Origin of the sequence: Mycobacterium sp. DL (assembly GCF_039729195.1) — a bacterium.
In the GTDB taxonomy this organism is placed as follows: Bacteria; Actinomycetota; Actinomycetes; order Mycobacteriales; family Mycobacteriaceae; genus Mycobacterium; species Mycobacterium hippocampi_A.
The window spans coordinates 3,027,356-3,085,026 of record NZ_CP155796.1 but is presented as its reverse complement, the minus strand read 5'-3'; the positions used below and the strand labels follow the sequence as shown (position 1 = coordinate 3,085,026).

The following is a 57,671-nucleotide window of genomic DNA, read 5'->3' as shown; positions in this document are numbered from 1 at the left end:
TGGCCAATCGGCGCCCGCCACCACGGTCTGGACCCCGGCGTCGGGACTGAGCACCGCGGGCAGCATCTTGATCGCGACGTCGTTGGGCATCGGATCGAGCCCCGCCGCCTTCATCTGCGGCTGCGCATCCGCCCAGGACTTCCACAGACCCCAGTCGACGACCGTCGCCGGCAGTCCGAGCGCGCGCCGTGCGTAGGCGAACGCATCGGCGAACGCGTTGGCCGCGGTGTAGTGCGCGACCGCCCGCGAACCGAGCAGTCCGGTGATCGAGGAGAACAGCACGAACCGCCGAACCGGTGTCCGCAGGGACAGCTTGTGCAGCACCGTCGCGACATCGACCTTCGAGCGGAACATCGGGTTCAGGTCGTCGTCGGTCATGTCGGTGAGCAGTGCTTCACCGCCGGCCAGGGACGCGAGATACACGCCGTCCAACGGCGGCAGGTCGGCGCCGAACCGGTCGAAGACCGCCGCCATGGCGGCCTCGTCGGCGGCATCGGCGGCAACCTCGACCAGAGTGGTCCCGCTCCCGGTGAGCTCGGCGGCGAGGTCGGCCAGCCCGGTGCCGCGCCGGGAGACCGCCACGATCGTCGAGGCCCCCATGTCGGCGAGTTGGCGGATCAGGGAGGGGCCGACGTTGCCCGTGGCGCCGATGACCAGATGGCTGGTGCCGCTCTCGAGACGGGTCAGTGGTACCGCGGGCAGTGGCTGCGGCTCCAGTCGCGGCACCCTGCGCAGGCCGCTGCGGTAGACGACCTGATCGTCGCGGTCGGTGCCCGTGCCCGTGGCCGCCTCGGTCTGCAGGTACCGGGTGAGCAGTTCGGCCGGAACCGTCTCGTCGACGTCGATGAGGCCGCCCCAGAATTCAGCGTGCTCCAGTGCCAGCGTGCGTCCCTGGCCCCACAGCACGGCGTGCGCCGGGTTCGCCCGATCGCCTTCGGCGACGGGCTGGGCGTTGCGGGTGACGATGAACAGCCGCGGTGCGGATTCGACAGCGGCGAGCGCGACGACCAGTCGCCGCAGCTCACCGAACACGCGGTAGGCCGCGGCGGCGTCGAGGCGTCCCGACGGCGCGCCGGGTGCGTACACCACATGCTCGACGCTGCCCAGAGCGTCGTGCAGCGGGCCGTCGTCGGCCAGAGCGGACAGCGGCAGCGCCTGTGACGTCGATCCGAGCAACTGCGCGAGGTCGGCTCCGTCGTCATCGGTGAGCACCAACCAGGAGGCGTCGGACTCGGCCTGCCCCAGCTCGCGCACCGGCCAGCTCAGCCGGTGGAACCATTCGTGGTGACCACCGTCAGGCTGGGTCGAGGAGACCGCAATTCCGTTGTGCTGCAGATCATTCGACCTCTTTGCGGTCTGGATCCAGTGGTGGGTGTGCTGCCACGGTGTTGCCGGGATCTGCACCCGCGGGCCGGCGCGGTGGGGCAGCTTCGGTGGGCGCACCGTGTGGGTGGCGTTCAGGCTGGTGCGGAACGTCAGCGTGTCGTTGGCGTCACGCTGCAGGGTGCCGAGGCTGAGGTGGCGCGTCTCCGCCAGGGTGTCCTTGATCGCGTAGCCGAGCAGCGGGTGCGGGCTCACCTCGACGAACACCGCGTTGTCGACCGCCGCGGCAGCCACCGCCCTGGCGAAACGCACCGGATTGCGCAGGTTGGCCACCCAGTGGTCGGCATCGAACACGTTGCTGCCGTCGGTGGGCCGCAGGTCGGTGGTGACGATTATCGGTGTCGTCGGCTGCTGGGGTTGGAGATCCGCGAGTTCGGTGCTTAGCTCGTCGAGGATCGGATCGACGATCGGGTGGTGGGACGCGACATCGACGTCGACCCGGCGGGCCAGCCGATCTCGGGCATCCACCACGGCGATCGCGGCGTCCACCTGCTCCGGGGGCCCGGCGATCACCGTCTGGTGGGCTGAGGCGTACACCGCGACCGTCAGGCCGTCATAGCCCGAGATCAGTTCCTCGGCGGCGGCGGCGTCCAGTTCGAGCAGTGCCATCGCGCCCTGACCGGAGAGCCGTTTCATCAGCCGGGACCGGGTCGCGATGACCTTGAGCCCGTCGGCCGGGCTGAGCGCCCCGGACACCACCGCGGCGGCGACCTCACCCATCGAGTGGCCGATCACGGCGTCCGGCTTCACCCCATAGGAACGCCACAGCACGGTCAGCGCAAGCTGCACACCGACAAGAACCGGCTGGATCCTGTCGATTCCGACGACGGTCTCGCCGGAGGTCAGCACCTCGCGCAGCGAGAACCCGACCTGTGCAACGAAGTCCGGTTCCAGCTCGTCGACGGCCGCGGCGAATGCGGGTTCGTCGGCCAGCAGTCGCCGGCCCATTCCGGCCCACTGCGAGCCCTGCCCGGAGTAGAGGAACACGGTGCCCGAGCAGGCGCCGTCGTTCGCGGCGACCACGCCCGGTGCCGGGTATCCCCCGGCCAGTGCGCGTAGGCCGGCCACCGCCTGCGCCCGGTCACCCGCGGCGACGGTGGCGAACTTGGTGTGCTGGGCGCGGCGGTGGTTGAGCGTCTCCGCAAGATCGGCCAGGCGCACCTCCTGGCCGGCGGGCGTCTCCAGCCAGTCGGCGAGGCTGCCCGCCTGCGCCGCGATCCGGGCCGGCGTCTTGCCAGTGACGATCAACGTGCTGACCGGTGGATCAGGTTGGGTGGCAACAACTTCGACTTCCGGTGCCTGCTCGATGACGATGTGGGCGTTGGTGCCGCTGACACCGAACGACGACACCGCCGCCCGGCGCGGACGGCTGACCGTGCCAGATTCGCGGCTCGCCGCGGTGTCTGATTCGCGGCTCGCCGCGGAAGGCCAGTTCATCGGCTCCGAGGCGATCTTGAAGCGCGACGCCCCCTCACCGGCCTGCGGCGTCAGCTTGGTGAAGTGCAGCTGTTTGGGGATGAAGCCGTTGTGAACGCACAGCACGGTCTTGATGAATCCGGTCACGCCGGCCGCGGACTCCAGGTGGCCGAGGTTGGTCTTCACCGAACCCAGCACAAGCGGCGCCGAGTCCTGGCGGTCGCCGTAGACGGCACTCAGTGCATCCAGTTCGATCGGGTCTCCCAGGGCGGTGCCCGTGCCGTGAGCCTCGACGTAGTCGACGTCCGAAGGCGCTAGCCGCGACGTCTCCAGAGCCTTGCGCATCAGCTCCTGCTGCGCGGGCCCGTTGGGCACGGTCTGGCCGCTGCTCGCGCCATCCTGGTTGACCGCAGAACCCCGCACCACCGCCAACACGCGGTCCCCGTCGCGCAGCGCATCGGTCAGGCGCTTGAGGACGACGACACCGCAACCCTCGCTGCGGACGTAGCCGTTGGCGCTGGCGTCGAACGTTTTGCACAGGCCGTCCGGTGCCAGCATTCCCCATCGCGAACAGGCGATGTTGTTCTCCGGCGCCAAGATAAGGTTGACGCCGGCGGCTAGCGCATGGTCGCTCTCCCCGCGTCGCAGGCTCTGGCAGGCCAGGTGGATGGACACTAGTGACGACGAACACGCGGTGTCGCTGACGACCGCGGGTCCGCGGATGCCCAAAAAGTATGACAGCCGGCCTGCCGCGAAATTGGGTGCGTTGCCGAACGGGATGTAGGGGTCTATGTCCTCGGGCCGCAGCGCTCCGCCCACCACCGAGTGGTAATAGTCATTGGCTGTCATTCCGACGAACACGCCAGTGGCCGACCCTCGCAAGGTCCGAGGGTTTATGCCTGCGTTCTCAAGGGCCTCCCAAGCAACCTCGAGAAGTAACCGTTGCTGGGGGTCCATGGCCGCGGCCTCGCGAGGCGCTATCGAGAAGAACTCCGCGTCGAACTCGTCGGGCTGCCAGGAGGTGAGGAAACCGCCTTCGCGGTTGCATATGGTTCCCGGCACGGTGTGGTCGGGCGAGTAGAACTCGTCGGGGTCCCACCGGTCGGACGGCACCCGGATGACTCCGCTCTTACCGTCCTGCAACAACTTCCAGAACTCGTCGGCGTTGTCGACTCCGCCGGGCAGCCGGCACCCGATGCCGACCACGGCGATCGGTTCGGTTTCGGCCTTCTCGGCGGTCTCCAGGCGCGCGGTCAGATCATCGATCTTGCGCAATGCCTCGGTGATGATCGCCCGGCGATCCGGTGATGCTGGCGTTGTCTGGGTCATCTGGCTTTAACTCAATCTTTCCGACAGTCTGGCGAGAAGCTCGTCCTCGGCCAGGTCGTCGTAGGCGTCTTCCGTGACGGTGTGGCCGTCTGCGACCCCGTCGTCGTTACCGGCGGTCTCGATTATCTCAGGAAGGATCGACGCCAGATAACCAGTGAGCGCTTCCACCGTCGGATAGTCGAAAACCACCGACGCCGGCAGCGCCTCGCCGAGGCTCTGGCTCAACGAGCGCTGCAGTGTGACACTCATCAGCGAATCCATGCCGAACTGGAAGAACCCGACCGTCGGATCCAGAGCATTTGCCGAGGCCAGGCCCACTGTGGACACGATCTGCGCAATCACATGGTCAGTCAGCAGTTCGATGCGTTCCTCCGGCTCGGAATTGCGCAGTTTTTCCCGGAACTCCGTGTTCACCGAGAGCGCAACAGGCTCACCGCCGGCACCGTCGCTCAGAATGTCGTCAAGGAGGTGAAGCTGGGCCCGGGTACGGTACGCCGTGGCCAGTTGCGGCCAGTTCGCGGCGACCACCGTGGTCCTGGCCGGCGCCTGGGCACCGACGAAAAGCCGCAACGCGGTGATCGCGACGGCGTCCTCCATCGGTTCCAAGCCGAACCCCTGGGTCGCTTGTCGCTCGAATCCGGTCTGGCCGTCGGCCAGCGACTTCCACAGTCCCCAGTTGATGGCGCAGGCGGGCAGTCCCGCAGTGCGACGCGCGAATGCGAAAGTGTCAAGGAACGTCGTCGTCGCCGCATAGTGGGCCAGCCAGCGGGAACCGAGCACGCCGGAGATCGACGAGAACAGCACGAACTGCTGGACGGAGTGGGCGAGGGACAGCTTGTGCAGCAGAGCTGCCGCGTCCATCTTCGGCCGGAACATCGCGACGACGTCGTCAGCGGTCATGTCGGCGAGCGTCGACGGGCCGCCGCTCATAGCCGCGAGGTAGATGCCCGCCAGCGGCGGCAGGTCGGCGCCGAACCGATCGAACAACGCGGAGAGGGCGTCCTCGTCGGCGGCGTCGGCGGCGGCCGTCACCACCGTCACACCCCTGACTGCGAGCCTGGCAGTGAGTTCGTCGAGCCGTGAACCCGGATTTCGGGACACGGCGACGACAGTCTTCGCACCCATCGCGGCCAGCTGCTCGATCAGTTGAGGACCGATGTTGCCCGTGGCGCCGATCACCAGGTGCGCGCTGTCGGGATCCAAGGTCTCCGACTCGGGAGCTGTGGCAGGCGGCAGCGCATGGACCAGCCGCGCGACACGACGCGTACCTGCTCGGTAGACGAGTTGATCTTCGCCATCGTCGCAGTACGCCTCGGCCAGCACCCATCTGGTTGCCACCACGGCAGGCACCGATTCATCGACGTCGATCAGGGCGCCCCAGATCTCAGGGTGCTCAAGGGCAAGCGTGCGACCGAGACCCCACAGCACGGCGTGTGCCGGGTTGGCGCGGTCGCCCTCGGCGATCGGCTGCGCGTTGCGCGTGAGCAGGTACAGCTTGGGCGGACGCGCGCAGGCGACGGCCGCCAAGGCGATCGTTCGCCCCGTCGTGAAGACGTCGTAGCCAAGGTCGCGGGCGTCGGTGACATGAGGCACGTACAGGATGTGGGTTGCGGTGGCCAGCGCCGCCGCCAGCGCTTCGGGGTCGTCGGCGATCGTAGCGGCGGGCACGGCTGTGACCCCTGAGCGGCCCACCAGGCGGGCCATCTCGGCTCCCACAGCGGTTTCGGCGATCACCAGCCAGCTGGCCTCCGCTCCGTTCGACGGGGCTTCCGGCCGTGCCGCCAAATGCTTGACGGGCCACGTCAACTCGCAGAACCACTCCGCGGGAACCGCACTGTCGGCGGGCAGCGCACCGATTCGCCCGGAAGCGGCGCGGCGCGGCGGCCGGACATCCGCCCAGTGTCGGGTGTGATGCCAGGGCGTGGTCGGCAGCAGGATATGAGGCTCGGCCTGATGCCCTGACAGCGGTGGGCGGGAGGTATGAGTGGCGTTCAGATTGGCGTGGAATGCCACGGCGTCGTGGGTATCTCGCGTGAGGGTGCCAACCGTCAGGTGACCGGGGTCCTCCGCCAGCGTGTCGGCGATGGACTGGCCCAGCGTGGCGTGGGGACTGATCTCGATGAACGTGCCGTGATCCTCAGCTGCGGCGGCGATGGCCTGACTGAACCGCACGGGCTGGCGCACGTTGGCCACCCAGTAATCAGCATCCAGCACGGGAGCGGTTCCCGCGTCGGTGACTGTGGACAGGAACGGAAGTGTAGGGATGCTTGGAGCGATTTCGGCGACAGCCGCGCGGATATCGGCCAGCACCGGGTCCATCAGGGCGGTGTGGGAGGCGACGACCATGTTGACCCGGCGGGCGAACTTGTTCTGCGAGGTGACGGCGGCGATGATGGCGTCGACCTCGTCGGGCAGGCCGGCGACGACGGTCTGGTGCGGCGACAGGTAGCCGGAGATCTCCACGCTCTGGTAGTCCGCGATCAGGGCGCCTGTGGTGTCGGCGTCGAGGCTGGCCAGCGCGACTGCGCCTTGGCCGGCTAGGCGGGACATGATTGTGGAGCGGTGGGCGATGACCTTGAGGCCGTCGGCGAGGCTGAGTGCTCCGCAGACGACGGCGGCGGTGACCTCGCCCATGGAGTGGCCGATCACGGCGTCGGGATGCACGCCGTAGGAGCGCCACAGTTCGGTCAGGGCCAGCTGCAGGCCCATGAGGACCGGTTGGACCTGGGCGTCGCCGCTGATCGGTTCCCCGCCGGCGATGATGTCGTAGAGCGAGAACCCGACCTGCTCGACGAACACCGGCTCGATCTCGGCCAGCGCCTGAGCGAACACCGGTTCGTCGGCCAGCAGGCCGCGGGCCATGCCGGCCCACTGCGAGCCTTGTCCGGAGTAGACAAACACCGTGCCCGGCTTGGGGTTGCGCGACGCCGCGGGCACGACCCCGGGTGCGTGCTGGCCGGCGGCGAGGGCCTGCAGTCCGGCGATGGCCTGCGCCTTGTCGCGGGCGGCGACCGTGGCGAATTTGGTGTGCTGGGAGCGGTGGTGGTTGAGAGTGTGGGCCACCTCCGACAGCGAGGCCGGCGACCCCTCCGGACCGGCCATCCAGTCGGCGAGCATTCCGGCCTGTGAGGCGATGCGCTCCGGTGTCTTGCCCGACACCACCAGCGTCGTGACCGCGTGCTCCGACCTCTCGGCCGCGGCTGGGGCCATCGCAGGCGCCTGCTCGATCACCACGTGGGCGTTGGTGCCACCAAATCCGAACGAGGACACTCCGGCGCGACGCGGCCGCCCCGTAGGCACCCAATCCGTATGTTCAGCAATCACTTTCAACCGCAGCTTGTCGAATGGAATGTGCGGGTTCGGCGCCTCGTAACCTAAGTTGGCTGGAATTCGATTGTGCTGCAACGCAAGTACCGCTTTGGCGAACCCGGCAATCCCGGCTGCGGCCTCAAGGTGCCCTAGGTTGGACTTCACCGCCCCGATCAGCAGGGGCGCATCAGTGGTGCGGCCACGACCCAGGACCGTTCCAAGCGCGCGGGCTTCGATTGGATCACCCAGCAATGTTCCGGTGCCGTGCGCCTCGACGTAGTCGACTTCGCGCGGCTCCACGCCCGCATTCGCGTAGGCAGAGCGGAGCACCGCCATCTGCGCTGAGGGGTTGGGTGCCATCAGACCGTTGGAGCGACCGTCCTGGTTGACCGCCGAACCACGGATCACCGCGAGAACCCGGTCGCCGTCGCGCTGGGCGTCCGACAGGCGCTTCAATACCGCCACGCCCGCGCCTTCACCGCGCACGAACCCATCGGCGCTGGCGTCGAAGGCATGGCATCGGCCGGACTGGGACATCGCCTCCGCCTGATCTAGACTTTTGGTGCCAAGAGGTGAGAGCAGCAGGTTGACCCCGCCGGCCAGCGCCATCTCCGAATCCCCTGTGCGCAGACTCTGGCAGGCCAGGTGAATCGCTACCAACGACGACGAACAGGCCGTGTCGATCGTCACCGACGGTCCCCGTAAATCGAAACTGTACGAGACGCGGTTGGCGACGATGCTCAGCGAACCACCAGTGCCGGACCATGCGTCGACTTGGTTCAGATCAGTGCCCGCGATGTGCGCGTAGTCGCCCGCGGAGGCCCCGGCAAACACGCCCGTCTGCGTCTCGGCGAGCGAATCGGCAGGGATTCCTGCATGTTCCAGCGCTTCGTGAACCACCTCGAGCAGCAGCCGCTGCTGCGGATCGATCCGCGTGGCTTCGCGCGGCATGATCTCGAAGAACTCGGCGTCGAACGCATCGATATCGCGAAGGAAAGAACCCCACCGCGTGATATTCGCCAGTGCCGCAGCCCCGTCGGGCGTACCGTCGTTGCTCCATGCCCAGCGCTCTGCGGGCACCTCCCCCACCGATGAGCGACCCTCGGTGAGAAAGTCCCAGAACGCCTCGGGCCCTTCGATGTTCGCGTCTTCGCCGGGGAACCGCAGGCCCAGACCGATCACCGCAATCGGTTCGTTCATCACGGTTGTCCCGGCCGGCCTCCCGACCTCGAAGACCGCCTCGACCTCACCGCCGGTCAGGAACTTGGACAGCGCATCCACCGTCGGGTATTGCCAGAAGTCGACAGGCGATACCGGCCGGCCAAGGAAGTCCGACAACACGCCGGTGAGGACGACCGCGTCCCGGGACCCGACACCGAGATCGTGCATGGAGGCACCACGATCGATCTGCTCAGGGCTGCAACCTTGGTTCGTGACCAGGTAGTCGACCAACCATCGACGAACAGCAGCCTCGTCGAAAGCTGAACTCATGTAGTGACATCCAGACGGCTGAACCCGTCGCTGCGGTACAGCTCAACGGATGCCGCACGGCGCACCTTGCCACTGGTGGTCAACGGCAACGAGCCCTGCCCCACCAACACGAAGTCTGCGAGCTGGACACTGTGGGTCATCGATATCGCCGACGTCACTTGTTGTTTCAGCGAATCCAGGAACGCATTATCGTCCTGCTTCTTCAGCTCGGCGATGACCACGAGCTTCTCGGAGGCATCGTCGGGAATCGAGATCGCGGCCACCCGACCACCGGTGAACTCGGCGACAGTCGCTTCGATATCGTCGGGGTAGTGGTTACGCCCGTCGACAATCAGCAGATCCTTGATCCGGCCGATGATGTAAAGCTCGTCTTCGAACATCACGCCTAGGTCGCCGGTGCGCAGCCATGGCCCTTTCGGGGTGCCCGCACTGGGTTCCCCCAGCTGGCCGGCGAACAGCCGCTCGGTGAGTGCCGGATTGTGCCAGTAGCCACCGGCCACGAAATCACCGTGCAGCCACACTTCGCCGATCTTGCCGGCCGGATTCTCCAGACACGTCTCGGGATCGACGACCCGCACCGTCGTCGACCGCGGTGTGCCGAGGCCGACATGCTCCGAGCCGGCATTGTCGTCACATCTCTCGGCATGACCCGCGGCCAGTTTCTCGTAGTCGAACCACACCGCCGTCGGCGGACGTCCCCCAGCTGAGGACGTCACATACACCGTCGCCTCCGCCAAACCGTAGGACGGACGGATCGCCGAGGCGGGCAGGTTGAACGCGGCGAACCGCTCGTTGAACCGTCGAACCGTTGCGCCATGCACACGCTCGGCTCCGTTGATCATCGTGATCACGCCTCCGAGATCCAAGCCTGCGAGGTCTTCATCGCTGGTGCGCTTGACCGCGAGTTCGAACGCGAAGTTGGGCGCGGCGGTGAAAGCACTGGTGTGGCTGGCCAGCTGCTGCAGCCAGCGGGCCGGCCGCTGCATGAACGCGACCGGGCTCATCAGCACAGCCGGCCGACCCAGCAGGACCGAACTGAACACCCCGACGACGAGCCCCATATCGTGGTAGAACGGCAGCCACGATACGACCGTGGTGTCCTCAGGAGGACCGTCCGGGCATGCCTCGAAGTAGTCGTGGAGCAATTGCTGCACGTTAATGAGTACGTTCCTGTGGGTGACCACAACGCCCGCGGGTTGGCGGGTGGATCCCGACGTGTATTGCAGGTAGGCCGTCCTTGGAAGGGAAACCGGAGCTGCGGACCTGGGCGGGGAATCGAAGTCGAGGCCGTCGACCTCGATTAACTTCGGGGCTCGCATTTTCGGATCACCGTGGCCGTACTTTTTGACCTCCTCTACGACGGCCGACGTCGTCAGCACCACGACCGGCGTGCAGTCAGCCATTGCGCCGGTGACCCGCTCGTCGTGCTGACGCCGCAGCGGCATGGAGAGGGGTACGGCGACGAAGCCTGCCGCGACTGCGCCGAAGAACGCGACGACGTAGTCGAGGCTCTGGGGCGCCAGGATCACCGCTCGGTCACCGGGGGAACCGACAGTGGCGAGCTTCGCGGCGACAACCAGCACGCGCTGGTGCAGTTCCGACCAGGTCAGGCTCTCGGAAAAGCCATCCGCATCTACCTCGTAGTCGATGAATGTGTAGGCAAGCTCGTCCGGTTGCTGCCGCGCCTGCTCGGCGAGCAGCGCAGGAATGGTGGCTTCAGAAAGCGGCATCAATTGAATCCTTTCGAATCAGCTCCCGACCCATGATCGCGTGCATCGGGCGAATCCGAGAAATCAGGTCGACTCAACGCTGTCGAAGAGCGAATCGAGCAGGCTGTCGCCCGAGTCGTCGTCGGCTTCGTCGCCGCCGTCGTCCGGAACGAGTAGCTGGGCGAGGTAGGTCGCGAACGTGTCGATCGTCGGATGGTTGAACAGCATCGTCGCTGACAACTCGAGGCCCACCAGTCGCTCGACCTCCCGTCGGATGGACATCGCCATCACCGAGTTGAGGCCCATCTCCGCGAACGGGCGATCGGTGTGGACCTCGCTCTCGGGCAGCCGCAGCTCGATCGCCAGGATGCCGCGCAGCCCGTCCTGCAGTTCGGTCCGCAGATCGTCGGGCGCCATCGAGGCCCACGCGCGGGTCGGTGCCGTCAGCCGCGCGTCGGCCGTAACCGCAGCGGCGTCCTCGGCGGACTGCATGGGCGCCATGACGACCTGGTCGAGATCGAAGCGGGTGACAAAATCCCAGGCCGCGAACGCTGCGGTGGGCCCGATCGGCCGTGACCCCACCCGTTCGAGTTCCTGGATCACGATCTGCGCCTCGGCGCCGAACCCGAGTCCGTCCCAGGCCACCCAGTCCAGGCTGACGGTGTTGTCGCCGGCCCGGTGCCGCGCGCGGGCCAGGCCGTCGAGATAGGCGTTGCCTGCGGCGTAGGCGCCCTGCCCCGGGATGCCGAACACCGCACCTGCCGACGCGGCCAGGTACAGGAAGTCGAGGGTTCCCGGCGGGAACACCGCGTGCAATGCCTGCGCGCCGGCGACCTTCGGCCACAGGGTGCGGTGCACACGGTCCTGCTCGATCTCGGTGAGCAACTGGGCCTCGGTCATGCCCGCGGCGTGGATGACACCCCGGATGGGTGGTGCGCCGTCGGCGTCGCGCTTGTCGACCACGGCAGCCACGGCATCCGGTGAGCCGATGTCGAGCGCGACCGTCTCCACGGAGACCCCCCGCATCTCGAGCGCGCGGATCGCCGCGATCTTGCGGCGGGTGTCGGCGTCGGCACCCGCCTCCGAGGAGTCGTCCCACTGTCGGCGCGGGGGCAGCGGTGTGCGGCCGGCGAGGATGACCCGCCGCGCGCCCCGGTCGGCGAGCCAGTCCGCCATCAACAGCCCCAGCACACCCATGCCGCCGGTGATCAGGTACGCGGCGTCCGGGCGGCAGCGAAGCGTCTCCCGCACCGGTTCGTCGGCGATCTCGGCGAGCGTGGAGGTGAGGAACTGCCCGTCGCGCAGTACCGCGATCGATTTTACCGGGGTCGGCAGCACCGCGGCGAATGCGGCGGCACTGCCGGCCAATTCTTCGTCGGGAAGGTCGACCAGACCGCCCCACAACTGCGGTTGCTCGGCTCCGATGACGCCGGCCAGACCCCACAGGCTGCTCTGGCGCAGGGCGGCGTCCGAGGCCGCCTCCTGCACCCCGCGGGTGACGATCCACAGCGCCGCGGGATTGCGTGGATCCCGCTCGGCGAGCCGGCCGACCAGTTCGGAGACCTCGGTGGTGAGACGCAGCGAGGCGTCGAGATCGCCGTCGGTGCCGGGTTCGGCGACGTACACCACGTGGCGGGCATCGGCGATGTCGGCGTTGCGGTCGCCGACGGCCTGAAGGCTGTCTCGCAGCGCGTCGGCCACGTCACCGTCGCCGATGACGGCGACCGGGCCGGTAGCGGCGTGATCGGAGGCCGCGTCCGCTGTCCAGGGCTGCCAGTCGAGCGTGTGGGCGACGCGGCGCGGATCGGCGTCGACGGCCGTGACCGCGCCCACCTCCACCGCGGTGTAGCGCATCGCACGGATCTCGGCGCACGGTGCGCCGTCGACGCCGGTGATCACGATGTCGACGAGCAGGTCGTCGCCGGTCCGCTCGCGGATCCGGGCGTCGACGACTCCCTGCGCACCAGAGAATTCGGGGCCGGTGAACGTGACGTCCTCGGCCGAGGCGGGCACCATCAGGCCCGGGGTGGACGCGTCGACGAGTCGGCCGAGGTTCACGGCGGCATCGAGCAGCGACACCCGTGAGCCTTCCGGGAGGTCCACGACGGCCCGGAGCGCACCGGGTGAGGACTCGTGAGAGCTGACCGACCACGGGTACGCCAGCCCGTCGATGCCCCAGGCGTTGTGGAGTTCGGCCAGCGCTGACGGCGCGTAGCCGGGCACATCCTGCTCGAGGGAGGTGACGCCGGCAGCCTCCGCGCCGAGTGCCCGTCGGGAGATCTGGGCCGTGAGGTGCCGGACCCAGCTGCCGTCCGAGGGCGCGGAGTCCGCCGATTGAGGCGCTGACGACACGCTGACGACGTCGCCGTCGGTGAACACCTGCACCACACGCTGCCGGTCGAGCACGATCGGGAAGTCGAAGCGCACATCCGCCAGAGCGGGCTGGGCCGTCGCGCCGGATTCGCTCGCGGCCAGCGCCAGCGTCTGCAGCAGCACGGAGAGCGGAACGATCTCCACCCCGCCGAATCGGTGGGAGTGCGGATACGGCTTGGCCTGCGGTACCAGGCGGGCCTGCCACAGGTGTCCCGGGCGGGGGCCGGCGACCGGAGTGTGCGCTCCCAGCACGGTGCCGGGGCGGGGCGCTGAGGCCCCTGAGGACGGCGCCCGCTTCTTGATCGCCCAGTGGTGAGTGTGGTGCCAGGGGGTGGTCGGCAGGGCGGTGTGCGGCTCGCCGAGGTGCGGCGTCTCCGGGGCGTGGCTGGTGAACGTCGCGTTCAGCGTGGCATGGAAGGTCAGCGTGTCGTCGGTGTCGCGGACCAGCGTGCCGAAGCTGTGGTGGTGCCCCGTATCCAGCGTGTCGCCGATGGCGTAAGTGAGGATCGGGTTGGCACTCACCTCGATGAACGTGCCGATCTCCTCGGCCGCGGCCGTGATGGCCTGGCTGAACCGCACCGGCCGGCGCACGTTGGCCACCCAGTAGTCGGCGTCCAGCGTGGGCTCCTGGTCCTCGTTCTCGCCGGCTTCGGTGACTGTGGACAGGAACGGGATGTTCGGCGTCCGCGGGGTCAGATCGGCCAGGGCGTCCTGCAGATCCGGAAGCACCGGGTCCATCAGCGCGGTGTGGGAGGCGACCTCCATGTTGACCCGGCGGGCGAACTTCTCCTGGGCGGTGACGGCGGCGATGACGGCGTCGATCTGCTCGGGCAGGCCGGCGACGACGGTCTGGCGCGGCGACAGATAGCCGGCCACTTCGACGCTCGGATAGTCGGAGACGAACGCGTGTGCGGCGTCGGCGTCCAACTCGATGAGCGCGACGGCGCCCTGTCCGGCCAGGCGGGACATGAGGGTGGAGCGGTGGGCGATGACCTTGAGCCCGTCGGCGAGGCTGAGTGCTCCGCAGACGACGGCGGCGGTGACCTCGCCCATGGAGTGGCCGATCACGGCGTCGGGATGCACGCCATAGGAGCGCCACAGCTCGGTCAGGGCCAGCTGCAGGCCCATCAGGACCGGTTGGACCTGGGCGTCGCCGCTGATCGGTTCCCCGCCGGCGATGATGTCGTAGAGCGAGAACCCGACCTGCTCGACGAACACCGGCTCGATCTCGGCCAGCGCCTGGACGAACGCGGACTCGTCGGCCAGCAGTTGGCGGGCCATCCCGGCCCACTGCGACCCCTGCCCGGAGTAGACGAACACAACGCCCCGCTTGCAGGAGCCGACGTGCGGAGCGACGACGCCGGGCGCCGACTGGCCGGCGGCGAGGGCCTGCAGTCCGGCGATGGCCTGCGCCTTGTCGCGGGCGGCGACCGTGGCGAACTTGGTGTGCTGGGAGCGGTGGTGGTTGAGAGTGTGGGCCACCTCCGACAGCGAGGCCGGCGACCCCTCCGGACCGGCCATCCAGTCGGCGAGCATTCCGGCCTGTGAGGCGATGCGCTCCGGGGTCTTGCCGGACACCACCAGCGTGGTCACCGCGGGCTGGTTGGCCTCGACGGGTACAGGCGCGCTGAAGGGCGCCTGCTCGATCACCACGTGGGCGTTGGTGCCGCCGAACCCGAACGACGACACTCCGGCTCGCCTCGGGCGCCCGACGTCGGCCCAGTCGGTGGGTTGATCGATGACCTTCAGGCGCAGGTTGTCGAACGGGATGTGCGGATTCGGCTTCTCGTAGCCGAGGTTGGCAGGGATCGTGTTGTGCTGCATCGCCAGCACGGCTTTGGCGAAGCCGGCGATACCGGCGGCGGCTTCGAGGTGCCCGAGATTGGACTTGACCGCGCCGATGAGCAGCGGCGCATCAGCGGCGCGTCCCCTACCCAGGACGGTCCCCAAGGCACGTGCCTCGATCGGATCGCCGAGCAGCGTTCCGGTGCCGTGGGTTTCGACGTAGTCGACCTCGCGGGGTTCGATGCCCGCGTTCGCGTAGGCGGAGCGCAGCACCGCCATCTGCGCGGCCGGGTTCGGCGCCATCAGACCGTTGGAGCGGCCGTCCTGGTTGACCGCCGACCCACGTACCACCGCCAGGATCCGGTCGCCGTCGCGTTGGGCGTCCGACAGTCGCTTGAGCACGGTCACGCCGCAGCCCTCACCGCGGACGAAGCCGTCGGCGCTGGCGTCGAAGCTGTGACACTGTCCCGTCTTCGACATCGCTTCGAGTTGGTCGAAGCTGCGCGTCACGGCAGGTGAGAGCAGCAGGTTCACCCCGGCGGCCAGCGCGAGATCGGAATCGCCGGCCCGCAGGCTCTGGCAGGCCAGGTGGATGGTCACCAACGACGATGAGCAGGCCGTGTCGATGGTCACCGACGGGCCGCGCAGATCGAAGTAGTACGACACCCGGTTGGCGATGATGGACAGCGCGCCACCGGTGCCGGACCAGGAGTCGACGTCGCCGAGGTCGACCGTCGACAGGTATCCGTACTCCCCGAGGCACGCGCCCGCGAACACCCCGGTCTGGGAATGCCGCAGCGTGTTGGCCTGGATGCCGGCGTTCTCCAGTGCTTCCTGGGTCACCTCGAGCAACAGGCGCTGCTGCGGGTCCATCTTGTCGGCCTCGCTGGGCGAGATCTCGAAGTACTCGGCGTCGAAGGCGTCGATGTCGCGCAGGAACGAACCCCAGCGGGTGGTACCGGCAAGTGCAGCTGCCGCCTCCGGGGAGTCGACCTGGAAGGACTCCCAGCGATCTGCGGGGACCTCGCGCACCGCAGAGCGGCCTTCGGACAGGAAGTCCCAGTACGCGTCCGGCCCCTCGATGTTGCCGTCGAGGTCCGGGCCGCCCGGGAACCTCAAGCCCAAACCGATCACCGCGATCGCTTCGTCGTCGGTGCTGAAGTCGCGGTTGACGACGGCCTCGGCCATCGGCTCGACTTCGCCGCCGGTGAGGAATTTGGCCAGCGCATTGATCGTCGGGTACTGCCAGAACTCCACCGGCGACACCGTGCGGCCCAGCAGTTCGGACAGCTCGCCGGTCAGTACGACCGCATCGCTGGAGCCGACCGCCAGATCATTGAGCGGTGCGTCGAAATCGATTTCGTCGGGGCTGCAACCGATGTTGGTGACCAGGTAGTCGACCAACCAGTGCCGTAGAGAATCCTCGTCGAAAGCAGAGGTCATGTAGTGACGTCCAAACGGCTGAACTCGTCCTGACGGTAGCGATCTACGCAGGCCGAGCGCCGTATCTTGCCGCTGGTGGTGATCGGGATCGATCCGGGCGCGACCAGCACCAGGTCAGACACCCGCACACTGTGGGACTTCTTGATCGCCGAGGTGACCTCGCGCTTGACCGCACGCAGCGTGTCCAGCGCCTCGGCCTCGGAGCTGCCGCGCTTCTTCATCTCGACCACCGCGACCAGCTGCTCGCTGGCCTCGTCGAGGATGGAGATGGCGGCGACCCGGCCGCCGGTGATCTCCTGGATGGTGGCCTCGATGTCATCGGGGTAGTGATTGCGGCCGTCGACGATCAGCAGGTCCTTGATGCGGCCGATGATGAACATCTCGCCCTCGGACATCACACCGAGATCACCGGTGCGCAGCCAGGTGTTCTGAGGGGTGCCCGGGGACGGGTCGACGATCTCGCCGCCGAAGGTGCGTTCGGTCTGCTGCGGATTGCGCCAGTAGCCCATCGCGACCTGATCGCCGTGCACCCAGATCTCACCGATCTTGCCGTCGGGGTTCTCCAGGCGCGTTTCGGGATCGACGATGCGCACGGTCGAGGACCGCGGGGCCCCATAGCTGACCAACTCGGAACCACCTTCGGCGCCGCAGCGCTTCGCGTGGCCCGATGAGAGCTTCTCGTAGTCGAAACGCACCGTCGCCGGCGAGTGGCCGGTGGGCGCAGAGATCACGTAGAGCGTCGCTTCAGCCAGTCCGTAGGAGGGCCGCACGGTGGTGTCGGGCATGTTGAACTTCGCGAAACGCTCGTTGAATCGCCTGATGGTGGCCGAGTGGATGCGCTCGCTGCCGCTGATGATGCCCAGCAGGCCACTGAGGTCCATGCCTTCGAGGTCGGCGTCGGAGGTGCGGCGCACCGACAGCTCGAACGCGAAGTTCGGCGCTGCCGACCAGGCATGGGGGTTGATCGCGAGCTGCTGGATCCAGCGCGACGGCTTCTGCAAAAACGCCACCGGGCTCATCAGGATCGCGGGGCGGCCCCAGAACCCGTCCTCGCCGTCCGGCGGGCACAGCAGGGTCGCGAAGACACCCTGGATCAGACCCATGTCGTGGTAGAAGGGCAGCCAGGAGACCATCGTGGTGTCCTGGGGCGGCACTCCGCCGCGGTGCTCCATGTAGTCGGTGAAGATCTGGTCGAGGTTCCGGATCACGTTCCTGTGGGTCATGATCACGCCGGCCGGGGCGCGCGTCGACCCGGAGGTGTACTGCAGGTAGGCGGTCTTCGGCAGCGGGCCGACATTCACCTCGATGGTGCGGGGCGAATCGAAGTCGAGTGCGTCGACCTCGATGACCGCTGGTGCGGCACTACCCGGCTGCGCGCCGACGTACGTCATGATGTCGCCGACGACGGCGGAGGTGGTCAGCACGGCGACGGGCTGGCAGTCGCGAAGCGCGCCGTTGACCCGCTCGTCGAGCTGGCCCATAGCGGGCACAGGAAGCGGCACGGCGATGAAGCCAGCGGTCATCGCGCCGTAGAAGGCGATGATGTATTCGAGGCCCTGCGGCGCCAGGATGGCGGCCCGGTCCCCCTTCGAGCCGTGGCGCAGCAGCTCCTCTGCGACGACCTGGACTCGGTGGTACATCTGGGACCAGGTCAGCGTTTCGGCGAATCCCGCGGGATCGACGTCGTAGTCGATGAAGGTATAGGCCTGGGCATCGGGCTGCTGCTTCGCACGATCAGCGAGCAAGCCAGGAATGGTCGACTCGAGCAACGGCATGACGACGTCCTTTCATCACATGTTTCTGCGCCTCGGCTTCGTTGCCGTGGTGGCAAACCGACTCGCAGCCTGTAGCCGCGCGACCCCCGCTCGCCGGAAGGCTAGCACCGACCCGTCAATAATGTTGGCCATTCCGACGAAGGATTACACCACGAATTGCTTGCCAGAGGGAAGCCGGCAGTTCAGCGTGGATTTCGCCGGCACTGTGCAAACGCGGGTGTGCAATTTATTCTTTACAGCGTCTTCACAGTTTTGCCAGTGACGGGAACGTCCCACCTAGTCCGCGCCTTCCCGGTTGCTCGACCCTGTGAGGGTCGGGTGCGCGAATAGTCGGGCACGATTGCCGAAATCAGTGCTCCTATCGCCTTGACGCATGCGTAAAGGGTTTGCGGAGAATGCACCTCCATGTCGAGTTTTTTCCTGACTCTCCGGTAAGAACCGGCTCTGACCGCGTCAAATCGGGCGCGACGGCACCGTCGACGCGGCGTGTGCGGGTGTGCTCCGGGCGTGTCGCAGCGACCTCGCGCGAATGTGGCGAAGACCACACCCCGATTCAGGGCCGGCTGCCGCAGCGCTCCCAGATCCGCTGCTCGACGTCGGGCACCAGGTCACCGAGGTGATCGTTGAGGTAGAAGTGATGGCCCTTGAACTCGCGGGCGGAGAAGCCCGCCGTGGTCCGCTCCGACCACGGCATCACCTTCTCGGTGGTGGCGATCTCGTCGTCGTCGCCGTAGAACGCATGGATCGGCGACGACAACCTCACCTCGGGAGGGCAGTTGTAGTTGGCGATCGCCTTGAGCCCCCGCAGGGTGGGCAGGATGGCCGCGGCGAACTCCGGGTTCTGCATGAATTCCGGGCTGGCGCCCGTCATCGTGCTCACCGCGGCAAGAAGGCCTTCGTCGTCATCCGGCACGTCCTCGTAGCCCACCCGGCCGGGGGCCGCGCACGCGGACACGAACAGCGCGGCGATCGGATTGCCCGCCTCCTCGAAGCGGCGGGCGACCTCGAACGCCAGCAATCCGCCCATACTGTGCCCGAAGAACACCACCGGGCCGCCGTGGTCTTTGTCCGGCGAGACCATCTTGCAGACCTCGTCGGCGAGGGCGGGCAGGCTCGTGAACGACGCGAAATCCTGCTTGCCGCGCTGCCCCGGGTACTGCACCGCGGTGCGTTTGATGTCCGTGGTGAAGGTCTTCGCGAACGGCACGTAGTACTGCGGCGCCCCGCCGGCGTGCGGGAAGATGAACAGCTTCGGGGTGGCGCCGGCAGCTTCCCCAGACCCTCCTGTCATGGGGTCACCGTACCGGCCATCAGGCGAACGCCTCGACCGGCGGGCACGAGCAGACCAGGTTGCGGTCGCCGTAGGCGCCGTCGATCCGGCGCACCGGCGGCCAGACCTTCGGCCGGAACGCCGCACCGAGAGGGTAGGCCGCCTGCTCCCGGGTGTAGGGGTGGTTCCACTCGGCGACCAGAAGGCACTCTGCGGTGTGCGGTGCCCCCCGGAGCGGGTTGTCGTCGGCCGGCCAGGCCCCCGAACCGACCTGGTCGATCTCGGCCTTGATCGCGATCATCGCGTCGCAGAATGCATCGACCTCGGCCAACGACTCACTTTCCGTGGGCTCGACCATCAAGGTGCCCGCCACCGGGAAGCTCATCGTCGGCGCGTGAAACCCATAGTCCGCCAGTCGTTTTGCCACATCGTCCACAGTCACTCCGGTGGCCTTGGTGATTCCCCTCAGGTCGAGGATGCATTCGTGGGCCACCATGCCGTTCTCGCCCGTGTACAGCACCGGGTAGTACTCGTCGAGTCGGCGGGCGATGTAGTTGGCCGAAGCGATCGCCACCAGTGACGCCGCGCGCAGGCCGTCGGCTCCCATCATGCGGATGTAGGCCCATGTGATCGGAAGGATGGACGCCGAACCGTAGGGCGCCGCCGACACGGTGAGCCTGTCGGACAGTTCCTCGGCGAGCGGATGCCCGGGCAGGTACGGGGCCAGGTGTTCGCGGACCGCAACCGGCCCGACGCCGGGTCCACCACCGCCGTGCGGGATGCAGAACGTCTTGTGCAGGTTCAGATGGCTGACGTCCCCGCCGAAACGGCCCGGGCGGGCGAGGCCGACCAGCGCGTTGAGGTTGGCGCCGTCGACGTAGACCTGGCCACCCGCGTCGTGCACCGCCGCACAGATGTCCGCCACGTCGTGCTCGTAGACCCCGTGGGTCGACGGATAGGTGATCATCAGCGCCGACAGTCGATCGGCGTGTTCGGTGACCTTGGCCCGGAGATCGTCGAGGTCGACGTCGCCGTTGGGCCGGCAGCCGACCACGACGACCTTCATGCCGACCAGCGCTGCCGATGCCGCGTTGGTGCCGTGCGCACTGGACGGGATCAGGCACACGTCGCGTCCCATGTCACCGCGCCCCGCGTGGTAGGCCTGGATCGCCAGCAGCCCCGCGTACTCCCCCTGAGACCCGGCGTTGGGCTGCAGCGATATCTCGTCGTAGCCGGTGATGCCGGTGAGCCAGGCCTGCAGATCGGCGATCAACCGCCGCAGTCCGGGAGTGTCCGACGCGGGGGCGAAGGGATGTTGTCTGGCGAACTCCGGCCACGTGATGGGTTCCATCTCCGCTGCGGCGTTGAGCTTCATCGTGCAGGAGCCGAGCGGGATCATGCTGCGGTCCAGCGCGATGTCCTTGTCGGCAAGAGAACGCAGGTACCGCATCATCTCGGTCTCGGTGCGGTACCTGGTGAACGCGGGATGGGTCAGAAACGCCGAGGTCCTGGTCGCGATGTCGGGCCCGGAAAAATCGGCAGCATCGGCGCCGGCCGCGGAGAACGCCTCCAGAACGGCCGCGACGTGGGCGTCGGTGGTGGCCTCGTCGCACGTCACCGAGACGTGGTCGTCGTCGACCAGCCAGATGTTGATGCCCCGCTCCTTGGCCGCCGCCTGGATCCCGCGGGCGCGTCCGGGCACCCGGGCCAGCACGGTGTCGAAGAACGCGTCGTGCACCACCTCGATGTCGCCGGCGAGCAGGCCGGCCGCGAGCGAGCGGGCGTTCCCGTGGACCCGCCTGGCGATGGCGGTCAACCCTTCGGCGCCGTGGTAGCTCGCATACATCGCGGCCATCACGGCCAACAGCACCTGCGCCGTGCAGATGTTGCTGGTGGCTTTGTCACGCCGGATGTGCTGTTCGCGGGTCTGCAGTGCCAGCCGGTAGGCGGACGATCCGTCGGCGTCCTTCGACACACCGACCAGGCGTCCCGGCAGCTGCCGGGCGTGCTTGGAGTGGACAGCCAGGTATCCCGCGTGCGGACCGCCGAATCCCATTGGCACACCGAACCGCTGGGTGGTTCCGAAGGCGATGTCGGCATCGATCTCGCCGGGTGGGGCGACCATCGCACACGCCAACAGGTCAGCGCCGACAGCCACGAGCGCGCCGCGTTCGTGGGCCTGGGAGACCAACGCGCTCCAGTCGTGAACGCCTCCGCCGGCGCCGGGCAACTGGACGATCACGCCGAAGAACTCGCCGTCGGGTAGGCCGTCACGCAGATCGGCGGTCACGATGTCGATCCCCAGGGGTTCCGCGCGGGTCGCCAGCACCGCGGCGGTCTGCGCATACACGTCGCTGTCCACCGCCAGACGATTGCTCGATCCACGCACCGCGCGTTGCATCAGCGTCATCGCCTCCGCCGCGGCGGTGCCCTCGTCGAGCATCGAGGCGTTGGCGACCTCCAGGCCGGTCAGGTCGGTGACCATCGTCTGGAAGTTCAGCAGCGCCTCGAGGCGGCCCTGGCTGATCTCGGGCTGGTACGGCGTGTAGGCGGTGTACCAGGCGGGGTTCTCGAGGATGTTGCGCCGCAACACAGGCGGGGTGAGGGTGTCGAAGTATCCCTGCCCGATCATCGACACGGCGACGGTGTTCGAGTCGGCCAGAGCGCGCAACTCGGCCAGCGCCTCGGTCTCGGTGGCTGCCGGTGGCAGGTTCTGCAGCCCGGGCGCGATTCCGTCGGCGCCGACCGGGTCGAAGATCGCGGCGGGTACGGCCCTTGCGGCCAGCTCGTCGAGCGATTGGACGCCGATCGTGCTCAGCAGCGTCGCGACGGCCTGCGCATCCGGACCGATGTGGCGGTCGACGAAGCGGAGCTCGGAGGTTGAATCAGGGCTGGAATCGGACCTGGAATCTGACACTGACAGACATCTCCCGACGATTGCCGCGGGCGCGAGGAGCGCATGCGAACCGGCTCCTCCCCCTCTGTCGTCGACCCGAACCGGGCGCCTGAGAGATTCGGCCGCACCGACTGAGCGACCAGCCGCCGGAGCCTTTCCCCATGGGCGGGTGCGCGAGCGCACCGCTTTCCAGAGGCATCGGGGTCTCGCGCGGTCCTGGGTGCCTGAGAGGTTGACGGAGAGGTGTTGCTCCTTCGGCGTCCGTGGCTGGCGACCACGGAACTCTCCCGCGTGAGGGCGATGCGCGACCGAGTCTACCGGTGACCGGGGTCCATCCGCCGATCAGCGTCGGTGATCAGCCGGTTTTACGGTCGCGGTGCTTGCGGCGCGAAGCCAGTTCGTCCTCGGGCGCCGGGATCGACTCGCCACCGTCGGCGCGCTCCCCGGGGAAATCGGCGATCGCGCCGGTGAGTTCCCGCATCGCACCCGACACCGCGATCCCGAACACGCCCTGCCCGCCCTGCAGCAGGTCGACGACTTCCTCGGCCGACGTGCACTCGTACACCGTGGTGCCGTCGGAGAACAGGGTGATGTTCGCCAGATCCTGAACGCCGCGCTGACGCAGGTGATCCACCGCGACGCGGATGTTGTGCAACGAGATGCCGGTGTCCAGCAGACGCTTGACGATCTTGAGGACCAGGATGTCCTTGAACGAATACAGCCGCTGACTGCCCGACCCCGCGGCACCCCGGATCGAGGGCACCACGAGCGAGGTGCGCGCCCAGTAGTCCAGCTGGCGGTAGGTGATCCCGGCGATCTGGCAGGCGCTGGGCCCGCGGTAACCGACGAGTTCGTCGGGCACCGAATTGTCGGGGAACAGTCCGCCCTGAACGGGCTCGGTGGCCACTTTGGGAGAACCGTCCTCCTGCGGAGCGCCGTTGGTCAGGTCCAGTTCCTCCTGGCGTGGCGTGTCTCCCACTTGTCGAATCCCTTCGCCTTCAATCGCCATCGAACCGCGTCATGACCTGCGTGGCGCACGTTCGCCCCAGCCCGAACTTGTGTCGAGCATACGCTTGAGGGCCTGCCGTGACTGCCCGTCGCGACCAAGTATGGCTGCCCGATTCCGTGTCGGGAGAAACGCGCCCCGCGTGTCGAACCTGACGAGACGCACTCGTGACCAAGCCGGTCACCGACGGTGCGCTCAGGTGGCTTTGAAATCGTCGGGCGACACGCTGTCGAGGAACTCCTTGAACTTCTCGACCTCGTCCTCCCGCAGGGCGCCGGTCGATTCGTCGTCGTTCTCGTCAGGGATGAGCAGTCCCGCCTCGGCGAGGACCGCTTCCTCCACATAGATGGGCACACCCACCCGCAGCGCGATGGCGACCGAGTCCGACGGGCGGGCGGAGACCTTGATGTCGCGATCGAAGATCAGGTCCGCGTAGAAGGTGCCCTCCTGCAGATCGACGATGCGCACCTCTTTGAGCGAATGGCCCAGTGCGGCAATGAGATCTCGGATCAGGTCGTGGGTCAGCGGACGTGTCGGTTCGACACCCTGCTGCTCCAGTGCGATCGCGGCGGCTTCCGACTGACCGATCCAGATCGGCAGGTAGCGATCGCCGTTGGACTCTCTCAGTAGCAGGACGGGCTGGTTCTGGGGCTGCTCAACTCGAATGCCGATCACACGAACCTCACCCATCTGTGCCTGCCCTCCGCACCGGTGTGCTGCTCAGTTCCATCCAGGGCCTGGGAAATGCCCGAATGCCACGAATATTCGTCGAAAACCCGTCACGGCGAGTCTAGTCCTCAGCGATCCAGTACGTCGCGTACGGCCGACTTGATCAACGATGTGTGCAGCGTGATCGCCAGCGCGGCCACCTCGCGGGCCAGATCGTCGGCGCGGTCGCGCGCTCCGGCTTTGCCGGCCTTGACCACCGGACCGGCGATCTGGGCGATGAGATCGGATTGCCGGTCGGCCGCCGAGCGGAACGCGCGCAGGTGACGCGGTTCCACGCCGTAGTCGGCCAGCGCCCGGGCACATTGCGCGATGACGACGGAGTGCTCGTCGAAGAGGACTGTGCTGCCGCCCTTGAAGATCGGGGTGATGACGCCTGCCTTGAGCAACGACGTCAGCAGTTCGTCGTCGACACCCGAACGGTCGACCAGGTCCTCCCGGGTCAGACGCACCTGCGTCCGGGCGGCCGACCGCCTAGCGGGGTCGCTCTGACTCTGGCTGACCGTCACCAGGCGCGGCGCGCTGTACGGCGACCCGGTCTCGGGGATCTCGCCGTCGGGTTGCGCGTCGAGTTGGGCCTTGATGACTTTCAGCGGCAGGTACTGGTCCCGCTGCGCGGTGAGGATGAACCGCAGGCGCGCGCAGTCGTATGCGGTGAACCGCCGGTACCCGGATGCGGTGCGTTCCGGGGTGACCAGTCCTTCTGCCTCGAGGAAACGGATCTTCGAGATCGTCACGTCGGGGAAATCGCCGCGGAGAAGATCGAGCACGACCCCGATCGACATCCCACTGAGCCTGGGTGCGTCGGGTTGGGTCATCTGGCGTCAGCGCCGCTCGTGGTGTCGGGTGGTGGGCGTCGCTCAGCCTGCCGCGCCGTCATCCTTCGGACCCGTCAGGAACACGAGGCGGAACTTGCCGATCTGGACCTCGTCGCCGTTGGCGAGAACCGCGGAATCGACCGGCTCCCGATTGACATACGTGCCGTTGAGGCTGCCCACGTCGACGACCTGGAACTCGCCGCTCTCGAGCCGGAACTCGGCGTGGCGCCGGCTCACTGTCACGTCGTCGAGGAAGATGTCGCTGTCCGGATGGCGACCGGCCGACGTGGTGGGCTGGTCGAGCAGGAATCGTGACCCCGCGTTCGGCCCCCGCTTGACGACCAGGAGTGCCGACCCGACCGGCAGTCCCTCGACACCGGACACCGCGCTCTCACCGCCTGCAGCGGGCGGAGCGTCCAACTCGTTGAGGAAGTCGGCGCGGAACACCGATGTGGTCTCCACGGTGACCTCGTCCGAGTCAGCCCCAGAGTTGAAGTCCTTGTCCGTCACCCGCTGCTCCTCACTGGCTGCTGTGGCGATATCCCGGCCGGATCCCCAGCCGTCGCGCCGCTGGTATCGACCGTACCGCGCAGTGGACACAGTTGTGTCCACCACTGCCGGATCCGCGCGTTGCGATCCGGCCTGCACGACCCTAACAACACCTCAGTCCGTCACGTGGTCGCGGTAGCCCTCCGCGTCGAGCAGTTCGCCCAGCCCTTCCTCCAGCGAACCTGCGTCGAGCTGCAATTCGACCAACCATCCCGCACCGTAGGGGTCGGAGTTGACCAGCTGCGGGTCTCCCTCCAGATCCCCGTTCACCGCAACGACTTTCGCCGAGACGGGCGCGTAGAGGTCAGACACGGATTTTGTCGACTCCACCTCGCCGAAGGAGTCCCCGGCCTTCAGGTCCGCTCCGACATCGGGGAGTTGGACGAACACCACGTCTCCCAGCGCGGATTGCGCGAAGTCGGTGATACCGACCCGGACGGTGTCATCGCCGGTCCGCTGCACCCATTCGTGGTCCGCTGTGTAAGACAGCTCGGCGGGAATATCGCTCACGGCGCTCCTCTATCTCTGGTCATTTGACGGGCTGAGCGTATTGGCGGGGTTTCGGTTGCCGCAAGGCGGTGATGTCGACCCGGTCGGACTGTTGTATCACCATGCTGCCGCCGACGCGTTCGATGCTGTCCATCGCCCCGCCCGGAATATTCATCGCCGCGGCCAGCGTGGGCGGATCCCCAATCGCGAGAACCGAATACGGAGGGCTCAACGTCGTGGAGTCGGCCACTAGGCCGCCGGGGCTCCCCACCACCCAGGTGTCGACCCCGACGCGCACCGAAACCGGCTCGTCGGTGCGTCCTCCGCGGATCTCCATCGCCTCGGCACCGGCCGCCCTCAGCTCGTTGATCACATCGAGCACCGTCTCCGCGGCGACCCCCTGCGCGGGGTCCTGGATGGTCAGCGTCACACCGGGGCCGGTCGCCGGCACGCTGCCGATCAGTATCGACAGCGCCGCCAGCCGAGCCCTGGCATTCTCGATCGCCGCCTGGTCGTCGCTGCCCGAGGCCTGGAGCTGGCTCAGGGTCCGCTGGAGTTCGGCGACCTCGGTGTTGAGTGCGGCCTCCCGCTGTTGCAGTGAGTCCAACAGCACCAGCAGGTCGGCGGGCCGCGCCGTCTCCAGCGAATCTCCCGAGCCGGTCTGGCGCACCTGGGTGGCGATCGCCACGCCCAACAGCAGGCAGAGCAGCACTGCCAGCACCCCGAAGACGACCTGCGACCGACTGCGGGGCACCGCGTCTGTGCGCTCGGGAGTGGCCCGTTCCGGCGGCATTTCGTGGCGCCCGTGATGTGACTGCGCGGCGTGCTGCGGCGGGTGGTCTGTCATCGTCACGCCCCGAAGAGCCTGCGCCGCAGAGCCGCAGCGTTGCCGAATATCCGGATGCCGAGGACGACGATGATCGCCGTCGAGAGCTGGGTACCGACGCCCAACTGGTCTCCGACGTACACGATCAGCGCGGCGACCAGAACGTTGAAGACGAACGAGATGACAAAGACCTTGGAGTCGAAGATGTGCTCCAGGTACGCGCGAAGACCGCCGAACACCGCGTCGAGCGCGGCGACGACCGCGATCGGCAGGTAGGGCTGGACGACCTCGGGGACGCTGGGGTGGAAGACGACACCGAGCACGATGCCGACCACAAGCGCGACGATTCCGATCAATTGGGCCCACCCGGGTCGGCGAAGTTGACTTCTCGGACCGACCCCGCCGGAAGTGCCAGCCCGTCACCGCCTGCGACGGCCACCCCGACACCGTAGGACGTCTCCAGAAGCCGCAGGCGCCGCAGGCCTGCGCTTCTGGTGAAGGCATCCTGCATCGCGCGGGGCGGTCCCACAGCGAGGATGACATAGGGGCTGGTGATCGGCTGATTGTCCACCAGGACGCCGCCGCCGGCCTGCCGGATGGTCACGTTCGGGCCGATTCGCACCCCGCCCACCGAGATGGCTTCGGCGCCACTGACCCACAACGAGTTGACGACCAGTTGCAGATCACGGTCGAGGATCACCTGCCTGCTGCCCTCCACACGCGGCGTCGAGACGTCGGTGAGGTCGGGTGTGATGCCCGGGTCGGTGACGGTGATGGTCAGACCCGGACCGATCACCGGCACCGCCGCCGCCGCTGAGTTCGCCTCGTCGAGGTCGTCGAGCAGTTGCCGTCCGGTGATGTCACCGTCGAGCCGGCTGCGCCGTTCGGTGTTCACCTCGGCGGCGACCCGGTCCCTGCGATCGGCGATCTGATCGGTGGCCGCCTCGGCCGAGCGCACATTGGCCGCCAGCACCTGCTGGGATTCGCGCTCCCCCGGCGCGGTGGCCTGGGCTTGCGACCAGGCGAGAGTGAACACACCGGCCACGACCACCGCGGCCGTCAGCTGCCACATCCGCTCGGTGGGCTTGTTCCGCGGTCGGCTCGCCTTCGCCGCCGCCGCGGCGGCGTAGCCGGGATCGAGGTGGTCGGACAGCAGTGACCGCAGAAGTGACGGCACCGGGATCAGCGTCGGACGGCCCGCTTCGTGGGCGTTGCGTCCGGTCGTGTTGTCGTACCCCCCCAAGGTGCTCACGGGTGCCGCATTCGCTCCATCGTGCGCATCACCATTCCCACCTGGACCAGATAGAGGATCGCGGACCACAGGTACATGGCCAGACCCCAGATCAGAAAGCCCCAGCCGATCGCCAGCACGATCCGTGCCCACATGGCGTCGTACTGCCCCAGCAGAACCAGCGGGAGGCCGGACATCAGCGCGAACGTCGCCGCCTTACCGATGTAGGTGACGGGAAGCGCCGTCAGCCCGCGAGTGCGCAGCAGCGGCAGTGTCGCCGCGAGCACCAGGTCGCGTCCGAGGAGCAGCCCGACGATCCACCACGGAAGCACACCCGCGGCAGCCATCGCGACCGGTACGACGACCATGTAGATCCGGTCGACTGCGGGGTCGAGCAGCGCGCCCAACCGCGAGGACTGGTTGTCGAACAGCCTGGCGATCTTGCCGTCCGCCCAGTCGGAGGCCCCACTGAACACCAGCACCGCGACGGCCCACCCCGTCGCTTCGGCGATCAGCAGCAGATAGAGGAAAACCGGTACCAGCACAAGACGGACGACCGACAGTGCATTTGGCACCGTCAGCACCCGGTCCTGCGGTGCCAGATCCCCGGTCGCAGCGCCGCCGCCCGGTCGATCCCCAGAGGCCTCGGCCATGGGTAGAACCTAGCGGAACACGCCGGGCAGGCTCAGCGCCGACATGGAGTCCTCCGACAGCGGGTTGTCGTGCACCATGTACGTCCACGTCGAGGTCGGCCGCGCGAGCTTGGACAGATCGACACCCTGCTCGTCCTCGATCGACGGCGCGGTGTCGAACGTCTGCTGGGCCGCTTCGATGGCGTCGGCGGCCAGCGAGGCGAAGGCGTCGACGGCCATCCGGTGGAATTCGTCGAGCGGATTCTGCCGGCCGAGGGCGCGCAGGTGGATGCTCTCCCGGATGTCGGCCAGGTAGGCCAGGTGCTCGGTCCAGCCGCGGTCGAGGTGGTAGAGCATGATCAGCCGGCAGATCTTCGTCAGCTTCTCCTCGCCGTCCGGGCCGAGTTGCTCGACGAGTTCCTCGTAGCGCGTCGGCGACAGCTCGGCCAGTTCCTCGCGCGCGGTATCGGTGCGCAGCAGTTTGTCCCGGCGCTCCACGAGTATCGAACGCTGCTGGGCGATCAGCTGGTTGTAGCGCCACGTGGTGGCGTGCACGTCGAGTAGTCGACCCTCGGCGATCCGCTGGGCGTGTTCGAGCAGGGTCGCCGCCTTCGGGCTGACCACGAGACCGTCCTCATCACAGTCCAGCGGCAACTTGTTGCCCTCGAGATGTGACACCACGACGTCGTCCTCCCAACTGGAGAAGAACACCGACGAGCCGGGGTCGCCCTGTCGCCCGGCGCGACCCCGCAGCTGGTTGTCCAGCCGCTCGGTGTGATGTCGCCCGGTGCCGATGACGTGGAGTCCACCGAGATCGGCCACCGCATCGTGGTCTGATTCGTCCGAACCGCCCAGTCGGATGTCGGTGCCGCGGCCGGCCATCTGGGTGGAGACGGTGACCGCGCCCAGCGCGCCCGCCTCGGCGATGACGGCCGCCTCTTCGGCGTCGTTCTTGGCGTTGAGGACCACAGCGGGTACCCCGGCTTTGACCAGCCGCGCGTGCAGGTCCTCGGACTCGGCGACGTCGCGGGTCCCGACCAGCACCGGCTGACCGGTCTGGTGAACGGTCGCGATGTGCTCGATGATGCCCTCGTTCTTGGCCGCTACGGAGACGTACACCCGGTCGGTCTCGTCTTCGCGGATGTTGGGGGCGTTGGGCGGGATCGGGGACACACCCAGCTTGTAGAACTGGCGCAGCTGCTCGCCGGCGGCCAGCGCGGTGCCGGTCATTCCGCACACCGTGGGGTACCGGTTGATCAACGCCTGCACCGTGATGGTGTCGAGCACCTCCCCGGTCTCGGTGGTCTCGATCCCCTCCTTGGCTTCGACGGCAGCCTGGAGGCCGTCCGGCCAGCGCTGCAGGGTCGCGATCCGGCCGCGGGAGGCGTTGATCAGGTGCACGGCGTCGTCGCGGACGATGTAGTGGATGTCGCGCTGCAGCAGCACGTGGGCGTGCAGGGCGACGTTGATCTCGGTGAGCGTGGTGGCGACGTGCTCCTCGGAGTACAGGTCGATCCCGCCGAGCGCCGCCTCCACCTTCAGGGCGCCCGATTCGGTGAGATGCACGTTGCGGCTGTCGCTGTCCGCAGCGAAGTCCTTGCCCTCGGTGAGCTCGCCGACCAGCCGGATGAGCTCGATCCGGGGCGTCTCCCGGTGGCTGGTGCCGGCCAGCACCAGCGGCACCAGCGCCTCGTCGACGAGGACCGAGTCGGCCTCGTCGATCAGCGCCACGTCGGGGTTCGGGGACACCAGGTCCTCGACGTCGGTGACCAGCTGGTCGCGCAACACGTCGAAGCCGATCTCGTTGACCGAGGCGTAGGTGACGTTGCACTGGTAGGCCTCGCGGCGCTGTGCGGCGGTGGACTCGGCGGTGATCCAGCCGACGGTCAGTCCCATGGCCTCGATCAGCGGAGCCATCCACTCGGCGTCGCGGCGGGCGAGGTAGTCGTTGATGGTGATGACGTGCACCCGGCGGCCCGCCAGCGCATAACCGGCGGCGGCGATCGCGCCGGACAGGGTCTTGCCCTCGCCTGTGGCCATCTCGACGACGTCGCCGGCGAGCATCCGCAGGGCGGCCTGCAACTGCACGTCGAAGGGACGCAGGGTGGTGGTCCGTTCGGCCGCCTCCCGGGCGATCGCCAGGAACTGTGGCAGATCGGCGGAGTCCGCCAGGTCGTCGAGCTCGAGCAGCTGGGCCGCCTTGCGTAGCTGCTCATCGTCGAGTTCGGCCGCCTTGGCATCGAATTCGGCGGACTTGTCGACGAGCTCGGTCGACTGTGTCTGATCCTTCTCCGCGCTCGCTCCGAGCAGCTTCCAGAAGCGATTGGACAGCCGCCCTGTCCTGGGTTTCGACGAGGTCTTAGAAGAGGTCCGAGCCACATGTTTACGGTACGCGGCCCGCGTCGGACCCCTTCCCGTAGGCCGAACGGAGCTCCATACTCACCCGGTGAGTGCGACCCGCGCCGTCTACGAGACCCCTGTCCTCATCGCCGGTGCCGGCCCGGTCGGGCTCACCGCCGCTCTCGAACTGACCCGCCGCGGTATCGGCTGCCGGATCATCGATCCACTGCTCGAGCCCCCGCGTTATGCCAAAGCCGTTGGCGTGCAACCACGCACGCTGGAGATTTTCGAGGGCATGGGGGTGTTGCGCCGTATCCTCGACGCGGGCACCCGGATGAACGGCCAGATCGTCTACGTCAACGGTCAGCAGGTCGCGCGCATGGAGTTGCCGGTGCCGGCCGACGTTCCGTTCGGGTTCTTCTGCATTCCGCAGTACGAGACCGAACATGTCCTGCGCGAGGAGTTGGCCCTGCGCGGGGTGACGGTCGAACGCGGGAGCAGGCTGACGGGCTTCGACCACGACGCTCACGGAGTGAGCGCGACCGTGTCCTGCGACCGCGGTGATCAGACGGTGCGCGCGGGGTATCTGATCGGTGCCGACGGCGCCCACAGCGTCGTGCGCAGGACACTGGGGCTGACGTTCGAGGGTGCGGCGTTCGAGGAGCAGTACATGCTCGGCGACGTCGAGGTCGACTGGTCGATGCCCGCCGGTTACGGCATCCGGTCGATGCACCAGACCGACGGCACCACCGACGACCTGCTGGTGTGTATCCCGCTTCCCGGCCGCGGCCGCTACCGGATGTCGATGCTGGTCCCCGACGAGTTGCGCGGGGACCAGGTGGCGGGCGACGGGGTGGCGCACGGATTCTCCGGTGACCGCACTCCTGAGCTGCACCACATCCAGGCCGTCATCGACCGCCTCTCCCCCGAACGGGTGGTTGCCCGCAACCTGCGGTGGTCGTCGGTCTTCCGGATCAGCCACCGCATCGTGGACCGGTACAGCCTGCCCGCGGGGTCGAGCCGGGTGTTCGTCGCCGGCGACGCCGCCCACATCCACCCACCGACGGGGGCGCAGGGGATGAACACCGGAATCCAGGACGCCCACAATCTGGCATGGAAGCTCTCGCTGGCGGTTTCGGGGGTCGCGGCACCGGGGCTGTTGGACAGCTACGACGCCGAACGTCGTCCGATCGGCGAGGAGGTCGTCGGCCGCACGGTGCGCAGTGCGCGCGAAGGGATAGGCGCCGATTCCGCCGATCCCGATTTTGTCGTCCGGCGCGAGGCGCAACTGTTGATCGACTACGCCGGCAGCCCGATCGTGAGCCCCGCAGCAGCGACGACATCTGGACCGGCCGCCGGTGAGCGGGCGCCCGACGTGCGCGGGCTGACCCGCGCGGTGGTCACCGGTTCGTTCCGGCTCTTCTCCCTGCTGACTGCCCGCGAGCACACCCTGCTGCTTTATGCCGGCGCCACGGCGGGCAGGGACGAGGTCGCGGGGTTCGAGAGCATCGCGGCGGCCGCTGTCGAGGCGGCGCACGGCTTGCTGGACGTCTACCTGGTCGCGGCCGGACCGGCCGAGGTGGCCACGACGGTCCTTCCGCTGATCACCGACGAGGACGGCGACTTCGCGCACACCTACCGAACCTCGAACTCATCGGCGTACCTGGTTCGTCCGGACGGATATCTCGCCTACGTCCAGCACGAGGGCGCACCGGACGTCGACGGCGTGCGCGCCGCCCTGCGCCTGACATTCCGATAGGCCGCTGAGCCGGGCATCCTCCCCACCTGCGGCGGCGGGCTGCGGTAGCTTCCCCGCAGACGGGCTCGCGCGCGGGGGGAGGTGCTCGATGTGAACGACGACGCGTTCGAGCCGTCCCTGGACTGGAGCAGCGAGCTGTCCAGTTCGGCCCTATGGGTTGCGCAGACCTTCTTCCTCACCGCGGTCTGCCTGGTGTTGATCCTCGTCGCGATCGGCCGCTTCACCGGGTGGGGGCGCCAGTTCTGGCGTGTCACAGGCGATTACTTCACCGGCAGGCAGAGCGCTGTGGTGTGGCTGCTCTTCGCGCTTCTGCTGCTGTCGGTGGTCGTCTCGGTGCGCATCAACGTGTTGCTGACCTACTACGTCAACGATCTGTTCACCGCGCTGCAGGTTGCGTTCCAGGGCGGCACGTCGGACGCGGATGCGCGCAGGGCGAGCGGCATCGCGGGGTTCTGGGCGACGATGACGGTGTTCGCCGTGCTGGCGGGCTGTTTCATCGTGCGACTGCTGCTCGACATGTACGTGATGCAGCGCTTCATCATGCGGTGGCGAATCTGGCTGAGCCACCGCTACATCGACGATTGGCTCGGCGATCTCGCGTACTTCCGGGCCCAGTTCGCCGGCAGGCCGATCGACAATCCGGATCAGCGGATCCAGCAGGACATCGACGTGTTCACCACCGGTGTCGGCGGCGAGACCAACAACCCGATCTACAACTCGGGCAACACCTTGTTGTTCGGAGCGGTGGAGGCCGTGTTGTCGGTGCTGTCGTTCGGCACGATTCTGTGGCGACTGTCGGAGTCCGTCACGATCGGCGGTCTGACCCTCCCCCGCGCGCTGTTCTGGATCGTGCTCGGCTACGTGCTGGTGGCCACCATCGTCGCGGTGGTCATCGGCCGACCGTTGATCCGGCTCAGCTACCTCAACGAGGTCCGCAACGCAGGTCTGCGCTACGCGCTGGTGCGGGTGCGCGACGCGGGTGCGGCCATCGGGCTGTACCGGGGTGAGCCCGCCGAGCGGCGGTTGCTCAAGGGCCGACTGGATTCGGTGATGGACAACTACCGCGGCTGGCTCAACCGGATGATGTTGTTCTTCGGCTGGAATGTGTCGATGAGCCAGGCCATCAACCCGCTGCCGTGGCTGGTGCAGGCGCAGGGGCTGTTCGCGCAGCGGCTGTCCTTCGGCGATGTGTGGCAGTCCTCGAACGCCTTCGGCGCGATCCACGATTCGCTGTCGTTCTTCCGCAACGCCTACGACCAGTTCGCGAGCTACCGCGCGGTGATCATCCGGCTCGACGGACTGGCCGACCAGAACGCGCGGGCCGCGACGTTCACCTCGGTGGCCACCGAGGAGTCCGGTGACCGCTCCCTCGACGTGGTGGCGGTCGAGGTGCGCAGGCCGGACGGAACCCCGCTGGTCCGGGCGCTGGACGTACACCTGGATCCCGGTGAGACACTGCTGATCACCGGTCCCTCGGGGGTCGGCAAAACGGTACTGCTGCAGAGTCTGGCCGGACTGTGGCCGTTCGCGTCAGGCCGGGTCAACCTGCCGCAGGGGCGGGACGCCGCGATGTTCGTGCCGCAGCTGCCCTACCTGCCGATCGGTGACCTGCGCACGGTGGTCACCTATCCGTTGCCGCCCGGCACAGTCGAGGATCGGGCAGTGCAGCAGGCGCTGAGCGATGTGGCGCTGTCGCACTTGGTGATCCGGCTCAGTGACGTCCAGGAGTGGGCCAAGGTGCTCTCGGTCGGCGAGCAGCAGCGCATCGCATTCGCGCGCATCCTGCTGAGCCGGCCCGCTGTGGTGTTCCTCGACGAGACGACGTCGTCGATGGACGAGGGTCTCGAGCAGATGCTCTACCGGGCCCTGCGCGCCGCGCTGCCGGAGACCGTCGTCGTCAGTGTCAGTCACCGAGCGACCGTGCAGCAGTTCCACGGCCGCCGCCTGGAACTCACCGGAGACGGGTCCTGGCGGCTGGGTCGACTCGCCCCGTCGGGATAGCCCGCCACAACACGCCGGCGGCAGTGTGTCGGGGTAGTTTGCCCGAATGGAAACGTTCACCCCGACGCTGGATTGGGGCAGCGAGCTCTGGACATCGCTCTGGTGGATCGCCCAGGGCTGGGCGTACGCAGCGGTCTCGACGCTCATCGTGCTGGTGCTGATCGCCCGCTACACGACCTGGGGTCGGCAGTTCTGGCGGGTCACCCGCGGATACTTCACCGGCCCCGAGAGTGTCGTCGTCTGGGTGTGGCTGGCAGGCATCCTGCTGCTGGTCATCGCAAGCGTGCGACTGTCGGTGTTGTTCAGCTTCCAGGGCAACGACATGATGACCAGCTTCCAGGTCATCGCGTCCGGTGTCGGCGCGGGCGACGACGCGGTGAAGGAGTCGGGAGGCAGTGGCTTCTGGATGTCGATGGGCGTCTTCGCGGTTCTGGCCGTCATCAACGTCGCCACCATCATGCTCGACCTGTTCGTCACCCAGCGGTTCATGCTCCGGTGGCGAACGTGGCTCACCGACGAGCTGACCGGCGACTGGCTCGACGGCAAGGCCTACTACCGGACACGGTTCATCGACGACACCATCGACAACCCCGACCAGCGCATCCAGGCCGACATCGACATCTTCACCGCCGGTGTCGGAGCCCTGCCCAACACCCCGAACAACACGTCGGGAACCACGCTGCTGTTCGGCGCCGTCGCCTCGATCGCCTCGATGATCTCCTTCACCACGATCCTGTGGAACCTGTCGGGGCCGGTGACTCTGCCGCTGATCGGTTTCGAGCTACCGAAGGCGATGTTCGTCATCGGCATCGTCTACATCCTGTTCGCCACCGTTGTCGCGTTCATCATCGGCCGGCCGATCATCACGCTGTCGTTCAACAACGAGAAGTTCAACGCCGCCTTCCGGTACGCGTTGGTGCGACTGCGTGACGCGGCCGAAGCGGTGGCGTTCTACCGGGGTGAGGTCGCCGAGCGCACCGGGTTGCGGCGCCGCTTCGCGCCGATCGTGGCGAACTACAAAAAATACGTGAACAGGCTGGCGGCGTTCCTGGGCTGGAACCTCTCGATCAGCCAGGCGCAGGAGCTGATCCCCTACATCGTGCAGTTCTCCCGGTTCTACAACGGTGAGATCACCCTGGGACAGCTCTCGCAGACAGCGAGCGCCTTCCGCGAGATCCTCACCGGGCTGTCGTTCTTCCGCAATGCCTACGACAACTTCGCCGGCTACCGCGCCGCGATCATCCGCCTGCACGGCCTGGTGATCGCCAACGAACAGGGCCGGGCGCTGCCCTCGCTCGACGCGACTGATTCCACCGACGGCCGTGTCGAGTTGGACGACGTCGAGGTGCGAACCCCCGACGGCCGTCAGCTGATCGACCCTCTCGACCTGTCGCTGGAGCGCGGGGACGCGCTGGTGATCACCGGCGCCTCGGGCAGCGGAAAGACCACGCTGCTGCGCAGCCTCGGACGGTTGTGGCCGTACGCCTCCGGTGCGATCAGGTACCCGATCGAGGAGAACGCGACGATGTTCCTCTCGCAGATGCCGTACGTGCCGCTCGGTGATCTGCGCACCGTGGTGTCGTATCCGAACGAGACCGGCAGCATCACCGACGAGAATCTGCGTGCGGTGCTCGACGAGGTGGCGCTGCCACACCTGGCCGGCCGCCTGGACGAGGAGCAGGACTGGGCCAAGGTCCTCTCCCCCGGCGAGCAACAGCGAATCGCTTTCGCCCGCATCCTGCTGACCAAGCCCCAGGCGGTCTTCCTCGACGAGTCGACCTCGGCACTCGACGAGGGCCTGGAGTTGATGCTCTACCGGCTTGTTCGCTCGGAGCTACCAGACACGATCGTGGTCAGCGTCAGTCACCGCAGTACGGTCGAGCAGCACCACAACCGGCAGTTGCAGCTGCTGGGCGAGGGTCGGTGGTATCTCGGCGACGTCGGCGACGAGCCCGCCCGGGTCTAGCTTCGCCCGTCAGTCGCGGGCGGGCTGTGCGCCTGCACGCTCGGCGGCGTGCTCTCCGGCCCGCCTGCCGAAGAACGATCCCTCACCGAGCTGCGTGCCGCTGGCGTAACCCTTGCCGTCCTGGGCGATGTTGGAGGCACAGGCGCCCGCCGCGTACAGCCCGCGGATCACGCTGTCGTCCTCGCGGAGCACCTCGCCGTCGATCGAGACCTTCAGACCACCCATCGTGAACCCGGAGTACATCGCTCGGCCCAGCGTCAGGTCGAAGGCCGCCCATGGGCCGGTGTCCTGTGCGGCAAGGTATTCCGGCTGCTTGTGGAAGTCCGGGTCCTCGCCCACGGCGGCGTTGCTGTTGTAGCGGTCCAGGGTCGCGGCGAGGTTGCCCGAAGGGATCCCCAGGGCTGCCTCCATCTCCGCGACCGTCTCCCAACCGTCGATGAACTTGATCAGCGGCATCTCGGGCATCTGCATGTGCGCCTCGTCGACGATGAGATATGCCGATTGGTCCGGTTGTTCGAGCACGAACGCAGAGGTGCGCGAATGGTAGGAGTCCTCGGCGACGAACCGCTTGCCATCGGAGTTGACGATGACGCCGGTCAGCAGGATCTCCGGCGGGTACGCGGCCGCGGTGATGAACAACTGGTCCAGATTCGTCGCCACGCCGCCCGCCGAGGCGCCCAGCTTGATGCCCAGTCCGTCGTCGTTGGGGTTGCCGAGGATGTACGGGGCCACCGTGCCGTGGTGTTTGGTCTTGCGTTCCTGACCGAGGGCGGGCGTGTATTCGGCCACCATGTCGGCGTTCATCGCGAAGCCGCCCGCGGCGATGACCACGGACTTGGCCTTGACCTCGCCGGTCTCGGTGAAGTGCTTCCAGCGCACCCCGGCCACCGCACCGTCGTCGTCGATGACGAGCGCTGTCGCACCGGTCTCGTAGCGGATCTGCACACCAAGGTCGGCAGCGCGCTTGACCAGGAGGTCGATCACCATCGACGCGCCGCCCAGTTCGCCGGGGACCGGCACGGAATGCCCACGGGGCGCCGGGGTGGCCTGCTCGCAGAACGGCCACACCTTTTCGTTGCCTGTGTAGGACAACCCTTCGGTGCCCGGCGGGACCACGACCTTGCCCGGGTAATAGCTGCGCTCGAACTCGAAGCCCAGTGCCTCGAGCCAATTGAAGTGCTCCACGCTGCCGTCGCAGTAGGCGCGGATCTTGTCGTGTTCGGGGTCGCGGGACTGCGACACCAGGTACTTGTACATCTCCTCCGGCGAATCGTCGTGGCCTGTCGCCTGCTGGACGGCGGTGCCGCCGCCGAGATAGAAGTGGCCGCCGGCCATCGAGGTGGTGCCACCGGCTGCTGCGGCCTTCTCCAGCACCAGGACGCGCGCCCCGGCCGCTGCGGCACTGACGGCCGCGCAACCGCCTGCGATACCGAAGCCGAGAACCACGACGTCCGCCTCTTCGGACCACGAGGTGACCTCACGGGCGGGCACGGTTTCCGGGATGTGCTGCATGGTCAATTCTGCTCCTGTGTCACGCGGTCTCCCGCTTTACATGGTCAAAGAACGCGTGGATTTTCGGTGGTATGCAGGCGATCTCGAGGTAGGGCACACCGGAGTCCTCGGCGGAGACGTACGCGAACCGCATCCCGCCGGGCATGGTTCCCGCCATGACGACCGGCGCGCCCGCGCGCTCGGCGTCGGCAACTGCAGCCTCGAAGGATTCGGTATCGGCGGCCTCGACGCAGATGTGGTGCAGGCCCGGCCCGCGGGTGTCGAGAAACTCGGTGTAGACGCTCCGACCGGTCACCGGAGCGATCAGTTCGAGTTGGGTGTCTCCGGCATAACTGAACGAGATGTCGGCGATGAAGTCCGCGGGTTGCCCGCGGTACGAGCAGGTGTCTGGGGCGAAGTGGACGCCGGGCATCCGTACCCACTTCTTGGCGCCGAGCAGCGAGGTCAGCGCCGCTTCGGTGGCCGGCAGGTCGCGCGTGACCCACGCAATCTGGACAGGTGTCTGGTCAGGCATCGCTACGAGAATATCGCCAGCGGAGCGCACTGGCTAGAACGTGTTCTAATTCGTCGCCAGCATGTCGGTCAGCAGGGCGATCTGGGCGTCGAACGCCGCCTCGGGGTCGGTGAAGGTGTCCGGACCGTACTGCCCGAACACTTCGAGGCTGATGGCGCCGACCAACGCCGCCCACAGGGTGAGGCTCCTGGCGACCACCGCGTCTCCCGCAGTGATCGAGAACTCGGCGCGCAATCCCTCAAAATCCATCGAGAGGCCTTGCGGCACAGTGTGTTCGACGTCGGGTATCTCACCGGCGGCAACACCCTCGTCGACCACGGTGAGCAGCGCGCCGACCACCCGCGTCCCGGGGCCGACCGTCCGTTCCCTGGGCGCGTGATATCCGGGCACCGGGCTGCCGTAGAGCAACGCCCAATTGGCGGGCTGCGCTATCGCCCAGCGCCGTGCGGCCCTGGACATCTCGGTGATCCTCGCGCGTGCCTGGTGGGGGGCGCCGTCGCGCGCGCGCTCGACGGTGTCGGCCAGGTCGGTATAGGCGTCCACCAAGAGCAACGTCAGCAATTCATCGCGACTGGCCACGTAGCGATACACCGCCGACGAGACCATGCCCAGGTCCCGGGCGATCGCGCGCAGCGACAACCCGGCCGCACCCTCGGTGATCAGATGCTGACGTCCGAGTTCGACGATGCGCCCTTCGATGCGCTGGCGCGAGTCCTGTCGCTTACCCACTGCCACAGTCTTGCACAAAACGAGATCAGTGCTCTTGATTTTGCCGTCCGGTGGTGGCAGTCTGGCGTGACGAGAGCAGCGCTCTCGTTTCTGAACTCGAAGGGAGAACACCATGTCCGATCGCTACGACACGCCGGGATTTGCGGCCCGGCTTTTCAACAACGTGATCCGCCGTCTGGCCGAGGCGGGTGTCAGCATCCAGGGCAGCACCGCGCTGCGGGTCCGCGGACGCAGCACCGGCGAGGTCCGCGGTGTGGTGGTGAATCTGCTGACCGTGGACGGCCGAGACTATGTGGTGTCGCCGCGCGGCAATACCCAGTGGGCACGCAACGTCCGCGCAGCGGGTGAAGTCGAGGTGGGTCCGCTCAGGCGTGGACGCCGGCGGCGGGTGGTCGAGATCGCCGACGACGCCAAGCCCGCACTGCTGACGCCGTATGTCCAGCGGTGGTACTGGCAGCTCAAGGGCCATGTCGGCGGGCTGACGCCCGCTTCCACGACCGACGAGCAACGAGCCGTCGCGCCGTCGATCCCGGTGTTCGAGCTGGTCCGCTAGTTCAGCGCGGGCGCGGCCGGCAGGGTGGCCGATGCGGCGGAGATGGTGTCCTGCTGGGCCTGCTGGCTGGCGACCTGCCACGACACCGCGGCCGGCAGATCACCCCAGGTGCTGTTGAAGATCCCGATGAGCGCGGTGCGCCCATCCGCCGTCGGGGTGTACACCGGGCCGCCCGAGTCGCCCTTCTGGCTGACCACACCATCGGACATCGTGAACCAGCCGTTGTTGACTGCGGCGACCTTGCCGCAACTCTCCCCGGTCACCACACCGAAGTGACAGACCGGCATGCCGACTGTGGGGAGCACCGCCGGATCGGTGATCAGCACCCGCCCGCCGGGCAGCACGTTGTTGACCGCGACCTCGGGCGTCAGGTGGATGACCTGCCAGTCGGCGATCTGATGGTTGGTGTCGACGGTGGTGCCGTCCGGGGTGTTGTCGCGGAACGACCCCTGGGTGCCGATCAGATTGCCCTGCCTGTCCGACACTGTCCCGGAGGCCCGGCAGTGGCCCGCGGTGTAAGCGGTCCGCGTCTGGGGATCGACATAACCCAGGGTGCACAGCACGCTGTCCTGATGGATCTCCATGCCGGGATGGACCAGCACTCCAGGCTGCGCGGATGCGGTTGCCGCAGGCAGCAGTAAAGCGACGACGGGAGCGACCACCGCGAGCAGAAGCTGCAGTCCTCGACGTGGCGATCGTGTTGACGACCGATCAGACATAGCGCCCCCTCCGCTCTCTTCCCGACGGGTGATACCCGCACGCACTGCTTGCGTAACGGGGACATCGCGATCTGGAAAAGGGTCGTTACACAAGGTGCGACGTCTGGATCAGGGGATGGTGAGCACCTGTCCGGGGTGAATCAGGTCCGGATTCGGGATCCCACTGGCCTCGGCGATGGCCCTGTATCGGTTGCCGTCCCCGTAGAACTTCTCGGCGATCGCCCACAGCGTGTCACCGGACACGACCGTGTACGTCCTCGGTGCCGGCGGCGGAGGAGGCGGGGGCGGCGGAGGCGGCGGAGCCGGGGCCGCCTCGGGTGCGGGTGCGGGCTCTGCTGCCGATTTCTCGTTTTTCGCTGAGGCCTCGGCCGCGGCCTCGGGTTCGGCAGCCGATTCTGTCACCGGCGGCGGCGGAGCCTGATCGGTCTCGGTGTTCGAAGCCCACTTCGCGCCGTCTTTTCCGTAGAGAACGAGGTTGCGGTCGTCCTGGAGAGTCAGCCGAGCATCCTTGGTGCCCTTGGTGTCGCTGTGCCACACCGGTTTGTCCGCCGTGTACAGGACGAAGTTGCCGTCCTTCTGGACTTCGGCGCGAACGACGTTCTGGCCGTCGGTGCCGGTCGCCCACACGGCCTGGCCGCGACTGGCGAGCACCAGGTTGCCATCGTCCTGCAACGTGAGTGTGTATGCACCGTTGGGTGACGTTAACCCTTGTCCCCGTTCGAGTTTCTCACCGTGCTGGAGCGTGTCTGCCATGTCGGGTTCCTCTCGTTGCAGGCACGTCTGACACTAGCGGCCGCTGCGCAACGCGGGAGCGATACGGCGATCAGGAATCGAAGCCGAGCCCGGCGGCGTCCAGCGCACGCAACAACAGGTTTCGACGGCCCGCAGAGTGGTCGGCGCGGTCCAGGGACCACTTGGTGGCCTGGATCCCGACAGTGGCCAGCGGCTCCGGGGGGAACGGCAGCGGCTTCTTGCGCACCATCTCCAACCGGGTCCGGGGCGTCTGCGCCCCGTCCAGCAGATCCAGGCACACATCGGCGGCGAACCGGGCAGCGCCGACGCCGAGTCCGGTGAACCCGTTCACGTAGGCGACGCGGCCTTCGCGGGCCAATCCCCAGTGCGCACAGAACCTGGTGTTGGTGTCGATCGCACCCGCCCAGCGATGGGTGAACCGGACATCGTCGAGTTGCGGAAAGGTGATGAAAAAATGCCCGGCTAGCCGGCGGAAGATGTCCTGGCGGTTTTCGTAGCCCGAGTCCACACGCCGCCCGAAGTGGTAGACGGCGTCGTAGCCGCCCCAGACGATCCGGTTGTCCATCGTCATGCGGTAGTAGTGAAACTGGTTGGCGGAGTCGCCCACTCCCTGTCGGCGCTGCCAGCCGATGCGGTCCACCTGGGCGTCGGTCAGGGGCTCGGTGGCCAGGACGTAGTCGTAGACGGGCACTGTGAACAGGCGGTTGCGCTTGAGCAGGCTGGGAAAGACGTTGGTGGCCAACACCACTTGACGACAGGTGATGGTCGGACCGTCGGTGTGCACCCGCAGCGCCGCACCGCCCGAGTTTATCTGCGTCGCAGTGGTGTGCTCGAAGATCTCGACGCCGACGTCGCGACAGGCCCGCGCCAGTTCCAGGGCAAGCTTGGCGGGGTTGACGATCGCGCACGTATCGGCGCTGTACAGACCCGCCAGGTACGTCGGCGACCGCACTTCGTCGCGGACCTGCTGCTGGTCGAGGAACCGGCCCTGGTCTTCGGCGGCGGCCTGTTCGAGCCACTCGACCTGATGTGGTTCGGTCGCGACCGCCAGCATTCCGGTGCGCTGCCACTCGGTGTCCAGGCCGAGTTCGGCGATCTCGGTCTGCATGCCGTCGAGGTTCTCGATGCCCAAGTCCTCGAGGGTCTCGATCTCGTTGGGCCAGCGGGACTTTCCGTTCTCGATCCCGTGGGTCAGGCTCGCCTCGACGAAGCCGCCGTTACGCCCCGAGGCCGCCCAGCCGATGCGGTCGGCCTCGACGAGCACGATGCGCCGGTCGGGATGGCGCCGCGCAGCGTGCAGGGCGCTCCACAGCCCCGCGTAACCTCCGCCGATCACCAGCAGGTCGCAGGTGACCGGACCCGGCGCCCGGGGGAACTCCGGTCTCGGTACATCCAGCCACATCGACCCGAAGCTGCTTCCGGCGAGTGAACGGTCGACCAGTGCGGGGTCGACATGAGCGTCGAAGACCGTCTCCACACCACGAACACTACGGCCTGTCCGCACGCGACGTTGTTGTTCAGCCACGCTATCGGGGGACGTAGGCGGGTGACTGCTCCCCGGCCCGCTCGGCTGCGCCGGCAGGCAGCCACCCGGGCGGGCCGAAGATGTAGCCGAGCTTGTCCCGGATACCGCGTGCGGCGCGGACATCGCGGCCGATCGCGGCGTATTCGCGCGTCTGCAGCTTCCAGATGTTGAACGTCTCGACCGGCTTGGTGAGCCCGTAATGCGGCCGGAACAACTCAGGCTGAAAGGTGCCGAACAGCCGGTCCCAGATGATCAGGATTCCACCGTAGTTCTTGTCCAGATACTCCGGATCCATTCCGTGATGCACGCGGTGATGCGACGGGGTGTTGAAGACGAACTCGATGGGCCGCCAGAGCTTGCCGATGCGCTCGGTGTGTATCCAGAACTGGTAGATCAGGTTGATCGAGAAGCTCACAAAAATCATCCACGGCGGAACGCCCAAGAGCGGCAACGGGATCCACATCAGGATCTCCCCGCTGTTGTTCCACTTCTGTCGCAGCGCCGTCGCGAAGTTGAAGTACTGGCTGGAGTGGTGCGCCTGGTGGGTGGCCCAGACCAGTCGCACCCGGTGCGCGGTGCGGTGGTAGGCGTAGAACAGCAGGTCCACACCGACGATCGCGATCACCCACGTGTACCACTGCGTGGCAGGCAGCTGCCACGGCGCTAGGTAGGCGTAGATCGCCGCATAGCCCAATAGCGCCAGGAACTTCCAGGCTCCCATCGTGAAGACGGAGACCAACCCCATCGAGATGCTGGCCCAGGAGTCTCGGGTGAGGTATGCCCCTGAAACCGGTCGGCCGGCGTCGGAGGGATCCCCGAGGTCCTCCAGTTTGCGCGCCGCGGTCCATTCGATGATCAGCAGCAGCAGGAAGAACGGGACCGCGAAGAGCACGGGGTCGCGCATCTGCTGCGGCAGTACGTCCAGGAACTCCACAGCGGCACCTCCGGTGAAAGTCTAGATCTCTACAGGAAGCTCAGGACGTCGTCGCCCCAGGCGCGACGCACGTCGGCGTCGAGATCGTCGACCACCGAATCCTGTTTGTCGATCACCAGGGTGGAGCGGTGCTCGGCTTCGTAGGGCCGCCATGTCGGTGCACCGTCCGGGCCGGAGGGTGCACCGTTTGTGGCGAAGTTGACCCATCGGGTCCGAAGACGCTCCGACACCGCTCTGCCCGTCTTGAGTCCGCCCAGGGCAAACGTCGGATCCTTGCGCCCGGCGACGAGATTGCCCCACACGTAGGGCAACTCGGTGGCGTGCGCGGCGTGCAGCCGGACCATCCGCAGCATCGGTGTGGCGAAGTCGAACCGGTACAGGTACACCGGCGCGACGGCACGGTGGCCGTCGGCGTACCAGATCGAGGGCATCCGGAAGCCCAGATCGCTGGTCAGTCCCATGCCCTTGGCCTTGCCGCGGCCCCGGTAGGTGCCGCCAAGTCGACTGTCGTCCGGCAGTTGCAACCCGGGTTGCTCGGCAGCGATCTCGGCGAACATCGCCTTGATGGACTCCGGCGTGATCGGCATCAACGGCGACTTCATGTACCGGAACAGCGCCGCCTCGTTCTTGTTGGTACCGATGATCAGCGGTACCGGATGAGTTCGTCCCGCTCTCGCGAGGTTGACCGGGTAGTCGGGAACCAGGTCACCGTCGACGATGGGCGCGAACGCGAGGCGGCCGGGGGTGCGCACCGGCACCTCGTCGAACACGGTCCTGGACGCTTCCACGATCGCGTCGATCGGAAGCTCAGCCAGCCGGCCGAGGTTCCGGTGTCCGATATCGAGCTCCTCGAGGATGCGGCCGGCCACCCGCCCGGCGCGGTCGGCGTCGTAGGACGACGTGACCGGTGAGCTCTGGGCGATTGCCGCGCTGAACAAGCCGGCGGCGGCCGGACTGCCCAGCAGGGTCGTGACGATGCCTCCCCCGGCAGATTCACCGAACAGGGTGACCCGGTCTGGGTCGCCGCCGAAAGCAGCGATGTTGTCCCGAACCCAACCCAGCGCTGCCAGCACGTCGCGCAGGCCGACGTTGGTGGCGAACCGCTCGGAGTCCGCGCCAAGCGACGACAGTTCCAGGAAGCCGAGGGCGCCGAGGCGGTAGTTGACCGTCACGACCACGACGTCGCCGCCCGTGGCCAGCGCCCGCCCGTGATAGAGCGGCTGGCTGGCCGAGCCGAGGATGTAGGCGCCGCCGTGCACCCACACCATCACCGGCTTGTTGTCACCGGGCTGGGTGCCCGGCGGCGCCCAGACGTTGAGCGTCAGGAAGTCCTCGCCCTGCGGGGCGCCGAGATCGATCGGGATCCTGGGGTCGGTCGGTTGGGGGCACACCGGGCCCACCCGGCCGGCGTCGGCGGGCTCCGACCACGCCGACGGCGGCTCGGGCGCCCGCCACCGGAGCTCCCCGACCGGCGGTGCGGCGTAGCGAACCGCCTTCCATGCCTTGACGGTTCCGTCGTCCACGCCGCGCACCGGGCCGTAGGTGGTGTCCACCACGGGCCGTCCGCCTGCCCTGTCGCGAGTCGTCGCGTCCGCGGTCATGCCGAACTCCTTCGATCGGTACTTGGTACGCCACTGTACCAGGATGGCGACATGTGGAGTTCAGGCTAGGCGGAGGGCGCGTGGCACATGGTCAGAACTGCAGTCTCCGTCAGACGGTCCCGCGCCGCCTCGTCGCACTGAGCGCGCCGGCGAGCATCATCAGCGTTACGCCGGCGACCGGGACGATGAGCAGTCCGACCCGCAGGCTGGTCGCATCCGCGACGACACCGACGATCAACGGTGCGCCGAGGAACCCCGCCCGCATCAGCCAGGTCAGCACCGTCAACCCGGTGCCCGCCCGAAGGCCGGGCAGTTCGTCGGCGGCGCGCATCGCGGCGGGCACCACGGTGGCCACCCCCAACCCGGCGGCCGCGAAACCCGCGACGGTGCCCGGCACCGTCGGGAAGGCCAGTGCGGTGCCCATGCCGACGGCGGCGATCATGCCGCCTGCCCGGGCCACGGCCCGCTCGCCGAACCGGTCGACGAGGCGATCGCCGATCAGCCGCCCGACGAACATGAACCCGACCAGCGCGACATATCCCAGGGCGGCGACTGAACCCGGCGCGCCGAGACTGTCACGCAGATAGAGCGTGGCCCAGGAGCTTCCCGCGTCCTCGACGCAAGCGCCGGCGATCGCGATGCCGACCAGGGCGAGCAACGACAGGTACACCGGCGCTCTGACCTCCCGCCAGCGTGTGCTGTGCGGCGACGGGTGGTCCTCGTGGTCGGGCCCGTGCAGCAGGTGGGGATAGGCCACCGCGACCACCGAGCACAACACCACCGCCGCAACGCCCAGATGAACCGGGCGCGGGACGTGCACGGCGATTGCCGCCGCGCCCATCAAGCCGCCCGCGACGGCGCCGACCGCCCACACCGCATGCAGTGAGTTGATGATCGATCGTCCGTAATCACGTTGCAGCCGAAGGCCATTCATGTTCTGTGCGACGTCGGTGATGGCGTCGCCCGCGCCCGCGACGAACAGCGCCGCGGCGAACACCAGCGGTGACGGGGCCGATGCGGCGAGCACGATGAACGCCGCGAGGACCACCGTGGAGGCGACGGCCACACGTGCGGACTGGAAACGGCGGATCAGTGATGCCGCGGTGAGCCCGGCCAGCAGGGCCCCCGCCGAGAACGCCCCGACGGCGACTCCGTAGCCGGCGTTGGACATGACCAGGTCCGATTTGATCTCCGGGTAGCGGGGTAGCAGGTTGGCGAAGAGGGCGCCGTTGGTCAGGAACAGCGCCGCGACGGCGATGCGGGCCCGCCGGTTGGGCGCTGCGGCGCTGTGCGGTTCCGGCGCCATGGTTCGGGACACTACCGAAGCCGTCGGGTGGCACGCTGGGACCGTGAGCCACGCCCTCTCCCCCACGGCCGACGAGCTGATCTCGCTCTTCCCGCCGGGCACCCGGCTCGACGGCGACGGCTCCGTCGTCGTCGGCGGGTGCCGCCTCGAGGAGGTGGCCGCCCGGTTCGGAACGCCGGTGATCGTGGTCGCCGAACACGCGCTGCGCCAACGGGCCCGGGATTACCTGAACGCATTCCGCAGCCGGTGGCCGCGTGCGGATGTGGCGTTCGCCTCGAAATCGTTCCCGTGTACCGCCGTTCAACGTGTGATGGTGCAGGAAGGTCTGCATCTCGACGTCGCCGGCGGAGGCGAGATCCTGACCGCGTTGAAAGCGGGCGCCGACCCCGCCCGACTCGTGCTGCACGGCAACGCCAAGACCGACGAAGAGGTCGCGATGGCCGTCGATCGTGGTGTCGGGCTTGTGGTGGTCGACAACTTCGACGACATCGACCGACTGGAGCACCTGGTGCCGGCAGGCCGTCGGCAGCAATGTCTGGTCAGGGTCATTCCCGGTGTGCAGGCGGCGACGCACGCCTCCCAGGCGACCGGCCACGCCCGCTCGAAGTTCGGTCTGCTGCCCGAGGATGCCCGCAGCGCCATCACTCGCATCGAGCGCAGCGCGAAACTGCACATGCAGGGCGTCCACACACACGTGGGTTCGCAGCTGCTCGACGTCGATCAACTGGCCGAGGCGGTGGCGCCGATCGCCCGACTCGGCACCTTCGAGACCTACGACCTCGGTGGCGGACTCGGGGTGCGCTACACCTATGCCGAGAACGCACCGACTCTCGACGACTACGCCGAGGCCATGGTGGCTCAGGCCCGCACGCTGCTTCCCGAGGGCAGCAGGTTGATCGTCGAGCCGGGCCGAAGCATGGTCGCGCACAACGCCTGCACGGTCTACCGGGTGACCACGATCAAGCGCGGTGAGATCGTTCACGTCGCCGTCGACGGTGGCATGGGCGACAACCTCGAGGTCTCGTTGACCGGGCAGCGTTTCGAGGCGACGCTGGTGTCGAGGGTGGGCGGCGGTGACACGGTCACCGTGGTCGGACGGCACTGCGAGTCCGGTGACGAGCTCATCGACGGCGTGTCCCTGAGTGACCCCGCGGTCGGTGACCTGCTCGCGGTGCCGGTCACCGGTGCGTACTGCTACACGATGTCCAATCAGTACAACGGTGCGCGACGCGTCCCGGTCGTGTTCGTCGCCGATGGCGACGCGAGGCTGGTGGTGCGCCGCGACACCTGGGACGACTTGGTCCTCCGCGACGTCGACTGAGGGGGCAAGATTGTCGGCATGCCCGTCGCCTCCGAGGACACCGACCTGCCCGCATCGCTGATCGAGCTCGCGCATCGCTACGGGGTGGCCACCGGGTATGCGGACTGGACGGGCCGCCCCGTGACCGTGCCGGCGTCGACGCTGATCTCGGTGCTCGACGCACTCGGTGTGCCGGCCGCAGTCGAGGACGACCGGTCCGCGGCGATCGCCGCCCACGACCGTGCCCACTGGTCCCGGGCGCTGCCGCCGGCGATCGTCGGGCGAACCGGCGCCACCACGTCGTTCTGGGTGCATGTCACGCACAACGATCCGGTCAGACTGTGGATGCGCCTGGAAGACGGCAGCGTGCGGACGGGTCTGCGACAGCTCGAAAACAACAGGCCTCCTTACGATCTCGACGGCAGACTGGTGGGCGAGGCCAGTTTCGAGCTACCCGCCGACCTGCCCATCGGCTACCACCGACTGCATCTGCAGGTCGGTTCCTCCGATACCGGCACGACGGTCATCGTGGCACCTGCGTCGCTGGAGCCCCCGGCCCGCCTCGGCTCCCGCCGCGCATGGGGACTGTCCACCCAGCTCTACAGCGTTCGCTCCCGAAACTCCTGGGGAGTAGGCGATTTGACCGATCTCACCGATCTGGCCGTCTGGTCGGCCGCCGCTCACGGGGCGGGGTTCGTGTTGGTCAACCCACTGCACGCGGCGGCACCCGTCGCGCCGATGGAGCCCTCGCCGTACCTGCCCACTTCGCGTCGATTCGTCAACCCGATGTACCTGCGGGTGGAGGCGGTCCCCGAGTTCGCCTACGTGCGGCATCGGGGCCGCATCCGCAAAGCGCAGGCCCAGGTGCAGGGCCGCGCCGACCGCTCCGACCAGATCGACCGCGACCGCGTGTGGAAGGCCAAACGTGAGGCGCTGCAGAGCATCTACCTCGTCAAGCCGTCAGCCGGGCGGGCGATCGCCTACCAGGCGTTCCTGGATCGTCAGGGCCGCAGTCTCGACGACTTTGCCACCTGGTGCGCGCTCGCCGAGCGCCACGGCGGCAACTGGCACTCGTGGCCGGAGGATCTGCGGCATCCACGCTCCGCTGCGGTTGCCCGGTTCGTCGACGAGCACCCCTCGGCGGTGGACTTCCACCGCTGGCTGCAGTGGTTGGTCGATGACCAGTTGACTGCCGCGCAGGCCGACGCGGTGCAGGCGGGGATGGAGCTGGGCATCATGCACGACCTCGCGGTCGGGGTGGATCCCGACGGCGCCGATGCCTGGGCGCTGCAGGAGGTGCTGGCCCTCGGTGTCACGGCCGGGGCGCCGCCGGATGAGTTCAATCAGCTCGGACAGGACTGGTCGCAGCCACCATGGCGGCCGGACCGGCTAGCCGAGGCGGCCTACGAGCCGTTCCGCGCGCTCGTCGGCGCGGTGCTGCGGCACGCGGGCGGCGTGCGCATCGACCACATCATCGGGTTGTTCCGGCTGTGGTGGATCCCCGAGGATGCGCCGCCGACCGCGGGCACCTATGTCCGCTACGACCACGAGGCGATGATCGGGATCGTCGCGTTGGAGGCACACCGCGCGGGCGCAGTCGTCGTCGGCGAGGATCTCGGGACGGTGGAGCCGTGGGTCCGCGACTATCTGCGTGATCGCGGTCTGATGGGCACCTCGATCCTGTGGTTCGAGATGGACCGGGAGGGAACGGGTGGCCCGCTGCCCGCCGAACGGTGGCGAGAGTCCTGCCTGTCGGCCGCCACGACCCACGACCTGCCCCCGACCCGCGGTTACCTCGCCGGAGAGCACGTCCGGCTGCGGGATGCTCTCGGGCTCCTGACCCGCCCCGCCGACGAGGAGTTGGCCGGTGACCGGGCACAGCAGCGGGCCTGGATGTCCGAACTGCGCAGAGTAGGTCTGCTCGGCGGTGACGACGACGGGGAACTCGACGTCGACGAGGTCGTGCTGGCCCTGCACCGGTATCTGGGGCGGACCCCGTCTCGGCTGTTGTCGTTGTCGCTGGCCGACGCCGTCGGCGAGGTTCGTACCCAGAACCAGCCGGGAACCGTCGACGAGTACCCGAACTGGCGGGTTCCGCTCGGCGATCCGCAGGGGCGGCAGATGCTGCTCGAGCAGGTGTTCACCGATCCGCGCGCCGCCGCCCTGTGCGAGGTGATGCGGGCGGGGGTCAAACCCCCGGTGTGACACCGCGCATGTAACACCGCGGGCTTCTGCACCGGTTTCACATTCAGCACCGCTGCGATATGTTCGCACCGCACACCGAGCCGAGGAGATAGTTGTCGTGAGAAACCGCGTTGCAGTATTCAGCGGCGGGCTCGTCGTGGCCGGAAGTGCGGCGCTGATCGGCGCCGGCGTGGCGATGTCGCAGCCGGCCCAGCCATCGCCGTACAACGTCACCGGTGAGCAATACGGCAGAGCACTGGCGATTCTGAAGAGCCAGGGCGTCAAGGCCTACTTCGGCGGTTCGACCGGCAGTGTCCTGCCGCAGTTCAACTGTTTGGTCGACTCTCAGAAGATGACCAGCGGCGGCCGGATGCTGCTGAACCTGGATTGCACCCAGGCGGCCGCGGACGCGATCAAGGCGATGGGACCCACCGGTGGTCCCACCGTCGGCGCCAACGGCGTCACGACGGTGACCCCGACGCCGCTGGTGCCGATCGCCGGTGCTCCCGGGGCAGGAGGCCCCGTGGCCGGCGCTCCCCCGCAGATCCAGGGCGGTCCCGCGATCCCCGGACAACCGATCGGCTGACCCGCCGGCTGGCACAGCTATCCGGGACCCGCGTTCCCACCTACCGACCCTGCCCGTCGTAAACTCCCGAAAGAGCGACGACGAACAGGAGCCCGCGCGATGCTGCGACCCCGCCGATTCGATGACGAGATAGACCCCGGGCCGGTGCAGATCCAGGCCCGCAAGGTGCACTTCGACCTGGCCGACAGCCCCCTGCACTGGATTCCCGGCCACCCGGTGGCCTCGCACGTGGTCAGCGTGCTCAACATCGTGCTCCCGGCCGGCGAACGCTGGTTCGTCGAGACCTTCAATGAAGCGTTGCCTCTCGTGAAAGACCCCAAGCTGGCCGAGGACATCCGCGGGTTCATCGGCCAGGAGGCCACCCACGCCGATGTGCACGATCAGGCGCTGCGCGGCTACATGGTCGACCGCGGCGTCGACCCTGCGCCGCTCCTCGATCAGGTCGAGCACCTGTTCACCGGCGTCCTCGCTCCGCCGGACACCACCGACCCGGCCCGCCGGATGACTCACCTCTGTGACCGGCTGTGGCTGATCGCCGCGATCGAGCACTACACCGCGGTGATGGGCGACTTCGCACTGAACTGCACCTGGGACGATCACGACGCGGACCCGACTCTGGTGGACCTGTTCCGTTGGCATGGCAGCGAAGAGGTCGAACACCGCAGCGTCGCCCACGATGTCGCCACGTATTTCGACAGCAGCTATCTCAGCCGCGTTCGCGCGATGGCCACGGCGGCGGTGATGCTGTGCATCTTCTTTCAGCGTGCCGCGTGGTATCTGGTCAAGACCGACCCGAGTGTCGATGCCAACTGGTGGACGTTCAACCGGATGCGGATGCGCGACTCGAAACTCGGACTGCTGCCCCGCTATCGAAAGCTCTTCGGCTCCAACACGTTGGCGTACTTTCGCCCCGGCTATTCGCCGGACGAGCTGGGCTCCACCGCTCAGGCCGTCGCGTACCTCGCGGCCTCCCCCGCGGCCCGCGCCGCCCATCTGTGATGAGGCTGCTCGAGGCGTATCGCAACACCCCGCCCAGCGCGTTCGGTCGGGCTCGTCACGACCTGACCTTGAGCCTGGCAGAGGCGGCGCTTTCGGGAATCTGGGCTGCCACTGCGGCGGTACGCCGGATCCAGCCGCCGGGCAGCGGCGCCGCGACCTTCCCGCTGCGGGTGGAGCGACGACGTGTGGTGGCCCATGACCAGGACGTGATCGAGCTGACGCTCGCCCCCGCGGACAGCGCGCCGCTGCCCAGGTGGTACCCGGGCGCCCACCTCGACCTCCATCTACCGAGCGGTCTGGTGAGGCAGTACTCGCTATGCGGGGATCCGGCATCGCCGGAGCGGTACCGCGTCGCGGTGCGGCGGATTCCCGGCGGCGGCGGCGGATCGGTGGAGGTGCACGACGCCCTGCCGCAGGGCGCGACGGTGCACACCCACGGCCCACGAAATGCGTTCCCGCTCACGGTTCCCGGCTACGGTTCGCCGTCGCGACGATTCCACTTCATCGCCGGCGGTATCGGCATCACGCCGATCCTGCCGATGCTGGGCCTGGCTCGTCGACTCGGGGTCGAGTGGTCGATGGTCTACGCCGGCCGTAGCCGTGACAGCCTGCCGTTCGTCGACGAAGTGGCGGCATTCGGCACGAACATCACCATCAGGACCGACGACCTCGACGGTGTGCCCACGGCGGCAGACCTGCTCGGCGATTGCCCCGACGGCACCGCGGTGTACGCGTGTGGGCCTGCGCCGATGCTGACCGCGATCAGGGCAGCACTGGTCGGTCGCGACGATGTCGAACTGCACTTCGAACGGTTTGCCGCAGCGCCCGTCGTCGACGGTCGGCCGTTCCGGGCCACCGTGACATCCACCGGCGAGACGGTCGACGTCGGCGCTGAGGAGACACTGCTCGGCGCGCTGCGCCGGGCTGGGGTGCATGCCCCGTACTCCTGCCAGCAGGGGTTCTGCGGCACCTGCCGAACCCGGGTGCTCGCCGGCGAAGTCGAGCACCGCGACACCTTGCTGACCGAACCCGAACGCACCGCAGGAATGATGCTGACCTGCGTGTCACGGGCTCCGGTTGGATCCGGTCTGACTCTGGATCTGTAGCGCGCAGCCATGAAATACGCCGTCTTCGCACCGGTGGGCGCAGGGCTCACCGCCGACCCGCACTGGATGACGCTGTTCGCGCAGCACCTGGAAGCCTGCGGGTTCGAGTCGATCGTCGTCGCCGAGCACACCGTGATGGTCTCGCGCTATGACAGCGTCTACCCCTACGACGAGTCCGGTCGGGTCGACCTCCCGCCGGATTGTCCGGTTCCCGATCCCGTTGACCTGCTGGCGTTTCTGGCCGGCCGCACGGATCGGCTGGGTCTGGCAACCGGGGTACTGGTGTTGCCCAACCACCATCCGGTGGTGATGGCGAAACGGGCCGCCACCGTCGACGCGCTTTCCGGCGGACGCCTGCGGTTGTGCGTCGGCGTCGGATGGCTCAGGGAGGAGGTCGAGGCGTGCGGTTCCGATTTCGGCAGCCGTGGCCGCCGGACCGACGAACAACTGCAGGTGATGCGGATGCTGTGGGACGGCCCGGCGCAGGGAGTGACCCATCGCGGTGAGTTCTTCTCCTTCGACGACGTGGTGTGCCGTCCGAAACCGCTCGCCCACTTGCCCATTCACATCGGTGGTCACAGTCGCGCGGCGGCGCTGCGGGCGGGCCGCTACGGCGACGGTTTCCAGCCGCTGGGCGTGGGTGCGGACCGCCTCCGCGAGCTGATCGCGGTCATGCGGGACGAGGCGGCCAGGCTCGGACGCGACAGCGCGGCACTGGAGGTTTCGTTGGGTCATCTGGTGACCAAGATCGACCCCGAACGGGCGGCCGGGCTCGCCGCCGCCGGTGCGGACCGGATCGTGCTGGCGCTGCCTTCGCTGCCCGCCACCACCGACATCGACGAAGTCCGCGACATGCTCTCGGCGTGCGCCGACCGACTCGGGCTGACGCCGTGAGTCTCGAGGTCGCCGACCGGCTCGCGGTCAGCGACCTGGTCCACCTGTACGCGTCGGCCGTCGATGATCGCCGGTTCAGTGATGTGTGCGAATTATTCACCGAGACAGCGGAATTACGCCTGCCTGATCCCCCGCGCTCGTTGGAGCCGGTACTCAGGCATCACGGCCGCGACGGCGTGCGGACCGCGATGTCGGGGCTCGCGCAGGTGACTCGGACCGAGCACGCGATCGTCGGCGAGGTGTATGCCGGTGGTGATCCCGGCTACGCGCTGGGCCGTATCACCTGTATCGCGCACCACTGGACGGTGACCGCTGAGTCGGTCACCGACGTGGTGTGGCACCTACGTTATGACGACGAGTACCTGCGGACGGGAAAGGGCTGGCGGTTCCATGGTCGCGCGTTGACGATCAATGCGATCGAGACGCCGGCGGTTCGCCGCGTCCGAGCGCATCCTCGAGCCGGTCGAGCAGTGGGCGCTGGCCCTTCACCAGCTTCGCCCGAGCGGTCGGCACCGCGAGCCACGCCGCCCGGTCGATCTCCGGGAACTCCCTGAGATTGCCTGAGCCTCTGGGCCATTCCAGTGTGAAGGTGTTGCTGGACGTGCCTTCCAGGTCGAGGTCGGCACCAACGGCGAACGCTGTGATGATCTTGCCGCTCGGCTGGCGCAGCGGCGGGAAGTCGATCCGCAGCCCGGCCGGCGGCGGCTTTCCGATCTCCTCGGTGAATTCCCGCTGGGCGACCGTCCACGGGTCCTCCCCGTCGAGGTACTCGCCTTTGGGAATCGACCAGGCGCCCTCGTCCTTGCGCGCCCAGAACGGGCCGCCCGGATGGCCGACGAGCACCTCGAGGAGACCGTTGGTCTGGCGGTAGAGCAGGAGTCCGGCGCTGAGCTTGGGCACTGGTGGACGATAACCGGGTGCCGCGGTCGGCGTGCGAGGATGGAGGGCATCATGACCCGTCCGCGGCCCACGCGCCGGTTCGACCCATTCCGGCCCCTCGACCTGCTCACCTCGCTGTGGTCGGCGGCGGCCATGGCACCGGTCAACGGCGGGGCCGCGACTGCCTACCGGACGCTGTTCATGACGATCCGCCGACTGGTTCTCGGGCGGCAGGTCACCGTGCGTCTCGACGACGGCGACCTGACGATGACGGTCGCGGAGTTCGACTCCCGCCTCGACGTCCGGGGTCTGTCGGTCGGTCAGCTCAACGACGTCACGATGGTGGCCCACGGTATTCGATGGCGGACGAGTTCGTTCGATCGTGCCTCGGTGGTGTTGCACAACGTGCACGTCAAACCCGCCATCACCCCCGTGCTGGTGGCGGCGCCGGTGGAGATGACGCTGGACGTGCCGACGACCTCACTCGACGAGCTGTTCCGCTCGGTGGCTCCGAGGCTCCACGGCGAGATCGGAGCCGACGGTGTGGCGCGCCTGCGGATGGCCCGCCGTCCGCGGATGGGCCACGTCGAGGTGGCGGCCCGCTTGGACGGCTCGACGCTGTGGCTGACCCCGCGCGGCGTGACGATCGGCCGCACGTGCTGGCGGCTCCCGACCAGGACCCCGTCCTACCCGGTGCGGCTGCCCGAGTTCGCCCACGGGCTGCAACTGACCGGCATCACCTTCGCCCCCGGCGTCGTGCGGGTGACGGGGACGTTGCCGCAGTGGCGTGCCGAGCTGCCGCGCAGGCGACTGGAGGACATCATCACCCAGCTCACCGTGTCCGGTGTCGTACTCAACCTGAGCAGGCTGGGCAGGCTGATCTAAAGTCTCGTCTGTGCTCGGGTACACCCGGTATGTCGCGTTGGGCGACAGCCAGACCGAAGGACTCTGGGACGGCGACGACGCCGCCGGACTGGCCGGTTTCGCCGACCGGCTGGCTGTGCTGCTCGACGGTCATCAGCCGGGATTGCAGTATGCGAATCTTGCGGTGCGCGGCAAGCAGATTCACGATGTGCTCGTCGATCAGCTGCCCAGGGCGACGGCGATGCGCGCGGATCTGATCACCGTCTGCATCGGGATGAACGACGTGACCCGCCCGGGCCCCGGATTCGACGGGGCGCTGGCACAACTGGACGAGCTCTATGCGCGGCTCGCCGACTCGGAGGCCACGGTGGTGACGACGACGTTCCCGGACCTGGCGAGGATCCTGCCTATCGGGCGGGTCCTCGCCAGACGGGTCCTACAGATCAACAGCCGGATCCGCGACGGTGCCGACCGGCACGGATTCCGCCTCGTCGACCTCCATCAGGCACCGTCGATGACTCAGCCGGACACCTGGAGCGTGGACCGGGTACACGGTTCGACGAAGGGGCACATGCTGTTTGCGGCGGCTGCCGCCGAGGCGCTCGGTCTGCCGGGCAGCAGCCACGATTGGGCGCAGATCGATCCGGGGTCCGCGGCCCCCTCCTTTCGGACGCGGACCTGTTCGCAGGTGCTGTGGACACAGAACATGCTGATGCCGTGGCTCTGGCGACATGTCCGCGGCCGGTCCGCCGGAAACGACCGCGGGCCGCGGCGGCCGGTGCTGCAACCGCTGACGGGCTAGATGTCCCAGGCCGAGCCGATCTGCTCGGCGACGTCGATGATCTTGGCCTTCACGGATTCCGGGCTGTCGATCTCGCCGGCCACGTGTGCGGCGATGAACCGCCTGATCTCGGCGTCCACGCCGCCCACGATGCGAACCACCTCGCCGCGCAGCGACTTCGAGGTCACGTGGATGGCGATGTCGGCGGCACGCGGCTTCTCGACGTCGAGGATCAGCAGCAGCGGTTCGGCGGCCCGGGCGGTGGCGCGCAGCGAGATCTCGCCGAACACCATGAATCTGGGTTTGTCGATCCGCAGATCGACCACCATGTCGATCTCCAGCGGGATGCGGATGGCGAAGGTGATCGACTCGCCGACCTGGCGGCTGACCCTGGGTTCGAGTATTTGAACCCTGGCCGTGACCTTGGCGATCTTGCCCGGCCCCTGGGCGATGGGGCCCATCTCGAACGCGTCGCCGGCGATCGCGGCGATCGCACCGCCCACCCGGTCCTCGGTGACGGCGATCTCAAAGAATCGACGTCCGAATTCCTCGTAGGTGATGTAATCAGCAGCTTCCATGGTGGTGCTACGTTCTCACGCCCGCGCTGCCGATCGGTGCAACGCGGCCGAATCGGGCAGCGACGTCGCCGCCGCGCCACCACGGTTGACCTGGCATCCTCAGGCGATTTCGCCGAACACCCGGACCCGGGACATCGCGACGCGCTCGGCGGCGAAGTCGGCGATGACCACGCTGCGAGCGCCGTCGCGGTCGACGCGGGCCGCAACCGAACGTCCTGACTGGATGAGCTTGTCCCACGCACCGCCGGAGAGATTTTTGACCAGGTCCGATGTGGTCAGTGCCTCGTCCTCGCCCAGGGTGATGGGGATGTCGGCCGCCAGTCGATGGACACCGATCTCGTCGCCGCTGCACGCCTGGTCCAGGAAACGCGAGAACAGCCCCTTGGCCCCGGAGCCGACGCCCCGGAATCCGCTGAGAAATCCGAGGCTGCCGGACAGTCCCTGGTTGGCGAACATGCTTCTGCCGAGCGCGATTCCGGCAGGCACCGCACCGATGCCGCCGCGCGCGAACTGTCCGATCATCGTCGGCAGCTCCCAGTACGCGGACAGTCCGGCGACTCTCAGCTCGTCACGATCGGTCCGCAGGTCGTAGCGGATGTAGGTGGGTACCTGCATCGTCAGCGTCGAGGCCATCACGATCTCGAGTTCGACGTCGCGGATCACGGTGTTGCCCACGACGATGTCGACGTCCGGGCGGTGGGTGATGGAACGCGGCCCGATGAAGGTGTCGTAGAAGCGACCGAGGGCCACGTGCCCCCGGTGTGGCTGGGAACCCACCGGATCCTCGACTCGACCGTCAGTGGTGAACAAGCCGATCCAGCCGTCCCGGTCA

41 protein-coding genes, 1 pseudogene and 1 riboswitch (2 of these 43 running past the window's edge) are annotated in these 57,671 nt (G+C 67.8%); of the genes and pseudogenes, 13 read left to right on the top strand and 29 right to left on the bottom strand.

What is annotated here, in order from left to right; all coding sequences use genetic code 11:
• From ABDC78_RS14690 to secA2, 17 genes are all read right to left on the bottom strand, one after another.
• Positions 1-4,128 carry the 5' portion of a type I polyketide synthase gene (locus ABDC78_RS14690; RefSeq protein ID WP_178357297.1) on the bottom strand. The gene continues 1,344 nt to the left of window position 1, outside the view, so the window shows 4,128 of its 5,472 coding nt (coding positions 1-4,128); it begins with the start codon at positions 4,126-4,128; its stop codon lies off the left edge, out of view.
• A 6-nt stretch (positions 4,129-4,134) separates the two neighbouring features.
• Positions 4,135-8,928 (bottom strand): type I polyketide synthase, encoded by a 4,794-nt coding sequence (locus ABDC78_RS14685; RefSeq protein WP_178357298.1) that lies wholly within the window; start codon positions 8,926-8,928, stop codon positions 4,135-4,137.
• Positions 8,925-10,658 (bottom strand): AMP-binding protein, encoded by a 1,734-nt coding sequence (locus tag ABDC78_RS14680; protein ID WP_178357299.1) that lies wholly within the window; start codon positions 10,656-10,658, stop codon positions 8,925-8,927. Before ABDC78_RS14680 ends, ABDC78_RS14685 begins: the two co-directional genes overlap by 4 nt.
• A 63-nt stretch (positions 10,659-10,721) precedes the next feature.
• Positions 10,722-16,238 carry a type I polyketide synthase gene (locus ABDC78_RS14675; protein WP_178357300.1) on the bottom strand — a complete coding sequence of 1,839 codons (5,517 nt, stop codon included), beginning with the start codon at positions 16,236-16,238 and terminating at the stop codon, positions 10,722-10,724.
• Positions 16,235-18,013, bottom strand: a complete 1,779-nt coding sequence (locus ABDC78_RS14670) for an AMP-binding protein (RefSeq protein WP_178357301.1) — start codon at positions 18,011-18,013, stop codon at positions 16,235-16,237. Before ABDC78_RS14670 ends, ABDC78_RS14675 begins: the two co-directional genes overlap by 4 nt.
• Before the next feature lie 553 nt (positions 18,014-18,566).
• Complete coding sequence (locus tag ABDC78_RS14665) at positions 18,567-19,304, bottom strand: alpha/beta fold hydrolase (RefSeq protein WP_178357302.1); 738 nt, start codon at positions 19,302-19,304, stop codon at positions 18,567-18,569.
• 19 nt (positions 19,305-19,323) lie between these two features.
• Complete coding sequence (gcvP, locus tag ABDC78_RS14660) at positions 19,324-22,200, bottom strand: aminomethyl-transferring glycine dehydrogenase (RefSeq protein ID WP_178357303.1); 2,877 nt, start codon at positions 22,198-22,200, stop codon at positions 19,324-19,326.
• Positions 22,201-22,380: 180 nt separating this feature from the next.
• Positions 22,381-22,479: riboswitch (glycine riboswitch) on the bottom strand.
• Between the two features lie 55 nt (positions 22,480-22,534).
• A complete protein-coding gene (locus ABDC78_RS14655; RefSeq protein WP_178357304.1) occupies positions 22,535-23,158 on the bottom strand; it encodes a MerR family transcriptional regulator in 624 nt (207 codons plus the stop codon).
• A gap of 222 nt (positions 23,159-23,380) precedes the next feature.
• The gene (locus ABDC78_RS14650; RefSeq protein WP_178357305.1) at positions 23,381-23,875 is read right to left on the bottom strand and encodes a bifunctional nuclease family protein; all 495 of its coding nucleotides are present in this window, start codon (positions 23,873-23,875) and stop codon (positions 23,381-23,383) included.
• Between the two features lie 107 nt (positions 23,876-23,982).
• Positions 23,983-24,729 carry a MerR family transcriptional regulator gene (locus ABDC78_RS14645; protein ID WP_178357306.1) on the bottom strand — a complete coding sequence of 249 codons (747 nt, stop codon included), beginning with the start codon at positions 24,727-24,729 and terminating at the stop codon, positions 23,983-23,985.
• A 42-nt stretch (positions 24,730-24,771) separates the two neighbouring features.
• Positions 24,772-25,239 carry a glycogen accumulation regulator GarA gene (gene garA, locus ABDC78_RS14640; RefSeq protein ID WP_178357388.1) on the bottom strand — a complete coding sequence of 156 codons (468 nt, stop codon included), beginning with the start codon at positions 25,237-25,239 and terminating at the stop codon, positions 24,772-24,774.
• A 153-nt stretch (positions 25,240-25,392) separates the two neighbouring features.
• Positions 25,393-25,788: a glycine cleavage system protein GcvH gene (gcvH, locus tag ABDC78_RS14635; protein WP_178357307.1), complete on the bottom strand. Its 396-nt coding sequence runs from the start codon at positions 25,786-25,788 to the stop codon at positions 25,393-25,395.
• Positions 25,789-25,807: 19 nt separating this feature from the next.
• On the bottom strand, positions 25,808-26,614 hold the full coding sequence (locus ABDC78_RS14630; RefSeq protein ID WP_178357308.1) for a DUF881 domain-containing protein: 807 nt from the start codon (positions 26,612-26,614) through the stop codon (positions 25,808-25,810).
• Between the two features lie 2 nt (positions 26,615-26,616).
• Positions 26,617-26,949, bottom strand: coding sequence for a DUF1290 domain-containing protein (locus ABDC78_RS14625; protein ID WP_178357309.1), 333 nt, complete (start codon positions 26,947-26,949; stop codon positions 26,617-26,619).
• Positions 26,946-27,845, bottom strand: a complete 900-nt coding sequence (locus tag ABDC78_RS14620; RefSeq protein ID WP_178357310.1) for a DUF881 domain-containing protein — start codon at positions 27,843-27,845, stop codon at positions 26,946-26,948. The genes ABDC78_RS14625 and ABDC78_RS14620 overlap by 4 nt, the downstream gene beginning before the upstream one ends.
• Positions 27,842-28,477, bottom strand: a complete 636-nt coding sequence (locus ABDC78_RS14615) for a CDP-alcohol phosphatidyltransferase family protein (protein WP_178357311.1) — start codon at positions 28,475-28,477, stop codon at positions 27,842-27,844. The genes ABDC78_RS14620 and ABDC78_RS14615 overlap by 4 nt, the downstream gene beginning before the upstream one ends.
• Positions 28,478-28,486: 9 nt before the next feature.
• Positions 28,487-30,835 (bottom strand): accessory Sec system translocase SecA2, encoded by a 2,349-nt coding sequence (gene secA2 / locus ABDC78_RS14610; protein ID WP_178357312.1) that lies wholly within the window; start codon positions 30,833-30,835, stop codon positions 28,487-28,489.
• A 67-nt stretch (positions 30,836-30,902) separates the two neighbouring features.
• Here secA2 and ABDC78_RS14605 point away from each other — a divergent pair, with 67 nt between their 5' ends.
• From ABDC78_RS14605 to ABDC78_RS14595, 3 genes are all read left to right on the top strand, one after another.
• Positions 30,903-32,555 carry an FAD-dependent monooxygenase gene (locus ABDC78_RS14605; RefSeq protein WP_178357313.1) on the top strand — a complete coding sequence of 551 codons (1,653 nt, stop codon included), beginning with the start codon at positions 30,903-30,905 and terminating at the stop codon, positions 32,553-32,555.
• Positions 32,556-32,645: 90 nt separating this feature from the next.
• The gene (locus ABDC78_RS14600) at positions 32,646-34,556 is read left to right on the top strand and encodes an ABC transporter ATP-binding protein/permease (RefSeq protein WP_178357314.1); all 1,911 of its coding nucleotides are present in this window, start codon (positions 32,646-32,648) and stop codon (positions 34,554-34,556) included.
• A 46-nt stretch (positions 34,557-34,602) separates the two neighbouring features.
• On the top strand, positions 34,603-36,522 hold the full coding sequence (locus tag ABDC78_RS14595; RefSeq protein WP_178357315.1) for an ABC transporter ATP-binding protein/permease: 1,920 nt from the start codon (positions 34,603-34,605) through the stop codon (positions 36,520-36,522).
• Positions 36,523-36,531: 9 nt separating this feature from the next.
• Here the strand turns inward: ABDC78_RS14595 and ABDC78_RS14590 are convergent, their stop codons facing one another.
• From ABDC78_RS14590 to ABDC78_RS14580, 3 genes are read right to left on the bottom strand one after another with little or no spacing between them, the layout of a single operon-like run.
• Positions 36,532-38,034, bottom strand: a complete 1,503-nt coding sequence (locus ABDC78_RS14590) for an FAD-binding protein (protein WP_178357389.1) — start codon at positions 38,032-38,034, stop codon at positions 36,532-36,534.
• Positions 38,035-38,053: 19 nt separating this feature from the next.
• The gene (locus ABDC78_RS14585; RefSeq protein WP_178357316.1) at positions 38,054-38,548 is read right to left on the bottom strand and encodes a VOC family protein; all 495 of its coding nucleotides are present in this window, start codon (positions 38,546-38,548) and stop codon (positions 38,054-38,056) included.
• Positions 38,549-38,593: 45 nt separating this feature from the next.
• A complete protein-coding gene (locus ABDC78_RS14580; RefSeq protein ID WP_347133469.1) occupies positions 38,594-39,277 on the bottom strand; it encodes a TetR/AcrR family transcriptional regulator in 684 nt (227 codons plus the stop codon).
• A 112-nt stretch (positions 39,278-39,389) separates the two neighbouring features.
• On the opposite strand from ABDC78_RS14580, the gene ABDC78_RS14575 reads away from it, so the two are divergent.
• A complete protein-coding gene (locus ABDC78_RS14575; protein WP_178357318.1) occupies positions 39,390-39,830 on the top strand; it encodes a nitroreductase/quinone reductase family protein in 441 nt (146 codons plus the stop codon).
• Here the strand turns inward: ABDC78_RS14575 and ABDC78_RS14570 are convergent.
• The 6 genes from ABDC78_RS14570 to ABDC78_RS14545 all read right to left on the bottom strand — a co-directional run bounded on the left by ABDC78_RS14570 (position 39,827) and on the right by ABDC78_RS14545 (position 46,668).
• Entirely contained in the window at positions 39,827-40,549 is a 723-nt protein-coding gene (locus tag ABDC78_RS14570) for a hypothetical protein (RefSeq protein ID WP_178357319.1), read from the bottom strand. The two genes, ABDC78_RS14575 and ABDC78_RS14570, sit on opposite strands and share 4 nt — an antisense overlap.
• A gap of 108 nt (positions 40,550-40,657) precedes the next feature.
• The gene (locus ABDC78_RS14565) at positions 40,658-41,302 is read right to left on the bottom strand and encodes a LysM peptidoglycan-binding domain-containing protein (RefSeq protein WP_178357320.1); all 645 of its coding nucleotides are present in this window, start codon (positions 41,300-41,302) and stop codon (positions 40,658-40,660) included.
• 70 nt (positions 41,303-41,372) lie between these two features.
• On the bottom strand, positions 41,373-42,779 hold the full coding sequence (locus ABDC78_RS14560; protein WP_178357321.1) for an FAD-dependent oxidoreductase: 1,407 nt from the start codon (positions 42,777-42,779) through the stop codon (positions 41,373-41,375).
• Between the two features lie 49 nt (positions 42,780-42,828).
• Positions 42,829-43,731 (bottom strand): sterol desaturase family protein, encoded by a 903-nt coding sequence (locus ABDC78_RS14555; RefSeq protein ID WP_178357390.1) that lies wholly within the window; start codon positions 43,729-43,731, stop codon positions 42,829-42,831.
• Between the two features lie 59 nt (positions 43,732-43,790).
• A complete protein-coding gene (locus ABDC78_RS14550) occupies positions 43,791-45,362 on the bottom strand; it encodes a carboxylesterase/lipase family protein (protein WP_178357322.1) in 1,572 nt (523 codons plus the stop codon).
• A gap of 109 nt (positions 45,363-45,471) precedes the next feature.
• Positions 45,472-46,668 (bottom strand): MFS transporter, encoded by a 1,197-nt coding sequence (locus ABDC78_RS14545; RefSeq protein WP_178357323.1) that lies wholly within the window; start codon positions 46,666-46,668, stop codon positions 45,472-45,474.
• Positions 46,669-46,711: 43 nt separating this feature from the next.
• Between ABDC78_RS14545 and lysA the strand changes: the two genes are divergently transcribed.
• The 7 genes and pseudogenes from lysA to ABDC78_RS14510 all read left to right on the top strand — a co-directional run.
• The gene (gene lysA, locus ABDC78_RS14540) at positions 46,712-47,989 is read left to right on the top strand and encodes a diaminopimelate decarboxylase (RefSeq protein ID WP_347133468.1); all 1,278 of its coding nucleotides are present in this window, start codon (positions 46,712-46,714) and stop codon (positions 47,987-47,989) included.
• An 18-nt stretch (positions 47,990-48,007) separates the two neighbouring features.
• A complete protein-coding gene (gene malQ, locus ABDC78_RS14535; protein ID WP_178357325.1) occupies positions 48,008-50,173 on the top strand; it encodes a 4-alpha-glucanotransferase in 2,166 nt (721 codons plus the stop codon).
• A 97-nt stretch (positions 50,174-50,270) separates the two neighbouring features.
• On the top strand, positions 50,271-50,738 hold the full coding sequence (locus tag ABDC78_RS14530) for a hypothetical protein (protein ID WP_178357326.1): 468 nt from the start codon (positions 50,271-50,273) through the stop codon (positions 50,736-50,738).
• A 99-nt stretch (positions 50,739-50,837) separates the two neighbouring features.
• The gene (locus ABDC78_RS14525) at positions 50,838-51,737 is read left to right on the top strand and encodes a metal-dependent hydrolase (protein ID WP_178357327.1); all 900 of its coding nucleotides are present in this window, start codon (positions 50,838-50,840) and stop codon (positions 51,735-51,737) included.
• On the top strand, positions 51,737-52,843 hold the full coding sequence (locus ABDC78_RS14520; protein ID WP_178357328.1) for a PDR/VanB family oxidoreductase: 1,107 nt from the start codon (positions 51,737-51,739) through the stop codon (positions 52,841-52,843). The genes ABDC78_RS14525 and ABDC78_RS14520 overlap by 1 nt, the downstream gene beginning before the upstream one ends.
• 9 nt (positions 52,844-52,852) lie before the next feature.
• Complete coding sequence (locus ABDC78_RS14515) at positions 52,853-53,737, top strand: LLM class F420-dependent oxidoreductase (protein WP_178357329.1); 885 nt, start codon at positions 52,853-52,855, stop codon at positions 53,735-53,737.
• Positions 53,707-54,075 (top strand): annotated as a pseudogene (locus ABDC78_RS14510) (nuclear transport factor 2 family protein); the annotation flags it as partial. The gene ABDC78_RS14515 and the pseudogene ABDC78_RS14510, both read left to right, overlap by 31 nt.
• Positions 54,076-54,145: 70 nt before the next feature.
• Here ABDC78_RS14510 and ABDC78_RS14505 read toward each other — a convergent pair.
• Positions 54,146-54,637 (bottom strand): NUDIX domain-containing protein, encoded by a 492-nt coding sequence (locus ABDC78_RS14505; protein ID WP_347133467.1) that lies wholly within the window; start codon positions 54,635-54,637, stop codon positions 54,146-54,148.
• A 51-nt stretch (positions 54,638-54,688) separates the two neighbouring features.
• Between ABDC78_RS14505 and ABDC78_RS14500 the strand changes: the two genes are divergently transcribed.
• Both ABDC78_RS14500 and ABDC78_RS14495 read left to right on the top strand, forming a co-directional pair.
• Positions 54,689-55,501 carry a hypothetical protein gene (locus tag ABDC78_RS14500; RefSeq protein WP_256735866.1) on the top strand — a complete coding sequence of 271 codons (813 nt, stop codon included), beginning with the start codon at positions 54,689-54,691 and terminating at the stop codon, positions 55,499-55,501.
• 10 nt (positions 55,502-55,511) lie between these two features.
• A complete protein-coding gene (locus ABDC78_RS14495; protein ID WP_178357332.1) occupies positions 55,512-56,282 on the top strand; it encodes an SGNH/GDSL hydrolase family protein in 771 nt (256 codons plus the stop codon).
• Here the strand turns inward: ABDC78_RS14495 and ABDC78_RS14490 are convergent.
• Positions 56,279-56,839 carry a hypothetical protein gene (locus ABDC78_RS14490; RefSeq protein WP_178357333.1) on the bottom strand — a complete coding sequence of 187 codons (561 nt, stop codon included), beginning with the start codon at positions 56,837-56,839 and terminating at the stop codon, positions 56,279-56,281. The genes ABDC78_RS14495 and ABDC78_RS14490 overlap by 4 nt on opposite strands.
• 99 nt (positions 56,840-56,938) lie before the next feature.
• Positions 56,939-57,671: the 3' portion of a nuclear transport factor 2 family protein gene (locus ABDC78_RS14485; protein ID WP_178357334.1), read on the bottom strand. The gene runs 65 nt beyond the window's last position; 733 of the gene's 798 nt are visible here — the last part of the coding sequence; the start codon falls outside the window, past its right edge; it ends in the stop codon at positions 56,939-56,941.

Bases quoted from the DNA above. Each gene is read 5' to 3' on its own strand.
- ABDC78_RS14550 (WP_178357322.1), bottom strand. From the start codon at position 45,362: ATGACCGCGGACGCGACGACTCGCGACAGGGCAGGCGGACGGCCCGTG.
- ABDC78_RS14545 (WP_178357323.1), bottom strand. From the start codon at position 46,668: ATGGCGCCGGAACCGCACAGCGCCGCAGCGCCCAACCGGCGGGCCCGC.
- ABDC78_RS14670 (WP_178357301.1), bottom strand. From the start codon at position 18,013: ATGCCGTTGCTCGAGTCGACCATTCCTGGCTTGCTCGCTGATCGTGCG.
- ABDC78_RS14515 (WP_178357329.1), top strand. From the start codon at position 52,853: ATGAAATACGCCGTCTTCGCACCGGTGGGCGCAGGGCTCACCGCCGAC.
- ABDC78_RS14615 (WP_178357311.1), bottom strand. From the start codon at position 28,477: ATGGCCGAGGCCTCTGGGGATCGACCGGGCGGCGGCGCTGCGACCGGG.
- ABDC78_RS14570 (WP_178357319.1), bottom strand. From the start codon at position 40,549: ATGTCTGATCGGTCGTCAACACGATCGCCACGTCGAGGACTGCAGCTT.
- ABDC78_RS14590 (WP_178357389.1), bottom strand. From the start codon at position 38,034: ATGCAGCACATCCCGGAAACCGTGCCCGCCCGTGAGGTCACCTCGTGG.
- ABDC78_RS14650 (WP_178357305.1), bottom strand. From the start codon at position 23,875: ATGGGTGAGGTTCGTGTGATCGGCATTCGAGTTGAGCAGCCCCAGAAC.
- ABDC78_RS14685 (WP_178357298.1), bottom strand. From the start codon at position 8,928: ATGAGTTCAGCTTTCGACGAGGCTGCTGTTCGTCGATGGTTGGTCGAC.
- ABDC78_RS14680 (WP_178357299.1), bottom strand. From the start codon at position 10,658: ATGCCGCTTTCTGAAGCCACCATTCCTGCGCTGCTCGCCGAGCAGGCG.
- malQ (WP_178357325.1), top strand. From the start codon at position 48,008: ATGCCCGTCGCCTCCGAGGACACCGACCTGCCCGCATCGCTGATCGAG.
- ABDC78_RS14520 (WP_178357328.1), top strand. From the start codon at position 51,737: ATGAGGCTGCTCGAGGCGTATCGCAACACCCCGCCCAGCGCGTTCGGT.
- ABDC78_RS14665 (WP_178357302.1), bottom strand. From the start codon at position 19,304: ATGACAGGAGGGTCTGGGGAAGCTGCCGGCGCCACCCCGAAGCTGTTC.
- ABDC78_RS14630 (WP_178357308.1), bottom strand. From the start codon at position 26,614: ATGACAGACCACCCGCCGCAGCACGCCGCGCAGTCACATCACGGGCGC.
- ABDC78_RS14500 (WP_256735866.1), top strand. From the start codon at position 54,689: ATGACCCGTCCGCGGCCCACGCGCCGGTTCGACCCATTCCGGCCCCTC.
- ABDC78_RS14490 (WP_178357333.1), bottom strand. From the start codon at position 56,839: ATGGAAGCTGCTGATTACATCACCTACGAGGAATTCGGACGTCGATTC.
- ABDC78_RS14595 (WP_178357315.1), top strand. From the start codon at position 34,603: ATGGAAACGTTCACCCCGACGCTGGATTGGGGCAGCGAGCTCTGGACA.
- ABDC78_RS14645 (WP_178357306.1), bottom strand. From the start codon at position 24,729: ATGACCCAACCCGACGCACCCAGGCTCAGTGGGATGTCGATCGGGGTC.
- ABDC78_RS14565 (WP_178357320.1), bottom strand. From the start codon at position 41,302: ATGGCAGACACGCTCCAGCACGGTGAGAAACTCGAACGGGGACAAGGG.
- ABDC78_RS14575 (WP_178357318.1), top strand. From the start codon at position 39,390: ATGTCCGATCGCTACGACACGCCGGGATTTGCGGCCCGGCTTTTCAAC.
- ABDC78_RS14585 (WP_178357316.1), bottom strand. From the start codon at position 38,548: ATGCCTGACCAGACACCTGTCCAGATTGCGTGGGTCACGCGCGACCTG.
- ABDC78_RS14525 (WP_178357327.1), top strand. From the start codon at position 50,838: ATGCTGCGACCCCGCCGATTCGATGACGAGATAGACCCCGGGCCGGTG.
- ABDC78_RS14675 (WP_178357300.1), bottom strand. From the start codon at position 16,238: ATGACCTCTGCTTTCGACGAGGATTCTCTACGGCACTGGTTGGTCGAC.
- ABDC78_RS14555 (WP_178357390.1), bottom strand. From the start codon at position 43,731: ATGCGCGACCCCGTGCTCTTCGCGGTCCCGTTCTTCCTGCTGCTGCTG.